Below are 57671 nucleotides of genomic sequence, written 5' to 3' on the forward strand. Positions count from 1 at the left end.
GGACCACCGGTTCTCAGCTCCACCAGCTCTCTTTAGATCCTTGTTTTCTAAGCTACTTTTCCTCTTCAGCGTTTTAGATTATAGTTTTTATGTTTTTATTAGCTTACACTCAGGCTTGAACTGCTTCCTTTTACTTTTACACCATCTGTGATTACTTTTTCTCTGAAACACTCGAGCAGACGATTCGTATGCTCTCCAGGCTGCCCATCACCAATTTCCCTGCCGTCTACCTTTACTACAGCAATGACTTCAGCGGCAGTTCCAGTCAGGAAAACTTCATCCGCTGTATAAACATCATGTCTTGTGAAAGGTTCTTCACGCACATCGTAGCCAAGTTCTTCAGCTATTTCGATGATGACATTTCGGGTGACTCCTTCGAGTGCTCCCAAGTAACCAGGCGGGGTAAGAAGTCTTTTGTTTTTATAGATAAAGACGTTATCAGCAGATCCCTCTGCGACGTAGCCTTGATCATTCAGCATCAGCGCTTCGCTTACATTTGCGAGATGTGCTTCAATTTTTACAAGCACGTTGTTAAGATAGTTCAATGATTTTACTTTAGGACTTAAGACGTCCGGTCTATTCCGCCTTGTAGGAACTGTCACAATATCAATTCCTGTTTCATACAGATGTTTAGGGAAGATTGACAGCGGTTCTACAATAATGACAACATTTGCTTGCTTGCATTTATATGGATCAAGCCCAAGATCACCGACTCCTCTTGAGACAACAAGTCTGATATAAGCGTCATCTAAACCGTTTTTCTCAACGGTCTTTACCGTTAAATCCGTCATTTCCTCTTGCGTATAAGGCATGTTGAGTAATATGGATCTCGCTGACTCATACAATCTCTTCATGTGCTCATTTAATCTGAAGATGTTGCCGCTGTATACTCTGATTCCTTCGAAAATACCATCTCCGTAAAGGAATCCGTGATCATACACCGAAATTTTCGCATCTTCTTTTTTTACAAATTCATTATTCAGAAAAATCCATTGGTCACCCATAAAGAGCACACCTTTCTTTTAAAGTCTAAACGCGTTAATCAGTTGAATTCTAGTGTGTAAAAAAAATCCGTATAACGATTGTTATGGACTCTTTTAAGAACCTCACATGTTCATGTAACTTATATTTGAGCCTATATTACGCCCATTAAATAGCGGTGTCAACAGTCTTTTTTCGAATTGTTAGATAATTTAGATTTGTTTGTGAATTTGTATACGCTTACATGCCTGTCATAAAAGGAAATTCAATTTTTTGAAGTTTTTTTAAAGTTTTTTTCTGTGAGATTGTCTTACAAGGTTTTGGCTGATTTTATAAGGGGTAAATAGGGGAGAAAAAAATTTTTTGAACTTATTTTTTATAGGATTTTTTATCATATCAGAATGAAATTTGTTAGAAAAAAAAGGATTTAAAAAGCGATTTTCAGCCTGCCAGAATATTACAAACTTTTTCCTGAGCGATTAGGTTTTTAAAATCAACAAAAAAACTTCTTTCGATAAACCCGAAAGAAGTTGTATGTATAAAGTATGGCGTCCCAGGAGAGATTCGAACTCCCGACCAACGGCTTAGAAGGCCGTTGCTCTATCCACTGAGCTACTGGGACATGTTTTTTGTTAACATCGTTGATTATGTATCAGCGACATTTTTTATTATATGATCCATTAGATAAAAAGTCAATAACTTTTTCTAAAATTTTATGAAAGAGGGAAAAATATCCCTCTTTCATGATAAAGCCAGCTCAAACCTTTGTGAGAGGCCGGGTACAGGAGATCCGTCCAACTCAAAAAAGGTAACTTGTGCAGAATGATTTTGTATTTCTAATATAACATATGTTTTTTCAGTTCGCATCCGCGGAAGTCTAATGCTGCCAGGGTTAATAAAGAGGATATCATCGACATATTCCGCTCCCGCCAAATGCGAGTGACCAAAGCAGACAATCTTCGCGCCATGCACAGCAGCACTGTACTTCAAATTCATAAGTGTCGACTTTACATTGTGCATATGACCATGAGCAACAAAAAATCGATATCCTTCCACATCTTCAATGACTTCATTTGCAAACCTTGCTTCTAAATCACAGTTTCCGCGTACAGAAGCATACCCCTGCATGGCAGGATGATCTGCCTCAAGTTCAGAATCCCCGCAATGAAACATCGCTTCTGTTTCCCCTTCATGGCGTTTTCTGATCTCCTGAAGCTCATCCGTTAAGCCATGGCTGTCACTGATTATTAAAACTTTCACGTTTAAAACTCCCCATCGTCAGGCATTAAGCAATTTTGCAAGCTTTTGCAGCGCAACTGCGCGATGGCTGATTTTATTTTTCTCTTCCTTTGTTAATTGCGCCATCGTTTTTGCTTTATCTTTCACTAAGAAAATGGGATCGTATCCGAATCCATTCCCGCCAACAGGCTCCTCTGTAATATAGCCCTCAACTGAACCTTCTACTGTGACGGTTTCACGGCCAGGTTCAGAGAGTGCCAGAGCGCACCGGAATCTTGCATTCCGTTCTTCCTTTGAAACACCCTTCAGCTTCAGCAGCACTTTTTCGATATTGGCTGCATCACTTTTCTCAGCTCCTGCATAGCGTGCTGAATAAACCCCAGGTTCACCGCCAAGATAATCTACTGATAGTCCGGAATCATCCGCAATGGCCATTTTTCCGTAAAGTTTTGAAATAGCCTCCGCTTTTAAAACGGCATTTTCTTCAAACGTTGAACCAGTTTCTTCAACTTCTGGCGAATCTTCAAGGTCCAGTAATGAAATGGCCTTTAGATCATACTGAGATAAGATTGATTGAAATTCAATTAATTTGCCTGCATTTTTCGTTGCAATAATAACTTCCTTCATAATGATTCATCCCTTTCCATCTTTTTGATCGATGATTTTTAGAGCTAAATCTCCAAGGGCCTCCATTTGAATAGAAATTAACGAGTTTATTCCTTTTTCAGCTAAATCAAGCAATTCATTCAGTTCTTCTCTTGAAAAAGTCGCTTCTTCTCCAGTTCCCTGAAGCTCAACGAATTTTCCTGAAGACGTCATGATGACATTCATATCCACTTCTGCTGATGAATCCTCAATATAGTTTAAATCTAAGATCTCTCCAAGCTTTGAATCCATTCCGACTGATGTCGCAGCCAGGAAATCCGTGATTGGCAGCGTGCTTAATTTCTTTTGGGACATCAGCTTTCCAAGTGCTAATGTCATAGCGACAAAAGCTCCGGTGATGGAAGCTGTTCGGGTCCCGCCATCTGCCTGGATCACATCACAATCAAGCCAGATTGTTCGTTCCCCTAACTTTTCAAGATCAACAACCGCACGCAGAGCTCGTCCGATCAAGCGCTGAATTTCCATTGTCCGGCCAGTAATTTTACCTTTGGACGATTCTCTGATCGTCCGCTGTTCGGTAGCACGCGGCAGCATTGAATATTCCGCTGTGATCCATCCTTTACCTTCTCCCCGCATAAATGGCGGCACGCGATCCTCAATGCTTGCATTGCAAATCACCTTTGTATCGCCAACACTGATTAACACTGAACCTTCAGGGTGCTTCACATAATCTGTCAGAATTTCAACTCGTCTTAATTCATCTTGTTTACGTCCATCATGTCTCATCATATTCCTCCGATCAATCCTATTGCTGACCTAAGCTTTTGTCTTATGTATAAACAATAAAGAAGAGGCAGCGCTTATGACCACCTCTTAGTTTCTCTATATAGTATATCAAAAATCAGCGATTAAAAACTACCTGTGTTCACATTGACTGGACGGGAGACAGGTTCTGTAATCTTTTTGCCTTCTTCATTAACAAGCTCTGCTTTCCCATCAACGGTCAAAACGACATTTTCAATTCCAGGCTGTTCTGTCAGTGATAAAACAAGAGAATTCAGAACATGTGTCGAAACCATTTTTTCGTCACCATCTGCACTTCCATAGATAGATTCGTTAAAATTAAGGGTTACAGTGCCATCTTCAAGCTTAGGCTCTTCAAGCAGCTTTACATCCTGCTCCAAATCGGTTAACAACGCACGTGAGATGGAAGGTTCCTCAGTTAATTTTTTCACCACTGCTGCAATTGGATCCTCTTCGTCATTGCTGACTCGGGTTGTAACAGGTACATAGTATGTCTGATCATTATGCTGAGCTGTATAGTAAACCGTAAGAGGTTTTGTATTCGTAATGTCCATTACGCCCGCTGTATCAAGATTAATGCCGTCAGCACGGCTCAGCTCGCTGCTGATCGGAGTGCCTCCGACAGGCATTTCATTTTGTTCATGACCGTTAATCATAATTTTGACTGTTTTCACAGAATCGAACTGAGTCAATGTCCATGTAATCGACTGAAGAATTTTCAATTCATCTTCAGCTTGATAGTTTTTAAACTCTTTAGAGAAATCTACGATGGCTGTACCATCTTTTACATTCACAGCAACTTGAGTATCCTGCGGGATAACGGCTCTGAAGCCATCAGGAAGGATATTGCTGACAGGCCCGCCCTCTACAAGGTATTCAAGCACTTGTTTGGCTACGCCTTCTTCCTTAGGCAAATCAAATGTCTGGGCAACAACAAGCCCGTTGCTGTCAATCAAATATAACTGCCTGGAATAGGTTTGAGCCGACTCTTCACCTTTTTCACCTTCTGCTGTTGTTTTTTCTTCTTTCAAAGTTTCTTCATTCCCTTTATCAGCATCTTCAACATATGAAACATCTTGCGGAGGATCAATTTCCTTTGCTTTTTCCCCGCCGAATAATCCGCATCCTGACAAGAGCAGCGTCGATGTTACAACAGTAGCAGCAATCTTCATGTTTCTATTTTGAGACATACAATTCCCTCCTAAGGCAGTTTGTACTACTATGTATACGAGCTGTTTATTGAATTAGACCGATTTTGAAAAGTATTTTTGTACAGGCAAAAATCATTTATCCAAGTAAAAGAGGGATTATACTCGATCACCAATTAGTGACAATCGTTTCGGAAAAGTTATTTGCAGTTATCCTATTTCTTATAGCCAATTTGAGGAATTTATTAACTATCCGCTTGACAGCCCTCTTTCTCGGCTGTCTTACATAAGAGAGGCACAGCTAATTGTGAGTTTTGCAGAAAAAGAGCAGCTGATTATCAGAGAGATGATGCTTCCGCGGCCAATTCACAATAGCCGGAATGAAAAAAAGAGGAACCGCAATCGGCTCCTCTTTTTTATAAGGTAATGGATTTAACATTTTCAACTGGCTGCTCAAACAATTGAGAAGCAATTCTCTGGAAAAGCTCCTGTGATCCAGTCGTTAAAAATAAATGATGATTTTCTTCCTGTGTCTCATTTAAGGCATCTTTATAAGACAGGATGGTACTGACTTCACGGGCTGTTTCATCACCCGAGCTGATAATCTTCACCTTGGGACCCATATAATCCTCAATTAACGTCTTTAAGACCGGATAATGTGTACATCCCAGGATCAGCGTATCAATTGGCTGATCTTTTAAAGGAAAAAGAGATTCCTGTACGATGGATACGGCATAATCATTTTCGTAATCTCCGCTTTCCACAAGCGGCACAAATGCCGGACATGCCAAGCTCTCAACTTCAACTGTCTTCTTAATCGTTTTAAGAGCCTTCTCATATGCACGGCTTGCAACTGTATTAACGGTTCCGATTACACCGATATGATTATTTCTGGTGACTTTAATCGCTGTTCTGGCCCCAGGGAAAACGACCCCTACTACGGGGATATCAAGTTCTTCCTGGATTTCCTGCAAAGCAATCGCTGTTGCCGTATTGCAGGCTATCACAAGCATTTTTATATGATGATTTGATAAGAGATAATTCGTCATTTGCCAAGTAAATGAACGCACCTCTTCCAGCGGTCTCGGTCCATATGGACATCTTGCCGTATCACCTAAGTAGATGATGTCTTCGTTTGGTAACTGCCTCATGATTTCGCGTGCAACGGTCAGTCCGCCGACACCGGAATCAATGACGCCAATTGCTCTGTTCAAAAAATCGCCTCATTCTTCTCTCATTTCTAGATGTAATTTCATTAATGAGCTTTCAAGCTGGATAATTTCCTGCATATCATAATTTTTGATTACATTCTTTAAGTATTGTTGACGCTTTTGTATAACTTCTTCAATGATGCGCTGCCCTTCTTCAAGAAGATGCACCCTCACAACTCTTCGGTCATTTGGGTCTTTAATCCTTACTACCAGTTTGTTTTTCTCCATTCGGTCAACAAGATCTGTTGTGGTGCTGCATGCAAGGTACATTTTATTAGATAATTCACCGACTGTCATGTCTCCATGTTCTGAAAGCCATTGCAGCGCTACGAATTGAGGCGGTGTAATCGGAAATTGATTAAGAATCTCCCTGCCCTTCTGTTTGACCATAACAGAAATATGCCTAAGGGATTTCTCCATATCAGCTACCATTTTATCACTTAATACATCATTATGAACTGTCATCAGCAACCCTCACTCATTCAATCTGACCGCACGGAATGAAACTTAACAGTAGGAATGTGCGTATCATATCCATTTTCTATGTTTTTATGAAAAATTGCAAGTTTCATATTTTAGCTGACCGATATGAAAAATAAGAAATAGCATAGTCAGATTAGCGCAGCCCCGCTTTTTTTGCACAGAAATAATAACCGGCTACCCTTAAAATCAAGGTCAGCCGGTACGTATTAGAGCTCAAGTTCACCCATACGAAGGAGCTCAACAACAGCTTGTGATCTCCCCTTAACACCAAGCTTTTGCATCGCATTGGAAATATGGTTCCGAACTGTCTTTTCACTAATAAAGAGCTCGCCCGCTATTTCTTTCGTTGTTTTGTCTTGAACTAATAATTCGAATACTTCTCTCTCTCTTTTCGTGAGTAATGGCTTTGATTGAAACTCTTTCTCTTTCAAGAATTGTAACCCTCCTTGCTAGGTGCGAGCCGATCTAACGAATGGGTATAAGATTAGTCAACATATAGTATGTGCACACTGTAATGGCGGTGACAGGAATCTCAGAAGAAAGCTGGAAATTCCGTGTCTATTTTTCAAGTGGCAAATATGGCAGACTGAGTAAGGATCTTTTTCTCCACTTCCAGAAACGGTACACTTTTTCCATTGTATTTAGATATTTGCACAACGGTGCCTCGTCCTGTAAAGCAAACTTCATTTTTTTCATTCACAGCACAATAATGCAGATCCATCGATGAATTTCCGATTGATGCCACTTTTACATAAAGGCGGATTTTCTCATCAAAAAAGACCTGTTTCACGTAATCACAATGAATATCTGCAACGACAGGAATCAGCTCCCCGTCTTTTTTCAGCCAGTTTTCCATAAGTCCTGAGTGCTTAAAGTAATCAATGCGGGCTTCTTCAAAATATGAAATTGGAGCCGTATTGTTCATATGTCCAAACATATCTGTTTCGGAAAAACGTACTTTTATCGGATAGTAAAAAGAAAAAGAATCTATCCATTCCTGGAAAGGCAGCTGTATGTAAGATATTTGTTTCATGACATGTTTCCTCATTTCTGCTTTAAGTAAAAAACACCTCTTCATCAAAAGGAAGAGGTGTTTTCTTAATAAATGATTTCAAATGTTTTCATGGATATCTGTGTATTAAACTTGATCGCTTCCGAAGAAATTACGGAATGCCTGGAACGTTGTATCTCTGTTAAGTGCAGCAATTGAAGTCGTTAAAGGAATGCCTTTAGGACATGACTGGACACAGTTCTGAGAGTTTCCGCAGTTGGCAAGACCTCCGTCTCCCATAATGGACTCCAGACGTTCTGCTTTATTTAATGCTCCGGTTGGATGAGCATTAAACAAGCGTACTTGTGAAAGCGGAGCAGGGCCGATGAAATCTGAATTGCTGTTTACATTCGGACAAGCCTCTAAGCAGACACCGCAAGTCATGCATTTTGATAATTCATATGCCCACTGACGTTTTTTCTCAGGCATACGCGGGCCAGGGCCTAAGTCATAGGTTCCATCAATTGGAATCCAGGCCTTTACTTTTTTCAGGGAATCAAACATTCTGCTGCGGTCAACCTGAAGGTCGCGGACAACAGGAAATGTTCTCATCGGCTGGAGGCGAATTGGCTGCTCGAGCTGATCAACAAGGGCTGTACAAGACTGCCGCGGCTTGCCGTTAATCACCATAGAACATGCTCCGCACACCTCTTCGAGACAGTTCATATCCCAAGTAATCGGAGTTGTTTCTTTTCCTTGTGAGTTAACTGGATTCCGTCTGATCTCCATTAAAGCAGAAATCACGTTCATATTTGGACGATAAGGAATCTCAAACGTTTCATCATAAGGGGCTGCTCCAGGCTGGTCTTGGCGAGTAATAATAAAACGAACTACTTTCTTTTCACTGTTCATTTTTTATTCCCCCTTTTTCTTCTTCGAATAGTCGCGTTTACGAGGTTCAATTAAGCTTACATCCACTTCTTCATAGTGGAACTTAGGAGCAGCTTTTTGACCGGCAAAAGTGGCCATTGTCGTTTTTAGGAATTCTTCGTCATTACGTTCAGGGAAGTCCGGTTTGTAATGAGCACCGCGGCTTTCATTGCGGTTATAGGCACCAAGTGTCACAACACGGGACATTTGAAGCATGTTTTGCAATTGACGCGTAAACGTCGCACCCTGATTGCTCCATTTAGCAGTATCATTGATGTTGATATTGTCATATCTTTCAAGAAGCTCTTGAATTTTTTCATCTGTTTTAAGAAGCTTATCGTTGTAACGGACAACTGTTACATTGTCAGTCATCCATTCGCCAAGCTCTTTATGAAGGACATATGCATTTTCAGTGCCATTTAAGTTCATGATATTTTGCCATTTTTCTTCTTCCTGCTTTACATGACCGTCAAATAATGAAGAAGAAAGATCTTCAGCAGATACATCAAGACCGCTCACATATTCAACTGCTTTTGGTCCGGCAACCATACCGCCGTAGATAGCAGACAATAATGAGTTGGCACCTAACCGGTTAGCTCCATGCATCGAGTAATCACACTCGCCTGCAGCAAATAAACCAGGGATATTCGTCATTTGATCATAATCAACCCATAGTCCGCCCATTGAATAATGAACAGCCGGGAAAATTTTCATTGGAAGCTTGCGGGGATCATCACCCATGAATTTCTCATAAATTTCAATGATTCCGCCAAGTTTGATATCAAGCTCTTTCGGATCTTTATGAGAAAGATCAAGGTAAACCATGTTCTCTCCATTGATTCCAAGCTTTTGTGAAACACACACATCAAAAATTTCGCGAGTTGCAATATCACGAGGAACCAGGTTTCCGTATGCAGGATATTTTTCCTCTAGGAAATACCAAGGCTTACCGTCTTTATACGTCCAGACACGTCCGCCTTCCCCGCGTGCTGACTCACTCATCAGGCGGAGCTTATCGTCTCCGGGAATAGCCGTTGGATGAATTTGAATAAATTCTCCATTTGCGTAATGAACACCCTGCTGATAGACGATTGAAGCAGCTGACCCCGTGTTGATGACAGAGTTCGTTGATTTTCCGAAAATGATTCCTGGTCCGCCTGTTGCCATAATAACTGCATCCGAGCGGAATGATTTCATTTCCATTGTTGTTAAGTCTTGTCCGGTAATTCCGCAGCAGACTCCATCATCATCGATGACAGCACCAAGGAATTCCCAGCCTTCATACTTCGTAACTAGTCCAGCAACCTCATAGCGGCGCACTTGCTCATCCAGAGCATATAAAAGCTGCTGTCCTGTCGTAGCACCTGCAAATGCTGTACGGTGATGTTGTGTTCCTCCGAAGCGGCGGAAGTCAAGAAGCCCTTCTGGAGTACGGTTGAACATCACTCCCATGCGGTCAAGCAAGTGGATAATGGAAGGTGCAGCTTCGCACATTGCTTTTACAGGAGGCTGATTCGCAAGGAAGTCCCCGCCGTATACAGTATCATCGAAATGCTCCCAAGGAGAATCGCCTTCCCCTTTCGTGTTAACTGCTCCGTTAATTCCGCCCTGAGCACAAACGGAATGAGAGCGCTTAACAGGAACTAAAGAAAATAAATCTACATGAACGCCAGTTTCTGCAGCTTTGATCGTAGCCATTAGGCCCGCTAAGCCACCACCGACGACTATTATTCTACCTTTACTCATCTGGCCCACTCCCTTTGATTCTAATACCTATCAAACAAATGCAAAAATAGTACTGACTCCAACGTAAGATAAAGCTAGGAAAAGTGCGATCGTCACATAAGTTGAGATCAGCTGAGATCTTGGAGTCACAGTAATTCCCCAGCTCACAGCAAATGACCACAGTCCGTTTGCAAAGTGGAAAATCGTTGAAACAACACCTACAACATAAAATACAATCATGAATGGATTACTGAAAATGGAGGCCATCATATCAAAATTCACTTCGGCGCCAAATGCGGCTGCAATTCTTGTTTCCCATACATGCCAGGATACAAAGATTAATGTAATCACGCCTGAAATCCTTTGAAGCATAAACATCCAGTTGCGGAAGTAGCCAAATTTGCTTACATTGTTTTTAGCTGTAAACGCAATGTAAATTCCATAGATCGCATGGTATAAAAGCGGCAGGAATATAATAAAAGTTTCCAGAACGACTCTAAATGGCAAGCTTTCCATAAAATGTGCAGCATTATTAAACGCTTCTTCTCCTCTTGTTGCAAAGTTATTTACAACAAGATGCTGAATTAAGAAGACGCCAACCGGGATAACTCCAAGCAAAGAATGAAGTCTGCGGTTTAAATATTCTCTGTTTCCAGCCATCTCACATTACCCCCTATTAATATTAAAATCTTTTTTTTAATGTTTCTCCTATTCCCGGCAACCTTTTAAAAAAATAAACATTGTATGATAAAATGTGACAAATTTATTGTACTCCCAACGAGTTACAGCGTCAAGAAAACGCGTTCATAAATTTTAATTTTGTGACAAGTCTTATTTTCCACCTATTTTTATTTTCCTGAAATACTTTCACAGCAGTTTTAGAGCTTGTAATTTACTTTTATTTCATGTTCTTACCCGCCCAACTTGATATATAATAAAGGCAGAAAGAGGGGAAGAATGTGAAAAAAACCAGCGAACAAATCGATATAACTCAGCTGAGGGATATGCAAGTGCCCGCATTCGCCTATGAGCTGTTAAGAGAGGTTCTTATTCCGGATATTCTCGGGAGAGAGTCCGCATCTATGCTTTACTGGGCTGGTAAAAGCCTTGCGCGCAAATATCCTGCAGAATCTATAGAGGAGCTTATTGCTTTCTTTTCATTAGCCGGCTTTGGAACTCTTTCATTGGTACATAAGAAAAAAGATGAAATGGAATTTCAGCTTGACGGCGAACTGATCAAAACAAGATTCAAAACAATGAAAGAACCTTCTTTTCAGCTTGAAGCGGGATTTCTGGCACAGCAGGTGCAGCGAATGAACAAGCAGATAACAGAAACCTATGAACAAGTAAAAAAACGTGCGGATAAAGTGCACTTTACAGTGAAATGGGATTACAAAGACATGGAATTTGACAACGATTAAAGGGATGGGTATTCATGATACCCACCCCTTTTTTATCTTATTTACAGCACTTTTGCAGGCTGCTGTGATAATTCAAAGGCATCATGCAGCACTTCTACCGCCTTCACCATATCATCATGGCTGATAACAGTTGACACTTTAATTTCAGACGTGCTGACCATTTTCACTTCAATACCTTCTTCGGCAAGAACATGGAACATTTCTGCCGCCACACCCGGATTTGAGACCATGCCAGAACCGACGATGGAAACTTTTGAAAGACCGCCTTCTGATTCTATTTTTTCAAAGCCAAGCTCGGATTGATAGGTTTCAAGTACATGAACGGTTTCTTCCACATCACCTGTTTTCACAGAAAAGGAGAGTGATGCCAAACTGCTGTCTGTTGAACTTTGAATAATAATATCCACATTAATTCCGTGGCTTGCAAGTGTCTTGAAAATAGTAGACAGGGTTTTGAGGCCGCTTGGCAATCCGCTGACCGTGATTCGTGATACTTGATCTTCAAACGCAATTCCTCTTACAACTAAATTCTGTTCCATCTTTGTTTCCTCCTCAATTAAAGTGCCTCTTTCTTTTTCTGAGCTTGATCTGACTTCCAAAGGAACTCCGTAATTTTTTGCAAATTCAACAGCACGGGGGTGAAGTACACCTGCGCCAAGATTGGCAAGCTCGAGCATTTCATCATATGAGATGCCGTCTAACTTTCTTGCACTTTTTACAAAACGCGGATCTGTCGTAAATACACCTGTTACATCTGTATAAATATCACATTTATCTGCTTTAAGAGAAGCTGCCAGTGCAACAGCTGTCGTATCTGAACCGCCGCGGCCGAGCGTCGTTATTTCCTGTCCGTCTGCAAGTCCCTGAAAGCCTGCAACGACAACAACTTTTCCTGCTTGGAGCTGCTCATTGATTTTATCTGAATCAATCCCTGAAATTCTCGCATTGCTGTGGACATTTTCAGTCTTTATGCCAGCTTGCCAGCCTGTATATGAAACAGCATCGTATCCTTGTGCCTGAAGAGCCATAGTCAAAAGAGAAATCGTTACTTGTTCACCAGTTGATAGCAGCATATCCATTTCGCGTTTGCTTGGTTTTTGAGTGATTTCCGCTGCCAGGGAAACTAAATGATCCGTTGTTTTCCCCATTGCTGAAACAACAACTACGACATCATTCCCACTATTTTTTTCCTCGATTGCTCTTCTTGCAGCATTCATAATTTTTTCTGGAGATCCAACAGATGTACCTCCAAATTTTTGTACAACTAAACCCATATCAGCCTCTCGCCTTTCCTATTATATTGATCGTCAGCAGGTAAAAGGGAGAATCTCAGAAAACGCAAAAAAGCAATGAGATTCTCTATCTCATTGCTTGCATAAACGAATAATGGAACTTCATTCATACAATGAGATAGCGCTCCAAGAAAAATACATCTTCTTGACAATTTTACGTCTATTAAACGCAAAACCAGCAAAAGAAAGAAATGGCTCTTTATTTGCTTCGGCGACTCTCCCCTTTCACCCATCTTCAAAGGAATCCATTTTCCTCAGAAGGGCTACTCTTGAAGTTCGCACCTCTACCATCATTTAACGAACTAAACGATCTGGTTATGAAATTAGTTAGAATTGTAGCAAAGAATTTGTCTTTGTGCAATCTATTCTTTCAATTTTTCTGCTATAAGCTGTGCCGTGTTTGCCGGAATCCCTGCGGCCATCAGCTCTTCCAGGGTGGCTTCTTTCATTTTTTTAACAGAACCGAAATGCTTGAGCAGAGTCTTGCGCCGTTTTTCCCCGACTCCAGGTATATCATCCAAGATCGATTGAAAGGCCGTTTTTCCTCTTGTCTGCCTGTGAAAAGTAATCGCAAAGCGATGCACTTCATCCTGGATTCGCTGCAGCAGATAAAACTCCTGGCTGTTGCGTTCAAGTTCAATAATAGTCGGAGGGCTGCCGATCATTAAATTAGAAGTCCGATGTTTCTCATCCTTTACTAGTCCTGCGACAGGGATGGATAAACCGAGTTCATTTTCCAGTACATCTTGAGCTGCAGCCAGATGCCCTTTGCCTCCGTCAATGATAATCAAATCAGGAAGCGGCAGCTCCTCTTTTAGCACGCGCGTGTATCTTCTGCGGACAACTTCACGCATGGACTCGTAATCATCTGGTCCCTGAACTGTTTTAATTTTGTACTTGCGGTACTCTTTTTTGGCAGGCTTACCATCTATGAATACAATCATCGCAGATACAGGGTCTGTCCCTTGTATGTTTGAATTATCAAATGCTTCAATTCTTGCCGGTGTATAGATGCCCATTTTTTCACCAAGCTGATCAATTGCTTTGATTGTTCTTTCTTCATCACGCTCAATGAGTGAGAATTTTTCTTTTAAAGCGATTTTGGCATTCTGATGTGCAAGCAATACCAGATCCTTTTTCTTTCCGCGTTTAGGATGAATTGCTGAAACGTGAAGGAGCTGTTCTGCCATTTCATTATCAACGCTTTCAGGCAGCAGAATTTCTTTAGGCAGAATATGATTGTTCTTGGAGTAAAATTGGCCAAGAAACGTTAAAAATTCTTCATCCGGCTCCTGGTACAGCGGGAACATGGCAATATCACGTTCTATCAATTTGCCCTGACGGATGAAGAAAACCTGTACGCACATCCATCCTTTATCATAGGAATAGCCAAACACATCCCGATCGACAAAATCGTTCATCGCCATTTTCTGTTTTTCCATGGTTGCATCAATATGGGCGATGGAATCACGATATTCCTTTGCCCGTTCAAAATCCAGATTCTCAGCAGCAGCCAGCATCTTCTTTGAAAGTTCTTCTTTAATCTGCTTGAAACCGCCTCTTAAAAAACGGGACATCTCATCGACCATTTGACGGTTTTGCTCTTGTGTTACCTTATAGACGCACGGTGCCAGACACTGACCCATATGATAATAAAGGCAAACACGGTCTGGAAGCGTTGAACATTTTCTAAGCGGATAAAGCCGGTCCAGCAGTTTTTTCGTCTCTCTTGCAGCCTGTACGTTAGGATATGGACCAAAGTATTTCCCATTATCTTTTTTGACATTCCTGGTGACAATAAGACGCGGATGCCGTTCAGCTGTAATTTTAATAAATGGATACGTTTTGTCATCCTTTAGCATGACGTTATATTTAGGATCATGCTTTTTAATTAAATTTAATTCTAAGATCAGCGCCTCGATGTTCGAAGACGTGACGATATATTCAAAATCCCTGATTTCATTTACAAGCCTTTGTGTCTTACCGTCATGTGAGCCGGTAAAGTAAGACCGCACCCTGTTTTTAAGCACTTTTGCTTTTCCCACATAGATAATAGTTCCGAATCGGTCTTTCATTAAATAACAGCCCGGCTGATCTGGCAGAAGTGCCAGCTTTTCTTTTATTAGTTGTTCCATAGCGGACACTCCGTTTCCCTGAAGTTTAGCGCAGAATAAATATATCAACGATAAGTTATTCCTTTTATTGTATCATTTTAGAGCGCTGGAGTCTTTTCATTACAACCTGGGTGCCTCACCTTACCTCCAAGGCGCCAAATCATTTCCTGAGCAATAATTGACAATTTTTTCGGAAGCTGTCTTAACCTCAAAGAGAAAAAAAAAGATCCGGAAACCGGATCTCATTTTTATTATGCGTGTTTATTTAATAGTTCTGCTAATGCTTCTTTAGGCTGGAAGCCGACTGTTTTGTCAACAACTTCTCCATTTTTGAAAACAAGCAATGTAGGAATACTCATTACACCGTATTTGCCTGCAGTTTCTTGGTTTTCATCAACATCAAGCTTCACGATTTTCACTTTATCGCCTAGTTCCTGATCAAGCTCTTCAAGAACCGGTGCAATCATTTTACAAGGTCCGCACCAAGGAGCCCAAAAGTCTGCCAGTACGACACCTTCACTAGTTTCAGTTGTAAAGGTTTGATCTGTTACATTAGTAATTGCCATTATATTTTCCTCCTAATTGTTCAAGTGATGCCTAAAGTATAGCATTAAAGAAAGTGACCTGCTAATTTTTTGCTCACTATTTCTTTTCCCTTACTTTGTGATGAAAAACATCTTTTCATTCAAATTAAAAACACGCCGCTAAGTGCGTGTTTTTATGAAAATGATATTATGAATGAACTTTTAATTTTTTAAACTCTTCTGTTAACATAGGCACAACTTCAAATAAATCTCCTACAATTCCATAATCGGCTACTTTGAAAATATTTGCTTCGGGATCTTTATTAATTGCAACAATAATCTTTGAGTTAGACATTCCGGCTAAATGCTGGATTGCTCCAGAAATACCGCATGCAATGTATAGATCAGGAGTTACCACTTTTCCGGTTTGGCCGATTTGCAGGGAGTAGTCGCAATAATCAGCATCGCAGGCACCGCGGGAAGCTCCAACTGCTCCGCCAAGAACATCTGATAGTTCCTTCAGCGGGTTAAAGCCTTCTGTGCTTTTTACTCCGCGTCCGCCGGCTACAATGACTTTAGCTTCAGAAAGATCCACGCCTTCTGTTGCTTTGCGCACCACTTCTTTTACGATTGTTCGAAGATCTTTGATCTCTGCAGAAACAGAAGAAACTTCACCCGTTCTTGTTTCATCCTTTTCAAGCGGAGCAATGTTATTTGGTCTGATTGTAGCAAAAATTGTTCCGTCTGTTACAATCTTTTTCTCGAAAGCTTTTCCTGAATAGATCGGACGGGTGAAAACGACATTTCCGCCTGCTGCTTCTAAATCTGTAGCATCTGAAATAAGACCGGATCCAATCTTAGCAGCGATTTTTGGCGATAAGTCTTTTCCAAGAGCTGTATGACCGAAAACAAGACCTTCCGGTTTTTCAGCTTCGATAACAGCAAGCAATGCCTGTGAATAGCCGTCAGGTGTATACGTTTTCAATTTCTCATCTTCAACTGTAATAACACGGTCTGCGCCATAATGAATCATTTCTTCAGCTAACGATGCTACGCTGTCTCCTACTAAAACAGCTGATACCTCGCCGCCTTCAGAAATCGTTTTACCTGCAGCAATCGCTTCAAAAGAAACATTGCGCAATGATTGATCGCGTACTTCTCCCAATACCAGTACTTTTCTTGCCATTATAAAGTCCCCCTGTTATACGTTTGATTGAAAAATTTGCTTTTAGGTAAATACTTAGATTACTTTTGCTTCGTTGCGAAGAAGTGATACTAATTCCTTCACTTGTGCATCCAGATCGCCCTGAAGTACTTTACCCGCTTCTTTTTTAGGCGGCATATAAATTTCGATTGTCTTTGTTTTTGGTTCAACGTCATCTTCTTCAAGATCGAGATCATCCAGTTCCAGTTCTTCTAAAGGCTTTTTCTTTGCTTTCATAATACCCGGCAAAGATGGATAGCGAGGCTCATTCAATCCCTGCTGTGCTGTTACAAGCAAGGGCAATGTTGTTTCAATTACTTCAGAATCACCTTCAACATCGCGGACGACTGTTGCTTTGTTTCCGTCAATCTCAAGCTTAGTAATCGTTGTTACATAAGGAATATTCAGAAGTTCAGCAAGACGGGGGCCAACTTGTCCGGATCCGCCATCAATCGCCACATTTCCTCCTAAGATAAGGTCTGCGTCTTTATCCTTGAAATATTCAGCAAGAATTTTGGATGTTGTAAATTGATCGCCATCTTCAAGATCATCTTCCGTATTAATTAACACAGCCTTGTCACACCCCATAGCAAGTGCTGTACGTAATTCTTTTTCAGATTCCTCGCCGCCGATTGTCACTATTGTCACTTCACCGCTGTTTGCATCGCGGATCTGAATCGCTTCTTCAATGGCATATTCATCATAAGGATTAATAATGAATTCTGCGCCATCTTCATTGATTTTGCCGTTTTGAAGCGTTATTTTTTCTTCCGTATCAAACGTTTTCTTCATGATTACATAAATATTCATGTCCATCCCCCTATTTACGTTAAGCATTCAATTTAGTTGTATAGAAAAAACGTCAGGAACGTTTTATCATTAATTTAATTGCCTTTAAACTGAGGCTGTCTTTTCTCAAGAAAAGCACTGATTCCTTCTTTTGCATCTGCGCTTTCAAATACAGTCCCGAAATAGCCCGCTTCTTTTTTCACCCGATCATGATAAGGAAGGGTTTTAGAAGCATTGATTAAATCGATGGCTGCACTGACGGAAATCGGACTTTTCGCAGCAAATTTCTTTGCAAGCTTCATCGTTTCATCTAATAAGGACTCTTCTGCAAAAGCATGGTTGGCAAGACCGTACTTGGCTGCCTCTGCTCCTGAAATCGGTTCACTTGTCAGCAGCATTTCAAGAGCTTTTGCTTCTCCAACATACTTGGGAAGACGCTGCGACCCTGCGAAGCCTGGAATAAGTCCAAGCTGAAGCTCAGGCAGCCCAAGCTTTGCATTCTCAGTGACAAGTCTGACATGACAGCTCATTGCAAGCTCAAGGCCCCCGCCTAGAGCAGCACCATGAATTGACGCGATGACAGGTTTTGAGAATGTTTCAATTCTCTCAAAAAGTTCCTGTCCGTTTGCAGCAAGCTTAGAGAACTCTTCACCATTCGGCACTGATACAAATTCCTTTATGTCAGCACCTGCAGAGAAGAATCGTCCCTCGCCATTAATGACAATGACCCTGACTTCTTTATTTGCTTCAAACTCATCCATAAGGGATGAAAGCTCTTTCAAAACATAAGATGAAAGGGCATTTGCGGGAGGTTGGTGAATGGTTACGACCGCAACATAATCTTCTACTTTAACATTAAAATAACTCACAGCTCAGGCCTCCTTAAGCATTTAAACTATTACGTCAGGAATGGTTTTCTTATACCCTTCCGCAGCCTTTGATCATGAGTTCATGAACGCTTCCTGCAAGTGCAGTCAAATCAAATTTCTGATCATTCATGACCCATGTTGTCACCGTTTCATCAATGGTTCCAAATATCATCTGCCTCGCTAAGCGTATATCCAGGGCTTCACTGAATTCGGATGTTTCTTTTCCTGTTTGAATAATCGAATCAAGAATATTTAAATATCCTTTCAGAACCTCGTTGATTCTCAGGCGCAAATCTTTATTTGACTGCCTTAGTTCAAGCTGGGTAACGATGGCAAGATGATGATCTTCGGCTAAAAGAGAAAAATGTTTTTCTATCAACATGTATAACTTCTCCGCCGCCGTGTCCTTTCCTGCTATTTCTTGTTGAATTTTTTCGATAAATACGCCCATTTTTTCCTGAAACAAGGAAATCAGGATGTCTTCTTTATTTTTAAAATAAAGATAAATGGTTCCGTCTGCGACTCCTGCCTGCTTCGCAATCTTTGAAACCTGTGCATGATGATAGCCGTTTTCAGCGATGACAATGACAGCTGCATCTATAATTTGGAGATATTTTGGTCTTTTCTGTTTCAATATCAAATCGTCCCTTCAAACTGAATGAATCATCATTCATAATCCAATCATAAAATTACATCATCCATCTGTCAAGAAGAAAGATGGTTTTATCTTCATCATAATAGATGAAAAGAACCTTCTCAGCAATAGGATGAGATGGTTCTTTTATATTTTCTATTCTTATTGCTCTTCATTTTATTCAATAAGACCATTTAAATAAACGGTTTTCTGATTAATTGACATTTTTCAGTTTTTCTTTTTCTTCTTCTACAAGTGAACGCCTCAAAATTTTTCCGACTGCTGTTTTTGGCAGCTCTTTGCGGAATTCATAGATTCTTGGAATCTTGTAAGCTGCCATATGCTTGCGGACAAATTCATCAAATTCCTGCTCAGTTGCCACAGCCCCTTCTTTCAAAACGATATATGCCTTCACCGTTTCTCCCCGGTAAGGATCCGGAATGCCGGCTACTACCACTTCCTGTACTTTTTCGTGCTCATATAAAACCTCTTCGATTTCACGCGGATAAATGTTGAATCCCCCAGCGATAATCATATCTTTTTTCCGGTCAACGATATAGAAATATCCTTCTTCGTCCATATAGCCAATGTCACCGGTTAAAAGCCAGCCCTCTCTTAATACGGCATCAGTTTCCTCTTGTTTTTTCCAATATCCTTTCATTACCTGCGGACCTCTCACAGCAATTTCTCCAAGCTCATTGTAAGCTGCCTGCTTGCCTGTTTCAAATGACAGAATAATAGAGTCTGTATTAGGCCATGGCACACCTATGCTTCCTTTTTTCCGGTGCGACCAGAGGAAGTTGGCGTGCGTAACAGGGGATGCTTCTGATAAGCCGTATCCCTCCACAAGCTTACCGCCAGTTTCGCGCTCGAATTTCTCCTGAACTTCTGCCGGAAGAGGAGCTGATCCGCTTATACACGATTCCACTGATGAAAGATCATAGTTTTTCAGATCCGGATGATTTAGTAATGCAATATAAATGGTAGGAGCACCAGGGAACAGTGTCGGTTTTAATTTATCAATCGCTTTAAGCGTATCTGTCGCATCGAATTTGGGAAGCAGAATCATTTTAAAGCCTTGCATAATTGATAGATTCATAACCGCTGTCATCCCGTAAACATGGAAAAACGGCAAAATGCCAAGCACGGATTCTTCTCCGCGTTTGCATTTATACATCCAGGATGAGCACATGGAAGTATTTGCAACCAGATTTTCATGTGTTAGCATGACTCCTTTTGGAAAACCGGTTGTTCCTCCTGTATACTGCAGCAAGGCAATATCCTCTTTAGGATTTGTTTCTATTTCCTCAATAGACGTGTGCTGCCGTTTCATGATTTCTTTGAATAAATGCGTGTGTCCGCTGTGCTCTATTTTTATCACGATTTGATTTTGCTTTTTCTGCACAAATGGGTACAGAAGATTTTTCGGGAAAGGGAGATAATCTTTAATGCTTGTCGCAATAATATGCTCAATGCTTGTCAGCGCTTTCATTTTAGAGACTCTTGGGTAAAGGAGATCAAGCGTAATGATGTATTTCGCATCAGAATCATTGAGTTGATACTCAAGCTCCCTTTCCATGTACAGAGGGTTTGTTTGGACGACAATACCTCCAGCAAATAAGATACCATAGTAAGCAATCACTGCCTGTGGACAATTCGGGAGCATAATGGATACTCTTTCGTCTTTCTTTAATCCAAGTTCCTGGAGGTAGGCTGCAAGTTTTAAAGATTGTTCATAAATCTCTGTAAAAGTCAGTTCCTTGCCTAAAAAGTGAATAGCTGTTTTTGTCGGAAATTCTTGTGCTGCTTGCGCGAGATAAGATTGAAGAGGCTTGTTGTCAATTTCAGCATAATGAGGTATTTCTTCAGGATATAGATGAAGCCAAGGTTTTTGAACTTCCATTTCAATTCCTCCCTTTGTTGCCAATATGACTTTAGGCTTATAAAGAAAGTATACCAAAGTTATATTCAGAATATAGATTGTTTTTGAATTATTTTAAATGTATGAAGAAAAGCGCAAGCGGCCGTTTAGTTCAGTCATGACATGTAAGATCCGACAGGAAAGTATGGGTTTAACTTTTCCTGCGTATTTATTCTGTCCGAGGAGCTGGGCGCATCCGAGTTGCCATCAATGCGCAGAACTTTATCCTTATCTTATTAAAAAATATCCGGATTCATGTCATGAATTCCGGATATTCTTCATAATATTAAATTTTTCAAGCGAAAAAAACCATAAAGATAATGCCTATTACAATAAACAAACCGCATACTCCAAGCAGTACTTTTGCTAATGTTTCCACTGTTTTCTCCCCTTAAATGCCTGCGCCGATAACGTAGGATAGACCAATTGAAATCACCATTGAAATAAAGCCTACCGCACGATTGTCATTTTGAATTTCATCATCTATTCTGAATTTAGGCGTTAGAAACTCATAGATAAAATAGCCTAAAAGCAATAATATGAAGCCAAACATTCCCCAGCCAACCATCTCAAGCAGCGTATCATGCTGCCCAATTGAAAAACGGAATACATTGGCAATTCCAAATATCTTTCCGCCCGTCGTCATTGCCACTGCAAGATTCCCTTTTTGAATTTCATCCCAGTTATTATATTTGGTCACCAGTTCAAAAATGGTCAAAAACACAACAATGCATAAGATGACTACGCTAAAATATGCTGCTGTCTGAACGAATTCATTCTCCCAAAATTGATTCATTTCTTATCTCCCATATTTCGATTATTTTAATTCAACAATCGTAACACCTGAACCGCCCTCGCCGGATTCCCCGTACCGCGTGCTTTTAACATTTCTATGCTTTTTCAAGTATTCCTGCACGCCTGTTCGAAGTGCTCCGGTCCCTTTGCCGTGAATAATAGAAATTCTAGGATAGCCTGCGAGCACAGCATCGTCCATATATTTTTCTACCCTGAGGAGAGCATTCTCATACCGTTCGCCCCTTAAATCAAGTTCGAGGGAGACGTGATAGTCCTTGCCTTTTACCATAGCAAGGGGCTTGGTTTCAACAGGCTTAGGTCTGCTGATGTACTGCAGATCATCTTCTTTTACCTTCATTTTCAGAATGCCGATCTGCACCTGCCATTCATGGTCGCCTACTTTTGACAGCAGATGCCCTTTTTGGTTGAAGCTGATGACTTTCACTTCATCGCCTTCTGCATACTGATGCTTCTGCGGCTTGCTTTTCAGCTGCTTACTGCTTTTTTCAAACTCAGGCACCGCTTCTTCAAGTCGTTTTTTGGCATCGATTAATTCATGTTCTTTAATACCAGTCCGGTGTTCTTTTTGCATCTTTCTTAATTCACGGATAATGGAGTCTGCTTCTGCTTTTGCAGCTTCCACTTTTTCTGCCGCTTTCTTCTCTGCCTGTTCGTAAAGCTTATCGCGCTCTTCGTTAAAAGAAAGAATTTGAATTTGCAGCTCTGAATGAAGCTTTTCTGCGTCTTTGCGCAGCTGTTCTGCTTCAGTAAGCTCTGTGTCAGAGCGTTTTTTGCTCTCTTCGAGCGAGGCAATCATTGAATCTACTTTATTGCTCTCAGCACTCATATGAGATTTTGCCCGGTCAATAACTGTTTGCATAAGACCCAGCCGCTTTGAAATTTCAAATGCGTTGCTTCGGCCGGGTACGCCGATTAAAAGCTTATAAGTCGGGCTTAATGTTTCAATATTGAATTCAACACTTGCATTTACTACACCTTCACGGTTATATCCATATGCTTTGAGTTCAGGATAATGTGTTGTGGCGATCACTCTTGCCCCGCGATGATGAACTTCATCTAAAATAGAGATGGCTAGTGCAGCGCCTTCCTGCGGATCTGTTCCTGCGCCCAGCTCATCGAATAGCACAAGGCTGTTATTGTCAACGCGTTTTAAAATATCAACAATGTTTACCATGTGAGAAGAAAACGTACTTAAGCTTTGTTCAATTGACTGTTCGTCTCCGATATCAGCATATACATTTTCAAATACTGCCATCTCAGAGCCGTCAAGAGATGGAATCTGCAGGCCGGATTGCGCCATCAATGTAAACAGACCGACCGTTTTAAGGGTGACTGTTTTTCCGCCTGTATTCGGACCTGTTATAACAATTGTCGTAAACTCACTGCCAAGTTCAATGTCATTTGCGACAACTTCTTCGGCATTCAAAAGCGGATGTCTTGCTTTGAACAGCTTAATTCTTCCGCTGTTATTCATTTCTGGCTTTGAAGCTTTTATTTTTTTCGCGTACGCTGCTTTCGTAAACATAAAATCCATTTCGCTCAGCGCTTCCACATTAATCAAAAGTGGATCAGCTTCTTCAGCCACTTTCGCAGTAATTTCTGTTAAAATGCGGTCAATTTCGATTTTCTCTTTCATGCGCGCCTGCTGAAGCGTGTTGTTTAAGTCAACCACTACCTGAGGCTCAATAAATAATGTCGCTCCTGATGAAGACTGATCATGGACAATACCGCCGTATGCAGAACGGTATTCCTGCTTAACAGGAATCACATACCTGTCATTTCGTATGGTTATAATTGCATCAGAAAGCATTTTTTGAGCAGATGAGGACCGGATCATCGACTCAAGCTTTTCTCTAACCCTGGATTCTGTTGTTCTTAATGATGTCCGGATTGAACGAAGAGCATCGCTTGCTCCATCGAGAACCTCTCCATTATCACCAATACAGTGAAGAATGTGCTGTTCTAACTCCTGCAGCGGCTGAATTTCAGCCGCGAATCCGCCCAAATGAAGGAGGTCAATTCCATTTTCCACCATGTCCTCAATAAACCGTTTCATGTGCTTGCCTGCATAAAGAGTTCCGGCAATCTCCATCAGTTCATGCGGATTCAGCATTCCGCCGATTTGAGACCGTTTAATGCTTTGGCGAATATCAACGAGACCGCCTAGGGGAGCATTTCCTTTCAGCCTGAGGACTTTTGCTGCCTCATCAGTCTGCTCCTGCCATTTTCTTACCTCATCATAATCAGTGGATGGAACAAGCCTCTCCACTTTTTCCTTTGCTAAAGAAGAAGATATATGCTTTAAAAGCTGTTCTTTAACTTTATTGAATTCCAATACTTTAAACACACGCTGCTGCACGGTATACAGCCTCCTTGCTGTCGTTTGGGCTACTTATTATGCCTGTTAAAAAAGGATTGCAGTTGATTCAGATCCCAAGTATTGATTACGTTTTCTGCTTTCACCCATCCTTTAATTGCTGTTGAAACTCCTGTATTCATATCTTCAAGCATGTCTATATTATGTGCATCTGTATTGATTGCAAGTTTTACACCTGATTCATGTGCTTTTTTAATGTGCTCAGCACTCAAATCAAGTCTGTTCGGATTTGCATTCAGCTCTAAAACAGTATTCGTTTCTTTTGCAAGCTGAATCAGCATCTCAACATCCGGCTCATATCCGTTTCTCTTGCCGATCAGCCTGCCTGTAGGGTGTGCGATCATATCCACATGATGGCTTTCAAGAGCCGTTTTCAGACGCTGCATAATGATATCCTGTGATTGAGAAAAGCTGGAATGAATGGATGCAATGACAAAGTCCATGCCTTCTAATACGTCATCATCATAATCAAGGGTGCCATCCGGCAGAATATCCATTTCTACTCCTGCAAAAATTTTAAAATCCTCATATTGTTCATTTAATTTGTCAATCTCATCCCGCTGAGCTTTCAATCGTTCAGGAGTCAGGCCATTTGCCACTTTAAGGTACTGGGAATGATCTGTAATAGCCATATACTCATACCCGCGCATTCTGCACGCTTCTGCCATTTCACTGATTGTAAAAGCTCCATCGCTCCAAGTTGAGTGCATATGAAGATCGCCTTTTATATCATCGGCAGATATCAGCTTAGTATCCTTCATGTATTTTTCTACTTCCGTCCCGTCTTCCCGGATTTCAGGAGGAAAGAAAGGAAGATCAAAGTGAGCGTAAAATTCTTCTTCTGTTGAAAAAGTGGTGATTTCACCTGTCTCACTATTTTCAACACCATATTCGCTTATTTTTTCGCCGCGTTCCTTTGCAAGCTGCCGCATTTTAACGTTGTGATCCTTTGAACCGGTAAAATGATGCAGTGTCGTAGCAAATTCATCAAGAGTAACTAAACGAAAATCTACACCAATTTCATATTCATATTGCAGCTGAACAGAGACCTTTGTGTCTCCGTTTGCAATGATTTCAGAGATATTAGGGATTTTTATGAGCTGATCTCTGACATACTGGGGATGCTCCGTTGCGATAATAAAATCCAAATCCTTGACAGTCTCTCTCATTCGTCTGAGACTGCCTGCCCTGCTGTACTTTTGAACCTCTTCACACGATTCCAAATACGTCTCAATTTCTTCAGCAATCGGCAGAGCAAATGATAACGGCAGCCTCTCTGGACGGGTTCCAATTTCATCAATCGCAGCAAGAATTTTTTCTTCTGTTTTTTTTCCGAATCCGGCAAGATTCTGAACCTTTTCTTCAAGACAGGCTTTTTTAAGAGATTCAACGTCCGTTACCCCAAGCTCTTTATAAAGCTTTGCAATTTTTTTGCCGCCTAGTCCTGGGAGTTTCAACAATGGAATCAGCCCTTGCGGTACTTCTGACTGAAGCTGCTCCAGGGTTTCAGATTTGCCTGCTTGAATAAACTCAGTGATAACCGCAGCTGTTCCTTTTCCGATTCCTGCGATTTTTGTAAAATCTTCAATTGAAGACAAGCTCCGCTCATCTGTTTCGAGTGCATTGGCAGCTTTGCGGAAAGCAGCTATCTTAAATGGATTTTCTCCTTTAAGTTCCATGTGTACTGCTATATATTCAAGTAATTTAATCACATCTTTTTTATGTACGCTCATTATTCCATCACCTCGGGTCAAGTCGTTTTTCCATCTATTGCGGTTCATTTAAAATGATACAAATTTTTTCTGCAAAAGTACAACAGAAGAGATAAAGGGCTTTTTACCAAAAAAACTTCTCCTAATTGGAGGAGAAGTTAATTCGGTGCATATTGCAGCCATAATTCCTGAACTTTATCAGAAAAATACGGCGTGTGATGAACGATTACTTTTGCAAGTCCAGAATCCCCCATTGCTGACTGGACTTCCGGAACCGGAAGCAGCCCGCCAATAAACAGCAAGATAAAAAGAATTAAATAGATTTCAAGAAATCCTAAAATGGCGCCAGCCCATTTATTCAGCTGTTTAAGGATTGGAAGGTATGTAACAAAATCAAGCATAGATCCTACTACTTGCAGCAAGATCTTTGTGCCGATAAATAAAATGACAAACGCTACAGCTCTATAGTATGCCTCTTCAAGATTTCCGCCTGTAAAAAAGGAAATAGCCGATCCGCTCTCGCCAAGCGTTGGGTATGGAACCCACAGTTCTAACTTTGGCGCCAAAACACCAAAGTATTTATATGCTACAATATAGGCGATGATAAACCCTGTAAGATGTATGAATTGAAGAATAAAGCCGCGTTTTAATCCGACTAATAGGCCCATTGCCAAGATGATAAAAAGTGCAATATCAAGCATTTACCGCGTCAATCCTTTTCTATGATTTGTTTCTCTAGTTTTTCAAATTCATCTCTTAATTTTAAATAGTCATGCACAACATTCACTGCAGTTAAGACTGCCAGCTTATTAATATCAAGATTAGGACTTTTGCTGCTGATTTCTCGCATTTTATCATCAACAATAGAAGCCACCAGGCGCACATGACTTGTGCTCTCCGTGCCTACTATTGAAAATTGCTGTCCATATATATCAACTGTCGTTTTCTTTTTTGAGTGGTTATCCAACGAAAAATCCTCCATTCTTGAGAATCCTAATCTTTATCATAACATGATATCTAGTATAATGGAAAGATAATGCCAATCAATATCTAGTATCAATCATTATTTTAAAAGAGGTGTCATCTCTTGTCCAATGCCGTTATTAAAATCGATCAGCCGACCATCCTGAAAATGAAATCCTATTACTCTTCGGATTTGGGCTCAAAGCTTCCGCCGGGTGCTGTATTTACTGCTAAATCAAATGGATGCACCATTACTGCCTATAAGTCTGGAAAAGTTCTGTTTCAGGGTAATCTGGCAGCGGAAGAAGCAGAAAAGTGGTCTAAGCCTGAGCAAAAGACTACTAAGAAACCTTCGAAGCCACTTACTGTTTTTAGTCCGCCGGCAAACATATCCACTCTCTCCATCATAGGATCGGATGAAGTCGGAACGGGTGACTTCTTCGGCCCGATCACTGTGGTTGCAGCCTATGTGAAAAAAGATCAGATTCCGCTGCTTCAGGAATTAGGTGTAAAAGATTCAAAGCATTTGAATGATAAACAAATTTCAGTCATTGCCAAAAATCTTCTATCTATAGTACCCTACAGTCTGCTGGTCCTGCATAATGAAAAATACAATCAGCTCCAGAGCACCGGAATGTCCCAGGGGAAAATGAAGGCCATCCTTCATAATCAGGCAATCAACAAACTTTACGACAAAATTGAGCCGGAAGTGCCGGAAGCTGTGCTGATCGATCAATTCGCAGAGCCTTCCATCTATTTCAAACATCTCAGCGGCATTTCCTACCGTAAAGAAAATACTTTTTTCAGCACAAAAGCAGAAGGAATACACCTTGCGGTTGCAGCAGCTTCTATTTTGGCAAGATACGCCTTTCTTAAGGAGATGGATCGTCTGTCTGAAAAAGCTGGCATGACACTTCCTAAAGGTGCTGGAGCGAAGGTTGACGAAGCTGCAGCAGCAATAATTGCGAAAAAAGGAGAAAGCACATTAAGAAGCTTAACAAAGTTTCATTTTGCCAATACAGACAAAGCAAAAAAATTGGCTGCAAGAAAAAAGGATAGATGAAACCTAATAAAAAAAGCGGCAAAATCTTAATGATTTTGCCGCTTTTTTTTCACGATTTGTTCCAGGGAAATAAGAGACTCTCTATTTAATAAACTTTCAAATTTTCCTTTTGAGTATGGAATTTTCCCAATCACAGGCACCCCGCTCAAAATTTCAATCATCCGCACATTGTCCTGTTCCATTAAAGACTCTTCCTCAGACACATTGTTGATGATAAATCCAAGAATGGCTATACCATTTTTTTTGGCATATTCTGCAGTCAGCAATGAATGATTTATCGTTCCAAGTGAGGGATGAGTGACAATCAGGACAGGAATGTCGAGCTCTTTAATAAGATCTTTCGTTAAATAGATTTCACCTTCATTTTCGGCAAGAGGAACTGCGAGACCGCCTGCACCTTCTACGATCACAAGATCATTTTCTTTTTGAAGCTTGATATATTGATTGACCAAACGATTCTTGTCGATTTTAACACCTGATATTTTTGCGGCTAAATGGGGTGAAACGGGGTCTTCCAGACAGTATGTACAAAGCTCATCTTGCTGGTACGGAAGATTTGCAGCCAGACGATATTCTTCAATATCTTCTGCGACAAGAATACCCTCCTCCAGCCTTCCGCCGCTTTGAACTGGTTTGTACGGTACGGCTTTTATCCCGGAACGCTGAAGAATTCCAAGTAAATACGCCGTTACAAACGTTTTGCCAATGCCTGTGTCTGTACCGGTAACAAATATTCCGCTCATCCCTTAGCTGCCCCTGAATAGGACACTCGACCTTTTTCTAAAGGCCTGCGCACGGATTTATACAATCTTAATGCTAATAGCGAAGCTCCAAAACAAAGAAGCAAGTCGCCGAATATACTCAGCAAAAAACCGCTGTAAAATGCTGCACCAAAAGAAATCCCTGTTCCAATCCATGTGTTTAACGAGAGATATAAATAGCCTACACCGAACAAATAAACAATGATAAGACCGGTAAAATGAGCGTACAGAAAATGCTTCAGCTTCGGCTGATTACACCTCTCAAGGATATAGCCAATGACAAAACTGGCGGCAGCAAATCCCACTAAATAACCGAATGTCGGCTGGAAAATATAAGAAAGACCGCCACCGCTTGAAAATACCGGCAGTCCCGAAAGTCCGATTGCAATATAAAGACATTGACTCATTGCTCCAAGCTTGCTGCCCAGTAAAGCACCTGCAAGGTAGACAAATAGAATCTGCAATGTAAATGGAATAACCGGCATCGGTATTTTTATAAATGCTCCTGCTGCTGTTAAAGCTGCAAACATTGATACAACTGAAATGGAATAAACCGACAGCGAACGCTTCATTCTTTTTCTTCCTTTCCTTTTATTTGTCTTCATTTTATCTACAGCAAAATATATATGTCAACTAAATTAATTTTTGGTTGACATATATTGTTTGCTGTCTATACGATAGAGTTATAACAATATTTTTAAAGGGGGCAAACCATGTATAAAAGTCCGGCACTCGCTGAAATTACCTACGAAGAACTCGCAGCAAAGAACAAGCAATATATTTGGCATCCTTTTACCCAAATGAAAGATTACATAGAGGATCAGCCTGTTATTATCGCTGAAGGAAAAGGCCTTAAACTAATTGATGTAAACGGCAAAGAATATTGGGATGGCGTCTCTTCCATCTGGTTAAATGTGCACGGCCACAATATAAGAGAATTAAATGAAGCCATCAAACAGCAGCTGGATAAAGTAGCACACTCTACCCTGCTTGGAATGGCCAATGTTCCTGCTATTCTTTTGGCAGAAAAAGTCATTAAACTTATGCCTGAAGGTCTCAGCAAAGTGTTTTATTCAGACTCAGGTGCAACTTCTGTAGAGATTGCCGTTAAAATGGCCTTTCAATACTGGCAGCATAAAGGAAAAGAAACTAAGAGACAATTTATCACTATGAAGGATGCTTATCATGGAGATACGATTGGCGCGGTTTCAGTAGGAGCCATCGACCTCTTTCATAAAGCCTATTCATCCCTGCTTTTTGACTGCATTAAAATTCCTTACCCTTCAGTATACCGCTCACCATACGGAAATTCTGAAACTGTCATCGTTCATGAATCGTTAAAAGAGTTAGAGACTCTATTGGCACAGCGTTCTGATGAAATTGCTGCGCTGATTATTGAACCGATTGTACAAGGTGCAAGCGGAATTATTGTGATGCCTGAAGGTTACTTGAGAGGCGTGAGAGAGCTTTGTACAAAATATGAGGTTCTGATGATAGCGGATGAAGTCGCTACAGGGTTTGGCAGAACAGGGAAAATGTTTGCATGTGAGCACGAGCATGTCACTCCTGATCTTTTAACAGCTGGAAAAGGATTGACAGGCGGATATCTTCCTGTCGCAATTACAGTTGCTTCTGAAGAGATTTACAAAGCATTTTTAGGAGACTATGAGGAGCAAAAAACGTTTTTCCATGGCCACAGTTACACCGGAAACCCTTTAGGGTGTGCTGTTGCCATTGCAAATCTTGAATTAATAGAGAAGCGGAATTTAATACAGGAAGTGGAGATCATGTCAGAATATCTGGCAAGTCAATTAACAGCTTTTTCGCAATTAGCCCACGTAGGAGATATTCGGCAAAAAGGATTTATGATCGGGATTGAATTAGTGAGGGATAAGGAAACAGCCGAGCCGTTTGATTGGAAGGACAGGGTGGGAGTTAAAGTCTGCAGACGTGCAAGGGAGCTCGGCATGCTCCTCAGACCTCTGGGAAATGTCATTGTATTTATGCCGCCGCTTGCAGCAGCAAAAGAGGAATTGGAAGAGATGACTGCCATACTTTATCAGTCGATCAGAGACGTTACAGAGAAGAACTGAATGCAAAAAAGCAGTGAAATCTCATTAGATTTCACTGCTTTTCATGTGATTCATTAACCTCTCAGCACAGCTGCGTATTTCTCTTCAACTGCACGAAGCACTTTTTCATGAGCTTTCGTTACTTCTTCATCAGTTAATGTGCGCTCCGGGTCGAAATAGCGCAGAGAGAAGGCGAGCGACTTTTTATTTTCTTCCAGTTTATCCCCTTCATATAGATCGAATACAGACACTTCTTTTAGAAGCTTTCCGCCTGCTTCAGAAATTGTTTCTTTAAGATCTCCTGCGACAATTTCTCTGTCAACAACAAGGGCAATATCCCTTGTCATTGAAGGGAAACGAGGAATCACGGAAAACTTTAATTCTTCCAGATTCGTCTCCAGCAGCTGCTGTAAAGCAAGTTCAAATACATATGTTTCAGTTAGATCCATTTGTTTTTGAAGCTTTGGATGAACTTGGCCGATGAATCCTGCAGTGATCCCATTTAGCAAGATTTCTGCGGTACGTCCCGGATGCAGCCCATCGCGCTTAGCTTGTTTGTATGTGATTTGCTCTTTCAGCCCAAGGACATCAAACAATCCATCAAGAATTCCTTTTACTACATAGAAATCAACAGGCTTCTTTTCGCCCTGCCATTGATTTAAATGCCACAAACCAGTAACAGCACCGCTTAGTCGCTCTTTTTCAACAGGCTGTTCTCCTGCTCCATTTGAAATGAAAACCGAACTCATTTCATAAAGCGCTACTTGGTCATTTTGACGAGCAAGATTGTATTTCAGTGTTTCCAGCAAATGCGGAACCAAGCTTAAGCGGAGTACGCTGCGCTCTTCGCTCATCGGCATAGCAAGACGAGTATAATCTGATGCTTCAAGAGCAAATTGAGATGCTTTTTCTTCACTTGTTAAAGAATACGTAATCGCTTGGTACAAGCCTGCTCCTTCCAGATAACGGCGAGCTTTGCGGCGGTTATACTGATATTCAGTCAGTCTGCCTGGTGAAGATGCGCTGACCGGGAATGTTGATGGAATATTATCATAGCCATACAGTCTTGCTACCTCTTCAATTAAATCTTCTTCAATCGTAATGTCTCCGCGTCTTGTCGGAACAGTAACTGTAAACGTTCCGTTATCTTCCTTTATTTCAAAGCCAAGACGAGTGAAGATCGACTGAATTTCATTTACTGATATGTTCATTCCGAGCACTTTGTTGATTTTATCCACATGAATGCTGACAACAGCAGGCTCTGCTTCTAAACAGTTCACTTCTGCAGATCCATTTAATACTTCTCCGCCTGCAAGCTCCATCATTAATTGGGCTGCACGTTCTGCTGCAGCGCGGACACGGTTTGGATCAACGCCCTTTTCAAAACGCGCACTTGCTTCACTGCGAAGCCCATGATCCTTGGAAGCTTTGCGGACGGTTTGACCGTTGAAGTACGCAGACTCAAGCAGGATCGTTGTTGTATCTGAATGAACTTCAGAATTTTCTCCGCCCATCACGCCTGCTAGAGCAACAGGCTCTTTGCCATTTGTGATAACAAGATGTTCAGGAGTAAGGACACGTTTCTGTCCATCTAGTGTGATGATTTCTTCCCCTGCTTCAGCAAGACGAACAAGAATTTCTTTTGAACCTAAGCGGTCATAGTCAAATGCATGCAAAGGCTGACCGTATTCGATTAATACATAGTTGGTAATATCCACAACATTATTGTGCGGACGAATTCCTGCAGCCATTAACCTTGTTTGAAGCCAAAGAGGTGATGGAGCAATTCGTACATTGCGGATCACTTTAGCTACATATAAAGGATTCTCTTCTTTAGCCTCTACAGCTACAGTAATAAAATCAGATGCCTTTTCAGAAGCTTCCTCATGTGTAAGATCAGGATATGTGACACTTCTTCCTAAAATCGCCGCTACCTCGTGTGCGACACCAAGCATGCTTAAGCAATCTGAACGGTTCGGAGTTAACCCCAGTTCAAGAATCTGATCATCTCGGCTCAGTTCAGCTAGAGCATCTGCACCTGGCTGAACGTCATTCGGGAATACAAAAATCCCTTCAGAAAATTCTTTTGCCACAAGCTTTGACTCAATTCCGAGCTCCTGAAGAGAACAGATCATTCCGTTTGATTCTTCACCGCGCAGCTTAGCTTTTTTAATCTTAAAGTTTCCAGGAAGAACTGCACCCACAGTTGCAACTGCTACTTTTTGGCCTTTATCGACATTTGCAGCACCGCAAATGATTTGTACAGGCAGTTCTCCCCCGACATCGACTAAACATTTGTTCAGTTTATCTGCATTAGGGTGTTGTTCTTTTTCAAGCACATGACCGATGACAACACCGCTCATACCCTCGTTCAGCGCTTCAACACCTTCTACTTCAATCCCGCTTCTAGTAATCTTTTCTGCCAGTTCTTCTGCTGATATTCCGCTGAGATCAACGTAATTCTGCAGCCATTTATATGAAACAAACATCGGTAAACCTCCTTTTATGCTCTTTTAAATTGTTTTAAGAAACGTACATCATTGGTGTAATAGTGGCGAATATCATCAATACCGTATTTCAGCATGGCAATGCGCTCAGGTCCCATTCCAAATGCAAATCCACTGTACTTTTTCGAGTCAAATCCAGCCATTTCAAGCACGTTCGGATGAACCATTCCTGCACCTAAAATTTCAATCCAGCCAGTTCCCTTACATACATTGCATCCATGTCCTCCGCATGCAAAGCATGAAACATCAATCTCGACTGAAGGCTCCGTAAATGGGAAGAAACTTGGGCGCAAACGAATTTCTCTGTCCTCTCCAAACATCTTTTTAGCAAAGGCTTCCAGTGTTCCTTTTAAATCGCTCATGCTGATGTTTTCATCGATCACTAACCCTTCAATTTGAGTGAATTGATGAGAATGTGTCGCATCGTCGTTGTCGCGGCGGTACACTTTACCCGGACAGATAATTTTAACAGGACCTTGCCCTTTATACTTTTGCATCGTTCTAGCCTGAACCGGGGATGTGTGTGTACGAAGCAGCGTTTCATCAGTAATGTAGAATGAATCCTGCATATCCCTTGCAGGATGTCCTTTAGGAAGGTTCAATGCTTCAAAGTTATAATAATCCGTTTCAACTTCAGGGCCTTCTTCAACTGAATAACCCATTCCGAGGAAAAGATCTTCAATTTCCTCAATAACTGCTGTAATAGGATGATGGTTTCCTGATCGGACCGGGCGCCCAGGAAGTGTTACATCGATTGTTTCTGCTGCCAATTTTTCCTCAACCGCAGCTTCCTCCAGTCCCTCCTGTTTTGCTGCAATGCTTGTTGCAATGCTTTCGCGGACCTCATTTGCAAGGGCACCCATTAACGGACGCTCTTCTGCAGATAGTTTTCCCATACCGCGAAGCGCTTCTGTAATCGGTCCTTTTTTGCCTAAGTATGAGACACGGATGTCATTCAGGCTTTTTAAATCATTAGCTGTTTGTATTTTTTCAAGTGCTTCTAACTGAAGCTGTTTCAGTTGCTCCTGCATGCTGTTTCCTCCTTTATTTCAAATGATTGCTCATTTTTTTCCAAAATAAAAAACCCGCCCAAAAAAGGGACGAGTTGAATATCGCGGTACCACCCTTGTTAACAGCCCAAAAAGAAACAGCTGTTCACTTCGTTCTAAGATAACGGAATTGATCCGGAACATCTTTACATTCAAAAACCGAATGGTCCTGATGCCAGCTAAAGAGGTGAATTCATTTACTGCTGTCAAAAAAATGCTCTCAGTCACCGGCATTTTCTCCCTGATTGACGCTCCCGTAAACTACTCTTCTCTATCATCACTGTTAGAGTATGTAACTGTATCTTATTATAATGAAAAGAATATGTTCATGCAAGACTAGAAAAGCGGAATCGCCCGTTTAGCTCAGGCATGACAGATAAGGATCCGACAGAAAAGGCGCTTTTTGCCTTTACTGGCGGATCCGTTCTGGCCGAGGAGCTGGGCGATGGAGCTGGACAACACCGAAAAGCGGAACCGCTTGGTTAGCTCAGGCATGACAGATAAAAAACCCCCGGAAAAGTCCGGGTTTGACTTTATCGGGGATTGCGTTCCTGACCGAGGGGCTAGGAGGCAAAGCGAATGCGGCATGACTTCTAAAATCTCTAATAAAACTGCTAACCAAGCTCAGATTGGCAGAACATTTAGCCAAATATGAAATTTTATTAGCCAAAACTTCATATTTACTGGCGGAACATCCGTTTTATTTAGCGGATTCTGGAATTAATTTAGCCGTTTATTTTTGTTTTAGCCGTTTTCTTTTCTATTTTGTAAAAACTCCAAATTTATTAGCTCCGTAAATTTGAAGTTGAGAAAATTTCACTATTTTTATTGATTCCCAATACAATGATACATTAGAATGCCCGCTGCAATTCCTGCATTTAAGGATTCTGCTTTTCCTAGAATCGGAATGTAAAGATTTTGATCAGTTTGCTGAAGATATTCTTTATTTACTCCGCTTCCCTCATTGCCAATAAGCAGACCAAATGAAGGTGCTGCTTCGGTTTTACGATAATCAACGCCATTTTGAAGCGAGGTTCCATATATAGAGACATTTTGCTGTTTAAGCTCTGGGATTGCCTGATTCAATTTTCTTTTTACGATTGGAATATGAAAGATTGATCCCTGACTGGAACGGACAACCTTTGAATTGTATGCATCCACGGTTCCGTCTCCAAGTATGACCCCATCCATCCCTGCTGCATCTGCAGTCCTGATGATTGTTCCCAGATTGCCCGGGTCCTGAATGGCATCTATCAGCACGACCTTTTTCCAGGCACTTATTTCGTGCTTTTCTGATTGAACACAGACTGCAGCTGCACCCTGCGGGGATTCTGTTTCAGAGATTGCTTTCATGATTTCTTTCGTGACATATATAATCGGCAGATCATCCGCATTCCAATGTGATGGAATGGATGCTTCTTCTGAAATGATCAATTCTTTAATCACTGATTTATCTTTTAAGGCTTCTTCTACTAAATGCAAGCCTTCAATTAAAAATGTATTCGTTGTGTCACGTTCTTTTTTGGTATGTAATTTACGCCATTGCTTTACCTTTTGATTTTGTACAGATTCAATTCGTTTCACGATTACTGCTCCTTTATAGCCGCTTTTCTTCTATATAATTAATGGACCTTTTAATATTCTGCTTTTAACTATTGTCTGCTGGCCGCCCTGCTTCTTGTCCAGAACGGCTTCGCCATAAATGTCAAAACCGGGCTTTTATGGCGGAGCCTTTCCGGTCTGTCGGAGCTAAACGGGCATTTTCACTTTTCTATATTATATCTTATAAAACATACATAAAAAACACAAAATAACGCAGGATATAGATAGGTAAATATTATAAGAGGTGGAGTGATTATCATGGATTTAAATTTAAGAAATGCCATTATCTCAAATGTATCAGGCAATGATCAAGGTCAGCTTGAGGATACGATTGTAGATGCGATTCAAAACGGCGAAGAAAAAATGCTTCCTGGCTTAGGCGTTCTGTTCGAAGTAATCTGGCAGAATTCCAGCGAGGATGAGAAAAATGAAATGCTGACGATTCTTGAAGAGGGTTTAAAGAAGAAATAAATGCTGGGCAGACTGCCCAGCATTTTTATGTTATTTAATCAAAGGTAATCGTTTTAACGGTTTCTTCGTCTAGACGTTTAATAACCTCAGTAATTAATTTCACTGCATTTTCATAATCATCCCGATGCAGCATGGCAGCATGAGAATGGATATATCTAGTAGCAATTGTAATGGAAAGAGCAGGAACGCCATTCGCTGTCATATGGATTGCACCTGAGTCTGTTCCTCCGCCTGCAATCGCGTCAAATTGATATGGGATGCTGAGTTCATCGGCAACACCGACTACAAAATCACGCAATCCTTTATGAGACACCATTGATGCGTCATAAAGAATAATTTGCGGGCCTTCACCCATTTTACTTGATGCTTCCTTCTCTGAAATTCCTGGTGTATCACCTGCGATTCCAACATCAACGCCAAATCCAATATCAGGCTGAATAGCATGTGCAGACGTACGTGCTCCGCGAAGCCCTACTTCCTCTTGAATCGTACCCACACCATATACAACGTTTGGATGTTCAGCATCTTTCAGCCCTTTTAAGACATCAATTGCAATTGCACAGCCGATGCGGTTATCCCACGCTTTCGCAAGCAGCATCTTTTCATTGTTCATAACCGTAAATTCAAAATACGGGACGATTTGATCTCCAGGCAATACACCGAACTCCATTGCTTCTTCACGGCTTGATGCCCCGATATCAATAAACATATCTTTAATGTCGACCGGTTTTTTTCTCATTTCAGGAGGAAGGATATGCGGCGGTTTAGAACCGATAACACCTGTAACATCTCCTTTTTTTGTAGTGATTGTCACACGCTGTGCAAGCATAACCTGTGACCACCATCCGCCTACCGTCTGAAAACGAAGAAATCCTTTATCATCAATTTGAGTGACCATAAAGCCAACCTCATCTAAGTGGCCGGCAACCATAATTTTCGGGCCGCCTTCTTTGCCTGTTTTTTTGGCGATTAAGCTCCCAAGACCGTCTGTTGTTACTTCATCGGCATATGCCGTTATGTATTTCCTCATGACTTCTCTCGGCTCTCTTTCATTGCCGGGAATGCCTTTTGCATCTGTTAAATCTTTCAGCATCTGCAGTGTTTCATCTAATTTCGCCATTCATTTACCCCCCTCTTTTACTATTTCCTATTATACTAAACACTGGAAAGTAATTCAAAATCTTAATAGCCCTGTTTTTGACGATCATGGTTTACTTCATTCTTTTTTACATAAGCAGCCTCAATTTCTTCAGCTGAAAATCCAAGAACTTTTCCAAGCAAAAGATACTGCTGAAACAGTTCTAGATAGTGTTCTTCAGAATGGCTTTTTTCAAACTGCGCAATCTTTTCATATACATGAACAAAATGTGCTGTTAAAGAAACACCTTCATCGAACAGTTCAAATTCATTACTCTCTGTCATGCCAATCTCAATTCCAAGCGATAAAATGAAATGTATGCCATCCACATACTCCTCAAGAATGACACTAGTTTCAGCTGGAGGTTTTAAACTCCAAAATTTAAAGCACCTTGTTTCATTGGCAAGTTCGCCAACTTCAACAAGCAAAGCTAAAATTTTCTTTTCTAGCAGCGATTCCTCTTCCAGGCCGTGCTGTTTTTCAATTTTCGAATCAAGATCCTTCTGCATCTCAAATAATTTCAATAAATTCATTGTTTATCACTCCTATACTCCGCCAAGTTTACCACTTACACTTGTTTACTTCAAAAAAATTTAATCATACATAAAAAAACTGAAACCTTATGAATGCTTCATTCGTATTGTAACAAAATACGTTTGGGAGGCACTGCCATGATAGTAATCCTGTTACGATTACTTTTGCTTGTTCTTATTGTCTTTGTCCTTTATTCCCTAGCAAAATATGTGCTGAATCCCAAGCGGAAGCTTGAGCTTGCACAGGAAAAAAAGCAGTTTTTTCTGCTTGATGAGCGTGACAACGTGCGCAAAAACTTCTTGTTGACTTACAAGGGTGTTTTGTTCGAAGGCGAGAAATACCTTGGAACAACGGATCAGGCGTTTGAGGTTGTATCCATCTTTATTTGGACCGGCAGCCTAAGTAAACTTCAAGGGCTCTCCCTCTCTGATTTTGAATTTGTAGAAGAAAAAGTGAGGGAACGATATCCTCATGCTGCTCTTGATTGGAAAAGTCCCGTGAAAGAATTCTTGTTAAAAACCCAAAAGCCGTGACATAGGTCACGGCTTTTGCATGGTTTTTGCAAAAAAATCATGCCATTTTATAATAACTCTTTTTTCTCTCAGCAAATAGACAAATAAAATCAGCGTACCAATTAATACGATTGTTGTAACAAGTGAGAATTTCCCAAAGTATGCCCCAAAAGATGTAAAACAAAAAGCTGCAGGTATATGAGTCCAAAATGAAAGCTTTGCGTAGTCTTTAAATGAAGTCGACCGATCAAGGATACATAACGATAAAATGGAAAAGTTAACGAACGGGATCATTCTGAGTACAATAATTTGCCCTACAGAAAGTCTTGTATATCTTCCAAGCCATTTTTTCTTTAAACCTGAAAAGCGTTCCAAAAAAGAAGGAAATTGTTTAGATAGGGTATAAAAACTTATGCTGGCGACAGTCAGGCCAATAATGGAATAAAAGGTACCAAATTGAGTGCCAAATAAAATTCCGCCAATGATGCAGATGACAACTACAGGAATGAACAAAAACTGTCTTAAAATGTGCATAAAGATAAAAAAAAGCGGGGCTAGAAAGCCTGTTGACTGAACCGTTGAAACGACTGCAGAAGTTGCAAGATCGATTGTCCTCACCTCTTTCATGCAGTTCATAAGATGACTTTTTGTGAGAATCGTGTGTACTAAATTGTATCTAATTCAAAGCAGTATTATGACATCTTATATAAAAAATAGCCGAACAGGAAGAAATGAATAATCATTAAAGCAGGCAGACCGACAACAAAAGATTGATGCTTCGTTTTGTGCCTGAAAGCGTTCATTCCAATTGTCAGCCCGATCGCTCCCCCAATGAAGCCAATAAGCCAAAGATTGCTTTCTTTAATTCTCCATTGTCCCTTTTTAGCTTTATTTTTATCTGCTCCCATTAAATAGAAGCCGTAAATATTCAGCAATATGTAATAACTGATCAAAAGCGCCATCATCTTCATCCTTTCTATAAGAAAAGCGCAAGTGCCCGTTTAACTCTGGCATGACAGATAAGAATCCGGCAGAAAAATCCGGGTTTGACTATATTGACGGAATTGTTCTGACCGAGGTGTCAGGCGCTTCCGTTTGCCATCCAAGCGCAAAATTCTATCTTCCTTATCCACTTTAAAATAATGAGAAAAAAGGCCATTCTCAAACGGTGAGAATGACCTTTCTGCAGCGATTAGCTGTTTAATTTTGCTTTAGCAGCGTCTGCTAATTGAGCAAATGCTTGAGCATCAGTTACAGCAAGCTCAGCAAGCATTTTGCGGTTTACTTCGATGCCAGCAAGCTTTAAGCCATGCATTAAACGGCTGTAAGAAAGACCATTCAAGCGAGCAGCTGCGTTGATACGAGTAATCCAAAGCTGACGGAAATCGCGTTTTTTCTGACGGCGATCGCGGTAAGCATACATTAATGATTTCATTACTTGCTGGTTAGCAACTTTATATAATGTATGTTTTGAACCGTAATAACCTTTAGCTAATTTAAGAACTTTTTTACGTCTTTGACGTGAGACAGTACCGCCTTTTACTCTTGGCATGTCAATTCCCTCCTATGTGAAAACGAATTATTTAATATTATCTAATAAATGACGGATGCGTTTGAAGTCGCCTTTGCTTACTAAAGTGCCTTTGCGAAGTTTGCGTTTTGCTTTTGTAGATTTGTTAGCAAATAAATGGCTAGTATAAGCGTGTGAACGTTTTAATTTACCTGATCCAGTCTTTTTGAAACGCTTTGCAGCGCCGCGATGAGTTTTCATTTTTGGCATAAGGTATTCCTCCTCGTATCTTTACTTTTCTACTTTAGGTGCTAGAACCAAGAACATGCTGCGTCCATCCATTTTCGGATGTGACTCAATTGTACTTAAATCTTCACAAGCTTTAGAAAAACGGTCTAAAACACGTTGACCAATTTCTTTATGAGTGATTGCACGGCCTTTAAAACGGATAGAAGCTTTCACTTTGTCTCCTTTTTCAAGGAACTTGCGTGCATTCTTAAGTTTTGTGTTAAAATCATGCTCATCAATTGTCGGGCTGAAGCGAACCTCTTTAATACTGATGATCTTTTGATTTTTACGTGCTTCTTTATCTTTCTTTTGCTGCTCAAAACGGAATTTGCCGTAGTCCATAATACGACATACAGGTGGTTTCGCGTTTGCAGCAACTAAAACTAAATCAAGATTCGATCTGGCAGCAATCTCAAGCGCCTCTTGGCGAGATTTAATTCCAAGCTGGTCGCCATTTGCACCAATCAGACGAACCTCACGAGCGCGAATTCCATCGTTTACCATCATGTCTTTGCTAATAATTAGCCACCTCCAAGGATTTTTAACTGAACAGATGAATTGTTTGTGCTACACTTTCTTGAAAAACAAAAAAGTGTGGGCGCACAAAACACCCACACTACGATTTAGTATACTAAGTATATATAGTCGTAAACCTGCAGACTGCAATAATGCGTCGATCAGGTGAGAAGCGGGTGCTTCTGCTTGCAAGACAAACTTCTATTCAATTACCCTGCAAATTATATCACGAAAAAATTTCCGCTGTCAAGTCATGCTGGTTTATTGCAACAAAATGAATTGTATCAAACATTTACTGGATGTGCAATACTTTTTTTTGAGAAGATTTTATCTCTTCACTTCTTTTACGATACCTTCGATAAACTCTTTTAGAGCAATTGTCTCTGATTTTTGTTCCCCGTATTTGCGGACATTAACGGCAGATTCAGCCGCTTCATTATCACCGACAACAAGCATATAAGGTGTTTTCTGAATTTGCGCCTCACGGATTTTATAGCCGATCTTTTCATCGCGTGCGTCAAGCTCTACGCGGATTCCTTCAGCCTGCAGCAGTTCTTGAACTTTTTTTGCATAATCAAGGTGCACAGAAGGTGAAACCGGAATTACCTGCACTTGTGTCGGAGCGAGCCAAGTCGGGAAAGCCCCTTTGTATTCTTCAATCAAGAATGCAACAAAGCGTTCCATTGTTGATACTACCCCGCGGTGAATAACAACTGGGCGGTGCTGTTTGCCGTCCTCGCCGACATAATTCAAATCAAAACGCTCAGGCAATAAGAAGTCAAGCTGAACGGTAGAAAGCGTTTCATCTTTTCCAAGCGCTGTGCGGACTTGCACATCAAGCTTTGGACCATAAAAAGCTGCTTCGCCGTCTGCTTCAAAATAATCAAGCTGAAGCTCATCCATTGCTGACTTCAGCATGCTTTGAGCTTTTTCCCACATCGCATCATCATCAAAATATTTCTCCTTATCCTCTGGATCGCGGTAAGAAAGACGGAATGAATAATTGTTGATTCCAAAATCTTTATATACTTCTTCAATCAATCTCACAACTCGGATAAACTCGTCTTTAATTTGATCCGGACGGACAAAGATATGTGCATCATTAAGTGTCATCGCACGCACGCGCTGAAGCCCGCTGAGTGCACCTGACATTTCATAGCGGTGCATTGTGCCCAGCTCAGCTACACGGATCGGAAGCTCGCGGTAACTGTGAATATCATGCTTGTAAACCATCATGTGGTGCGGACAGTTCATTGGACGAAGAACTAAATCCTCATTATCCATAGACATTGCAGGGAACATGTCGTCCTGGTAATGATCCCAGTGACCTGATGTTTTGTACAGCTCCACACTTCCCAAAACAGGAGTGTAAACGTGCTGATAGCCCAAGCGCTCTTCTTTATCCACAATGTAGCGCTCGACGATGCGCCGGATTGTCGCACCTTTTGGAAGCCAGATTGGCAGACCCTGACCTACTTTTTGAGATGTAGTGAATAAGCTCAGTTCTTTTCCCAGCTTGCGGTGATCGCGCTCTTTCGCTTCTTCCAATAAACGAAGATGCTCATCTAAGTCGGCTTTTTTAATAAAAGCTGTGCCATAAATGCGCTGCAGCATTTTATTGTTGCTGTCTCCGCGCCAGTACGCACCAGCAACACTTAAAAGTTTAAACTCTTTTAATTTTCCAGTTGAAGGAACATGAATTCCGCGGCAAAGATCGAAAAATTCGCCCTGTTCATAGATTGTCACCTTTTCGCCTTCAGGGATAGCATCAAGCAGTTCTAGTTTTAGGTTATCGCCAATCTCTTCATAGATGGCTTTTGCTTCTTCCCGCGTTACTTCCTTGCGGACAACCTCAATGTTTTCATTGATGATTTTTTTCATTTCTTTTTCTATTGCCGGAAGATCTTCAACAGAAATCGATTGGTCCATATCAATGTCATAATAGAATCCATTCTCGATAACCGGGCCAATTCCAAGCTTCACATCTTTGTAGATCCTTTTTATAGCCTGCGCGAGTACGTGTGCAGAACTGTGACGGATAATCTCTAATGCATCAGAACTGTCCAATGTGACTATTTCAATGCTGCCATCTTGATTGATTGGTGTTTTCAAGTCAATTAATTCACCATTGAATTTACCTGCCAATGATTTTTTTCTAAGCCCCGGGCTGATGGATGCCGCAATATCTTCAGTTGTTGTGCCTGCCTGATATTCCTTTACAGCTCCGTCCGGAAATGAAATTTTTACAGTGTCTGACATCCTTGTCACTCCTTAAATATAATTTTTTAAAAAATAAAAAACTCGTCCCTATAGTAAGGGACGAGTGATTATTCGCCGTGGTTCCACCCTTGTTTCCATCCGCAAAATACAGTGAATGGCTCAAAAAAATCTGTAACGGGAATACCCGTCAGCAATTACTGGGCAGCATGCCTTTCATAGCTGAAGTTTAGAGGTGGTAAGCGAGTTATTCATGCCAGGAAGCTCTCAGCCGTGACTTCCCTCTCTTTGCGCCGTGATAACACCCTCATGTCCTCATCATAACTTATCATGTATTTACTACGTATTATAGAATCATTTCCAGGGGAAATCAAGATTATTCAGCTTTTTTTATAAGATAAGGTAGTATCAGCATTGGTGACTGGCTTCATCTCCCAGCTCCCTTGCCAGAACAAATCCCGCCCAAAAAGTCAAACCCGAACTTTTCTGCCTGATTCTTATCTGTCATGCCTGGGCTAAATGGCCGTTTCCGCTTTTCTTAAATACCGGACATTTTTCTGGGATAAATGTTTACCCGCTCCAAAAAGATATTCTGTATCGTCCGTATCATGCCAAAGTCAGGTGAATCGGTATATAAATGAATTTTGTTTGGAGCAATTGACACCAGCGGCGCCAAAAGCGAGGCATCAATGTACATAGGATGCTGATGAATAAAAGACCGGTCAATATACTTCATCAGCTCATCCTGGCTCAGTTCAGCAAAATGTTCATTGTAAACTGTCAGCTCTTTTTCATGCACGATGTGAAGCACGTTCACTTTCGTTTCTCTGTTCATGGCATAATCTCTTAAACTTTGAATAAAAGTCTGATATTCCTGCTCGAGCTTGTACTCTTCGATCGCAACCTCAATATATTTATATAAACGCTCCACATACTGGTGAAGACGGAACTTTATAAAGGATGGAAGAGCAAAAGACAGATTTGGCCTGATAAAATCGGCCAGAGCTTCATAGATGGGAGTTTCCCTTTGCGGAAGCTGATCAACGTTTGGAATCTCGCTGCGTTCGCCTTCAATAATCGCCTCGGCAATATGTATAATTTGCTGTTGTTCCTCTGGCTCTTGGAAAAAGAATTTGTCTTTGAGGATGGACAGCATCATGTGAGATTCTTTGTACTTCAGGATGTAGCGGACGATCACCGGAATCAGAAGGACGTTAATCATCTCACCTGGATCATTGCTTTCAATCTGGATTCCATGTTCCTTTATTCTAACAATCTCAGCTTTCCATTTATCACGCTCATGATCAATCATATTGTGGACTGTTTCTGCTTCATGCGGAGAATTGAAAAATATTTCGATCATGGTTGTCCCCCCTTTTTAGCCAATACCTGATTTCATGTATATGGCGGAGAACCGTTAAATAGAATTCTTTTTTATAGGGAATTAGAAACGCGCAAGCTCCTTTCCGTTCTGACCCGAGGTTCTGGGCGTCCGATTGCCATCAAATCGCAGCATTTTTATACTTACTTAAAAATAAATAAAAAACACAGTCCCTGTAGAACTGTGTCTGGCACTGCATATTTATCTCTCCCGCCAATTTCGTCCTTTTAACTCATAAGGATCGGCAAGATATTTAATTCTCTCCATGATCCGCGCTGATTTGACAGGTTCTTCTTCCCCGCGCTGCGTAACACTTAAGTGACTCTGCAGATCTTTCATGCTGAAGTTTGATGTGAAAAATGTCGGAAGATTTTCAAGCATGCGATATTGAAGAATAGAGCCTAATATATCATCCCGAATCCAGCTGGACATCGCTTCTGCGCCAATGTCATCGAGCATAAGCACTTTCACTTTTTTAACGGCATCAATCTTGTCTTCAAGTGAATTGTCATGGAGCGAGCTCTTCAGCTCTCTCATAAATTCGGGAACATAGACGAGCATGGAAGGGATTTTTTTCTTGGCGATCTCGTTCGCAATGGCTCCAAGTATATAGGTTTTGCCGACTCCAAACGAACCGTATAGATACATTCCCTTTACCTGTTTTCCTGCCTCATATTCTTCGCTGAAGCTAAGCACCATATTGACAACTCTTATTCTGCTGTCTTCTTTAAGGTCAATATCTTCAAGTTTCGCATTAAGAATATCACGGGGAATAAACATGGATTTAATTAAAGCCTGATGTTTTTTCCGTTCATCCTCCGCTTCCTTCATTGGACAAACCTCATATTTTAAATCAATCGTTTTCCCCTGAAGAATGAGCTTGGGATGATATCCCTCAACTAAATTCTTGCACTCTGACAGACTTGGGCAATCTGCACACCGCTTGCTTTGGCCGATATATTCATACAGCTTGATTAGACTTCTGTTAATCATCGCATCATTAATTTCTGTACGATGTTCACTCAGAAATTGTTGAATATCGGGATTCTTCATAATTTGTGCTTTCATCGCACTCATCCGTTTTTGAAAATCCTCACGGCCCGCAAGTCCGCTTAATGTTTTATTAATCGATTCCACTTGGATTCACCTCCAATTGTTAATCTGACTGCTGCTGTCTGTATTGTTTTATTTTTTCTTCAAGCCTTTTCCGCTCAAGATCCACTTCTGTTTGGCTGACTTCTTCTTTGGTATCAGGTTTTTCCAGGTCTTCTTTAAGCCACTGAGGAAGCTTCTCTTTCCGTATCAGCTTTCTGCCTGTTTTAGAAACGGTTTTCTTTTCGGCCCACTCCTGATATTGTCGATGCTCCTGCTTTGCAAGCTCCATAGCCGATTTCACAGTGGATACTTGTTTTCTTGCCCAGTGACTTGCAATTTTTTGCACATATGTTTTCGATAGCTTCATATCTGTTTTTAACATTACATAGTAAATTAAAACATTAACGACGCCAGGATGAAGCTTTTGCTTAAACATTACTTCTTCAACGATCTGCAGATCTGCAGCTGATGGCTCAATACCGTCTGCAAGATCCATTAAAAACTGCTTTGGCGATATTGAATCCAGCTGTCTGATCAGCATTTCCTCCTGAGACAGTTCTTTTTTTGAGGAAGTCTCAGATCTTAGTAAAACCGGCTGGATTTTATCGGCAAGTGCAGGCAATTTTTCGCCGTGTTCAAACTGATACCAGTCTCTTGCAGCTTTTCTCAAACTGTCGATCCGGATTGTTTCATTTGCGTCAATTGCATTCATCACGACATTCTTCATTTCCATTGCACCAATGCCATACAAGTATGAAAGCTTTTTAATGGTTTCTTTCACTTTCTTTGTTATGGATTTTCTGGGAATGACAGCTTCTGACAGCCCTGCAAAAAATAAATCAAAATCAAACACTTCATCTGTCATCTGAGGCGATGCGGCTTCTCCTGAATGATAAAATTCTGATCCTTTTTCAAGTTCAAGGTCTTCCTGCACCTCATCTGTGAGTCTGGAAATCATTTCACTCGGCTGAAGAGATTTAAATACCTCATTAAACGGTCTGGTAATCTGAACAAGATCAGGAGACAGACTGCTGTCTGCAAAAAACTTTTTCAGCTGATTGTATTTGTTTTTCCCAACGCGATTATATAAATAAATGTTTAATACCCCATCCTGAAAAAAATCAGCAGGCTTCAGGGGAGGCATTAATTCGTAGATGTACAGCTTAGTGTCACTTTGTTCCTTTTGATACGTTTTTAATAATCCGATGCCTTCAAGTTTAATCCGCTCTTCATAGATTTCTCTCAGGTTGCTTTGCATGAGGGACATCAGCCCATGATGTGTCGTTTCTTCGCTCCACATCCGGTCCTGTTCAAGCTCCGCCCAAAGCGTCATATAAAGACCATAGCATTTTGCACCTAATAGCGGCTGATAAAGCAGCGTCAAAACTTTCCTGTCAAAATCCTGCAGGACACCATTCATTTTGACCAAATACCGATCAACAGGCAATAACTGATTCCAATGCTTGTCCATTACTTTCCCTCTATTTCATAAGTTGAAAAAAGAGCCTGAAGCGATTCCTTCACGAGCTCTTTATTTCACCTTTTTAATCAGTTCTGATAACTCTTGAATGAAAACATTGATATCTTTAAATTGACGGTAAACTGAAGCAAACCGGACGTATGCAACTTCATCAACGTGTGCAAGTCTGTCCATTACCATCTCGCCGATATCTTCACTGTTTACTTCTGAGATTCCTTGATTTCTTAATTCCTTTTCAATATCCTGTACGATTTCCTCTAATTTCGTAAGAGGCACAGGGCGTTTTTCGCAAGCCTTAATCAAGCCCCGCAGGATTTTGTCCTTGCTGAACTCTTCTCTAACGCCTTCTTTTTTTACAACAATCAGTGGAATTTCTTCCACTTTTTCAAAGGTTGTGAACCGATATTGGCATTCCTCGCATTCACGTCGTCTTCGAATCGATTTCCCTTCATCCACAGGCCGAGAGTCAAGCACTCTTGTTCCATTATGCTGACATGTTGGACATTTCATACTACCAGCTCCAATCCAAAAGCATCAGGGTTGTTTCTTTATTTTTCATGAAAATAAATGACATGCTGCAAGAATCACTTTGGATACAGTCCGGTTCCAATAAACGGCAGTGCCTTGTTCAGCTTTTCATAGGCATCAATAATCAGCTTCCGGCTGAATCCGAAATCGCTTGCCAATTTAGTGTCTGCTGATACATTAAAATCAATGGCTGTTTCATATGGTCTCACCGAAACGATGGTGATAATCATCAGCGCTTTTTTCGGCTTGTCAATCACAATGCTGATTTCGCCTCGGTCTTCTGAAACAGATGTTACCGTCGCACCGGGCTGTTTGCTGAATGTATTTTCAACAGCTTCAATTGCCTTTTTTGCAGTTGTTTTATAATAATGGCTTTTTAAATCGTCGTCATAGTGATTTTCGGACGTTTCTTGACCTGTAGAAAGAAAAACCTTCATTTTTCGCAGTATGCTCATAGTCGGATAAAGCTCCTTTTATTGTTTTCTATATGTAAACTTGTAATTCTTAGACAAAAGTGCAGGTTTTTATTATAAAAGAACATTTCAGAAACATAAGAAAAAAGAGGTGCTGCTGCACCTCTTTTATTTTACATTAAAATGATTCATCATTAAAGAGCTTTTACTTGAGCTTGTTTAACTTGTACAGGACCCATGCCGCGCGGAATTTCAATATTCTCGCGAGTTTGTGCTCCAAGAGCTTCTGCAATGTAGTCAGCAGCAATATTTGGATTTAAGTCACCGCATGTGTATACATCGATGCTTGCATATCCGTGCTCAGGGAAGCTGTGGATCGTTAAATGTGATTCAGAGATGATAACAACTCCGCTTACACCTTGTGGAGCAAATTTATGAAAGGCAACCTCTCGTACTTCGGCACCTGATTTTAATGCAGCATTTACAAACGTTTTTTCAATGTATTCCATGTCGTTTAGCTTATCAAAGTCGCATCCCCATAATTCTGAGATAACGTGTCGTCCCATTGTTTCCATTTTTAATGGATCCCCCTTTAGCAAAATTAGTTTACATGAATTCTTCGCAAATGGTTTGTTCAACTACCACGGGGGAAAGTTAGTCCAAAGAGGTCCTAACCCTTTAAGTAGCCACAAGGCCGTGCTTAGTAAGAAGTTCACGAAAAATAGTATACTTCCTTTAGTTTGTTTTTGCAACAAACTTTTTTTGAAAAAATACAGCACAGTTTCTCACATGAACCGCAGAGCCCGCCAAAACTGATTTTAGAGAAGCCCATTTTTTCTTACTATCCTCTTTTTTGTGGTGATGGTTAAATTTATGAAACTGAGAACGTTTGTTTCAACCGCTTAAGACGGTTTTATAACATTATCTAAACGCATAGATGCTGTACATCCGTTAATCTATCTATTTACATTCTCCAGCTCAGATTCCTTAGACATAAAAAAACAGGCTGCCAGCGCAGCCTGTTTTCATCTTATCATCCTATTAAACTGCAGACAGCCGCTTCATTTTTGAAGCAACAAATTGAACAAGGTCAACGACTCTGCATGAATATCCCCATTCATTGTCATACCAGGCCAGTACTTTTATTTTACGGCCCGCCATCACAATTGTTGATAAACCATCAATGATAGCAGAGTGGGGGTTTGTATTGAAATCTATAGAAACAAGCGGTTCTGTCGTGAAGTCCAGCACTCCTTGTAAAGGTCCGCTTGCTGCAGTCATAAATGCAGAACTTACTTCTTCAACCGTTACATCCCTCTTCACATCCACCACAAGATCTACCAGTGAAACATTTGGTGTCGGCACTCTGAGCGCCATCCCATGCAGTTTTCCCTTAAGATGCGGCAATACGAGTGACAGTGCCTTTGCTGCTCCTGTAGTTGTTGGAATAATGGACTGGCCGCAGGCTCTTGCTCTGCGAAGGTCTTTATGAGGGTTATCTATGTTTTTTTGATCATTTGTGTACGCATGTACTGTCGTCATTAATCCGTTTTCAATTCCGAATTGCTCGTCAAGTACTTTTACAACTGGCGCGAGACAGTTTGTTGTGCAGGAAGCATTTGAAATAATGACATGCTGTTCATTATTGTAAGCCTCTTCATTTACTCCCATCACAATTGTTACATCTTCGTTTTTGCCAGGTGCCGTCAGGACTACTTTTTTAGCCCCTGCCTGTACATGGTACATAGCTTTTTCGCCGTCATTGAACTTACCCGTTGCTTCAATGACGATATCAATATCCATCAATCCCCATGGCAAATCCCTGGGATCTCTGAAATTCAACAGTTGGATTTTTTGTCCATTTACAAGTAAATAATCATCGAATGGAATAACTTCTCCCTCGAATTTCCCATGATTTGTATCATATTTTATCATGTGCGCCAACGTCTCAGCCGGATAGCTGGCGTTAATCGCTACAATCGATAAACCCTCTTCAAAGATTGCTTTTCTAAATACCATTCTCCCAATGCGACCAAAACCGTTAATGGCAATCTTCGCTTTCATACCATTACCCCTTCCGGATTATGTGATATACTAATATATGCTTAATTTCATAAATAGTATATCACATTTGACCACTAATAGGATGATTAATTTCGTTTTTTTTCAAAAAAAAAAGAATCAAGCTTCATTTAGAAGCAAGATTCCATTTTTTCATTAAGTCTTCAAATTGTCTTTTCGTAGACTGAAGCGAGCCATTGTTATCGATCACTTCATCAGCTTTGTCCTTCTTATCCTTCAGAGGCAGCTGTGACTGTATCCGCCACTCGGCTTCCTGTTTTGTCAATTGATTCCGGTTCATCAGACGCTCAAGCTGCACCTGGGAATCTACATATACAACAACTGTTACGTCTGCCATATGTGCTAAATTGCTTTCAAATAAGAGAGGAATATCCAGCACAACCGCAGGCTCATTTCTTCTTTCGGCATCCTCTTTTTGTTTCAGCATTTCCTTGCGGACAGCAGGATGAACGATGCCGTTTAATTTTTTTCGCTCTGTTTCATTTTGAAAGACGATGCTGCCTAACTTTTCACGGTCAATTGCACCATCATCTTTTAAGATGCTGCGCCCAAATGTTTCTACCACTAAATGGTAAGCTGGTTCTCCTGCTTCCACTACTTGTTTGGCGATTACATCTGCATCTATTACCGGGATATTTGCATCCTTAAACATGTTTGAGACTGTGCTCTTTCCGCTGGCTATGCCTCCTGTTAATCCAATCGCCAATGTCAATTTGAACCCTCCTTCCCCTACAGCTTCCAGACGCCTAAAATAATCAGCAGGACACCTGGTAAAAAAGTGAGTCTATCCATCCAGGCAAACCGTGAAAAGAGATGGCCTGATTTTATCCCAAACGCTACAAACAATGAGCTCATAACAGCTACCAGCAAGCTTGTTAATATAGGCGAATACCCTAAAAGAGCAGCTCCAATTCCGGCTCCAAATGCATCAAGTGATAACGCAAAACCCAGCAGCAGCGCCTCTACTCCTGTAATGGTTCCTGATTTATCAATATCCGCCGCAGTAGGCCTGCTTAATATATTTATCACAATTCCGAAAGATTTAATCTCTAAGTTGAGCAGTGTTTTCTCCGATTCTTCCTGCGTCATTTCTTTTACAGGCCGAAAAAACTGATAAAGAACCCACGCTCCAATGGCAATTAAGATCATGCCTCCAAGTTTTCCAGTCAGACTATGGGGGAGAAATGACGTAAGCAGATGACCTGCTCCCATAGCAAAAAGCAAAGTCACTGCCGAACAGCAGGCAATAATAACGATTGATTTAAATGGCATGCTCATTTTTCTTAATCCATAAGTAAACCCGACTGAAAAACTATCCAAACTTACTGCAAATGCTAATAAAAAGAGTGATGCAGCTGCAACCATAAACCATGCCCCTTCCGCAAAAAAGCTACGGTAGTATATGACAATGGCCTATGAGTTGTTAAAGTCTCATCGCTGGCAATTTTCGCAGTAGTGTGTTCCTCTGCCCCCTACAGCTGTTTTTATCAGCGTTTTTCCGCAAACTTTACACGGCTCATTCGTTCTTCCGTAAACAAACAGTTCAAGCTGGAACATACCAATCTGCCCTTGTGTGTTGACATAGGATCTTATGGTGCTGCCGCCTTTTTCAACCGCCTCACTTAAAGTAAGAATAATCTCATTGTGAAGCTTTACGATTTCCTCATCTGATAACTCGTTTGAAGGGCGTTCAGGGTGAATGCCCGCCCGGAATAAAGCCTCATCAACATATATATTCCCTAGTCCGACCATCACTTTTTGATCAAGCAGGACAACTTTTACTTTCCGATTTGTTTTTTGGAGCTTTTCGCTTAGATAACTCACTGTAAAATTCTCAGAAAAAGGTTCAGGTCCTAAATGAGATAAGGGAAGATCGAGTTCCTCCTCTCCCTTTTTGAAAAGATGCATTGTTCCGAACTTGCGTACATCTTTATATCTCAGTTCTGTACCGTCTGTCATCGCAAAAACAACATGGGTATGTTTATCAATGGGGTCAGAGTCCTTATATAAGCCGTATCTTCCTTCCATTCTCAGATGTGAAACGAGCACATAGTCATCAAGGAAAAATTTCAGGAACTTTCCCCTTCTCCCTACATCATGGATTGTCTGACCAGCGACAGCATCCTGAAATTGCTCAGTCACTTCCGGTCTTTTAATGATTTTAGGCCAATGAATATAAACGGCTGCGATTGTTTTTCCTTTTACAAGTTCAATAAGTGTCTGTCTTACGGTTTCTACCTCTGGCAGTTCAGGCATCGTATCACTTCCTTATTTTGCGTCATACCATGATGATCCGAATGAATAATCAACTTTAAGCGGCACCTTTAGTTCAACGGCATGCTCCATCACTTGCGGAACCAATTTTTCCAGAATTTCGATTTCACTTTTAGGCGCTTCAAAGATCAGTTCATCATGCACCTGCAGCAATAATCGTGTTTTCAGGTTCTTTTCTTTCAGCTGTGCAGCCATATCTATCATCGCTTTTTTAATGATATCAGCTGCACTTCCCTGTATCGGTGTATTCATAGCCGTTCTTTCGGCAAAACTGCGCACATTGAAATTTCTGCTTGTAATCTCAGGAATGTATCTGCGGCGCTGCAGCAGTGTTTTTACATAGCCATTTTGCTTTGCTTCCTGAACGATTTCTTCCATATACTCTTTGACACCATCGAAGCTTTCCAGGTAACGTTTAATAAATTCACCCGCTTCTTTACGGGTGATATTTAAGCTTTGAGATAAACCATAATCACTTATGCCGTAAACAATACCAAAGTTTACGGCTTTTGCCTGTCTTCTCATATTGGATGTCACGGCTTCCGCTTCAACATGAAACACATCCATTGCCGTTTTCGTATGAATGTCCAGATCATTTTGGAAGGCTTCAATTAAATTGATGTCTCCTGCTATATGGGCAAGAACTCTCAGCTCAATTTGAGAATAGTCTGCAGCAAACATTACCCAGTCTGGTTCAGAGGGGACAAAGGCCTGGCGGATTTTACGCCCTTCTTCTAACCTGATTGGTATGTTCTGCAGATTTGGATCTGTCGAGCTTAAACGCCCTGTCTGCGTTAATGTCTGAACATATCTTGTATGGACTTTATTTGTGTCGCGGTGAACAACTTTCAGCAGCCCTTCAATATAAGTTGACTGCAGCTTCCCAAGCTGACGGTAATGGAGGATTTCCTGAACGATCTCATGCCTGTCTGCAAGTTTTTCAAGAACATCTGCAGATGTAGAATATCCTGTTTTTGTCTTCTTTACAGCTGGAAGCTGAAGCTTATCAAATAAAATCACGCCGAGCTGCTTCGGAGAATTAATGTTGAATGCTTCCCCTGCTAAACGATGGATATTTTCTTCAAGAGTTTTTAACCGTTCAGTCAGCTGCTGGCCCATATCATTTAAACGGTCCACATCCACCGTTACACCAGTTGCTTCCATATCAGCTAAAATGATCGAAAGCGGCATTTCAAGTTCCTGATAAAGCGCAAGCTGTTCATTCTCCTCCAGTTCAAGCTGAAGTTTTTCCCTGACTGTTTGAAGAGCTTTTCCTTTCCGGACCAGATGCTCTGCAAGCCTTTCTGTATCCGGAATCCTCCGCTTGGCCCCTTTTCCATATACAGTATCATTAGACTGAACGATATGTATTCCTTTATGACGGGCAACACTTGCAGCATCATCAAACGTTTGTGAAGGATCGAGGATGTATGCCGCAAGCAAAACATCAAATTCAACTGCATTCAGATCAATTCCCTGCCAATGAAGAGCCACAATTGATTGTTTAGCATCGTAAACGGTTTTCCGCTTCGTATCATCTGATGCCCATTTTGAAAACTTTTCAGATTTCAAAGCAAGATCGGTCGGAACATAAAAGTTTCCGTTCTCATTTATAATGGCAAGGCCGATAATGTCGCTGTTATGATAATTCTCTTCCAATACTTCCACGATTAGAACAGCTTCATCTGTAAGGAGGTCATCTGTTATATCTTCTGCAATTTCAAATTGGACATCCTCAATTGGCTGTTCCTCAATGTCTGCTTCCGCTCCAAGCTTATCGAGAAGCGAATTGAATCCAAGCTCTTTGTAAATCCCTATTACACTCTTTACATCGTAGCCCCCGTACTGCACATCATCCAATGTGATTTCTACCGGTGCATCACAGTTGATTGTTGCAAGCTCCTTGCTCATAATGGCCTGGTCCTTATTTTCCTCGAGCTTCTCTTTTAACTTTTTCCCGGTCACCTGATCAAGTGACTCAAGGAGCCGCTCAAGCGTTTCGTACTCCTTAAGAAGCTTAATTGCTGTCTTCTCTCCTACTCCTGGTACTCCGGGGATATTATCCGAGCTATCACCCATTAACCCTTTCATATCCACAATCTGAGCCGGAACAAGTCCATATTTCTCCTGAACAAACTCCGGTGTATATGAATCAACGTCAGTAATTCCTTTTCTAGTAATATCAACAGTGATATGCTCTGAAACAAGCTGAGTTAAATCTTTATCGCCGGAGATGACTTTCACTTCAAATCCATCCTTCTCGGCCTGTCTTGATAGAGTTCCTATTATGTCGTCCGCTTCAAAATTTGGAAGTTCATATCTTGATATGCTGTAGGCATCCAGCATCTCGCGGATAAACGGAAACTGCTCCGACAGCTCTGGCGGTGTCTTTTGTCTTCCGCCCTTATATTCTTTATACGTTTCATGTCTGAAGGTAGTTTTCCCTGCATCAAATGCAACTAGAAGATGGGAAGGTTTTTCATCCTCAAGAATTTTCATAAGTATCATAGTAAATCCATATATAGCATTGGTATGTACACCTTTATCATTATTCAGCAGCGGCAATGCAAAAAAAGCGCGATAGGCAATGCTGTTCCCGTCAATGAGAACAAGTTTTTTTGTCATCCAAATGAACCTCCTGTAGTAAAAATTGCACCTGAAAATATGTTTTTTTATAAAAAAAACCCATGATTATCTTTCTCTATTCTACCATGACAGGCAGATAGAAAGAAAATCAAGGGCTTATTATTTCTTTAAAGGTGTTAAAGATTATTCCGTCTCACCCATCAATGTTTTTGCATACTCAGAGTCAAACGGCATAATGATGACTGTTTCCTTGCCGATTGTTTTCTTGTATGATTCCAGAGTGCGATACAGTTCATAGAATTCAGGATCTTTTGAATAGGAACTGTTGTATACCTTACCTGCTTCCTTTTCACCTTGACTTCGAATGACGTCTGCGTCTGCAGCCGCTTTAGCAAGCATTTCTTTTACAGTCCGGTCTGTCTCTGCAATGATCGTATTTTTCCGGGCATCTCCCATAGATAAATACTCCTGGGCTGTAGACTGACGTTCTGAGATCATCCTGGTGTAAACCGATTCCTCATTATCTTCAGGAAGATCTGTTCGTTTAATCCGGACGTCCGTTACACTGATGCCGTATTCATCTTTTTCAAGAAGTGAATTCACAATATCTGTTACTTTATCGTTAATGCTTCCCCGTGAAGATTTTTCATCGTTGATGATCTCATCATAGTTCAATTTCCCAAGTTCAGAACGAACAGTAGAGAACGTGAATTCAGCCATCTTTGTTTCAGCATTGACAAGTGTTCTTGCATTGGCAATCAATTTTTTGGGGTCATCTACTTTCCACACAGCATAGTTATCTATCAAGATGCGCTTTTTATCTTTTGTATTAATTTCCGCCTCTTCTACATCAAAAGTCATTTGGTATTTTGGAATGGAAGATACCGTTTGTACAAATGGTATTTTTATGTGCAAACCTGGTTTTTCAATAATTTTAACAACTTCCCCAAACTGGCGGATTACTTTGTACTCATTTTCTTTAACAACGAAAAGATTTGTCAGCAGCATAACAGCAAGGATCAGCGTTAAAATGAACCAGATCGCCGTGCGGATATACTTCCGGTATCCGCTGAAATCTCTGCGCTCATTTTTCATTTTGACTAGATTATCACTGGCCATTTTTATCACTTCCTTTTTCATCTGCTGCTTTAGGCATAGCCTCTGTTTGTTTTTGCATTTCTCCAATCGGGAAATACTTCATTGTGTTTCCGTCATCTTTCATGAAATAAATGCTTGCTCCCGGCAGTACTTGATCAATCGTCTCAAGGATTAAGCGTTTTTCAGTGATTCCCTTTGCATTCTGATATTCACTCAAAACGGCATTGAAAGTAGCCACCTCACCGCGTGCTTTCTCAATTCTTGCGGTTTTATCACCTTCTGCTTTTGAGATTAATGCATTTTTTTCCCCTTCTGCCTCTTGAGTACGCTGATTTGAATATTTCTTTGCTTCATTTATTTTTGTATTCATCGTTTCACGGGCACTTGTTACATCTGTAAAGGCTTTGCGAACCTCATCATTCGGCAGATCAACATCCTGCAGCTTCACAGCAAGGACCGAAATACCGATATCATATTTTTCAACGAGGGAAATTAAAAGCTCCTGTACATCTTCCTCGATTTCAACTTTTCCGGATGTCAGTGCATCGTCAATAATTGAACTTCCGATAATACTTCTTAATGAGGCAGATGTAGCATCATATAAAATTTCCTGAGGATCCTCAGAGTTAAATAAATATTTTTCAGGATTGGTGATTTTCCATTGCACAACCATATCAGCCAAAACAATATTTTCATCACCCGTGATCATTTTTGTGTCTTTTGGAAATGACTTCACATCTCCATCCTTTTCTGTGTACCCAAACTGAAGACTGAATGTTTCTTTTGACAGTTTTTCTACTTTTTGAATTGGCCACGGCATTTTAAAGTGAAGTCCAGGTTCACTTATGCCTTCTTCCACTTCACCAAATGTAATAATAACAGCCTGATCCGATTCATCGACCGTATACCAGGTTGTAAAAGCGATAATAGCTAAAACAATAACTAATAAGACAGCTCCGATTATTGTATAAATGCGCTTGATGCTGATCATTTCTACGCCCCCTTTTTCCCTTCATAAATATTTACGCAATTCCCAAGAAAAGGTTTCATTTATTTGTAAGCATTTTTATCTATACGAACAAAAAAAGGGACGAGAACAGGGAATGTTCTCGTCCAAAAGATTGGCTCCTTGGATGAAGGGGTTTTCACTTATTATATTAACAGCACTTTATTAAGTAAAATTAAATGTGATGTAAATATAATGTAAAACTAATCTAAATGATGATTTTTATTTAGTTTTACTGTGAACGTCGTTCCTTCGCCTACCGTGCTGTTTACAAAAATCTGGCCCTTATGCGCTTCAACTAAATGTTTCACAATAGCAAGCCCAAGGCCCGTTCCTCCTGAGTTCCGGCTTCTCGCTTTATCTACTCTGTAAAAACGTTCAAAAATCCTCGGAATCTCTTCTTTTTCAATACCAATGCCTGTATCGCTGACAATAAAAGTTGCGTAACTTTCACCGTCTTTTAAAAACACCTGAACTCTGCCGCCTTTAGGGGTATAGTTCAAAGCATTGCTTATGAGATTAATAAAGATTTGCTTCAGACGATACACATCCCCATACACATAGAGTTCGCCTGAATTTACATGCAGTGATAACTCAATTTCTTTCTCATCTGCTTTGCTTTTAAGAATGATAATGACCTCTTCAAGGATTTCCTTTGCATTGCAGTTTTGAAGATTGAGCTTGAAGCCCTGCTGTTCAATTTTCGATAAATCCAGCAAATCCTGAATCAGCGT

General features: G+C 40.8%; 57 protein-coding genes, 1 tRNA gene, 1 riboswitch and 3 other annotated features (2 of these 62 only partly in view). Of the genes, 5 read left to right on the top strand and 53 right to left on the bottom strand.

From position 1 onward, the window contains the following. Window positions 1–78, bottom strand: a binding site (T-box leader); it reaches 177 nt to the left of the window's first position. A 20-nt stretch (window positions 79–98) separates the two neighbouring features. The 13 genes from ilvE to QLQ22_RS18890 all read right to left on the bottom strand — a co-directional run bounded on the left by ilvE (window position 99) and on the right by QLQ22_RS18890 (window position 10778). Beyond that, window positions 99–1004 carry a branched-chain-amino-acid transaminase gene (gene ilvE / locus QLQ22_RS18830; protein ID WP_223437056.1) on the bottom strand — a complete coding sequence of 302 codons (906 nt, stop codon included), beginning with the start codon at window positions 1002–1004 and terminating at the stop codon, window positions 99–101. Window positions 1005–1527: 523 nt separating this feature from the next. Next, a tRNA-Arg gene (locus tag QLQ22_RS18835) sits at window positions 1528–1603 on the bottom strand. Between the two features lie 119 nt (window positions 1604–1722). After that, entirely contained in the window at window positions 1723–2241 is a 519-nt protein-coding gene (locus QLQ22_RS18840; protein ID WP_284015331.1) for a metallophosphoesterase family protein, read from the bottom strand. Window positions 2242–2259: 18 nt separating this feature from the next. Then, window positions 2260–2847 carry an XTP/dITP diphosphatase gene (locus QLQ22_RS18845; protein ID WP_223437060.1) on the bottom strand — a complete coding sequence of 196 codons (588 nt, stop codon included), beginning with the start codon at window positions 2845–2847 and terminating at the stop codon, window positions 2260–2262. Window positions 2848–2853: 6 nt separating this feature from the next. Next, on the bottom strand, window positions 2854–3612 hold the full coding sequence (gene rph, locus QLQ22_RS18850) for a ribonuclease PH (protein ID WP_284015332.1): 759 nt from the start codon (window positions 3610–3612) through the stop codon (window positions 2854–2856). A gap of 122 nt (window positions 3613–3734) precedes the next feature. Further along, window positions 3735–4820 carry a GerMN domain-containing protein gene (locus QLQ22_RS18855; RefSeq protein ID WP_423246211.1) on the bottom strand — a complete coding sequence of 362 codons (1086 nt, stop codon included), beginning with the start codon at window positions 4818–4820 and terminating at the stop codon, window positions 3735–3737. A 374-nt stretch (window positions 4821–5194) separates the two neighbouring features. Continuing rightward, a complete protein-coding gene (racE, locus tag QLQ22_RS18860) occupies window positions 5195–5992 on the bottom strand; it encodes a glutamate racemase (protein WP_223437062.1) in 798 nt (265 codons plus the stop codon). A 9-nt stretch (window positions 5993–6001) separates the two neighbouring features. Continuing rightward, a complete protein-coding gene (locus QLQ22_RS18865; RefSeq protein ID WP_223437064.1) occupies window positions 6002–6454 on the bottom strand; it encodes a MarR family winged helix-turn-helix transcriptional regulator in 453 nt (150 codons plus the stop codon). 224 nt (window positions 6455–6678) lie between these two features. Next, complete coding sequence (gene gerE / locus QLQ22_RS18870) at window positions 6679–6903, bottom strand: spore germination transcription factor GerE (protein WP_029279253.1); 225 nt, start codon at window positions 6901–6903, stop codon at window positions 6679–6681. Window positions 6904–7037: 134 nt separating this feature from the next. After that, window positions 7038–7505 (bottom strand): acyl-CoA thioesterase, encoded by a 468-nt coding sequence (locus QLQ22_RS18875; RefSeq protein ID WP_223437066.1) that lies wholly within the window; start codon window positions 7503–7505, stop codon window positions 7038–7040. A gap of 105 nt (window positions 7506–7610) precedes the next feature. Next, window positions 7611–8375 carry a succinate dehydrogenase iron-sulfur subunit gene (gene sdhB, locus QLQ22_RS18880; RefSeq protein ID WP_070876370.1) on the bottom strand — a complete coding sequence of 255 codons (765 nt, stop codon included), beginning with the start codon at window positions 8373–8375 and terminating at the stop codon, window positions 7611–7613. Window positions 8376–8378: 3 nt separating this feature from the next. Next, window positions 8379–10139 carry a succinate dehydrogenase flavoprotein subunit gene (sdhA, locus tag QLQ22_RS18885; protein ID WP_284015333.1) on the bottom strand — a complete coding sequence of 587 codons (1761 nt, stop codon included), beginning with the start codon at window positions 10137–10139 and terminating at the stop codon, window positions 8379–8381. 30 nt (window positions 10140–10169) lie between these two features. Further along, entirely contained in the window at window positions 10170–10778 is a 609-nt protein-coding gene (locus tag QLQ22_RS18890; protein ID WP_070876365.1) for a succinate dehydrogenase cytochrome b558 subunit, read from the bottom strand. 344 nt (window positions 10779–11122) lie between these two features. On the opposite strand from QLQ22_RS18890, the gene QLQ22_RS18895 reads away from it, so the two are divergent. Then, a complete protein-coding gene (locus QLQ22_RS18895) occupies window positions 11123–11539 on the top strand; it encodes a YslB family protein (protein ID WP_223443587.1) in 417 nt (138 codons plus the stop codon). A gap of 41 nt (window positions 11540–11580) precedes the next feature. Here QLQ22_RS18895 and QLQ22_RS18900 read toward each other — a convergent pair whose 3' ends face one another. From QLQ22_RS18900 to zapA, 13 genes are all read right to left on the bottom strand, one after another. Further along, complete coding sequence (locus QLQ22_RS18900; protein ID WP_252207239.1) at window positions 11581–12813, bottom strand: aspartate kinase; 1233 nt, start codon at window positions 12811–12813, stop codon at window positions 11581–11583. 129 nt (window positions 12814–12942) lie between these two features. Continuing rightward, window positions 12943–13126, bottom strand: a riboswitch (Lysine riboswitch). A 67-nt stretch (window positions 13127–13193) separates the two neighbouring features. Then, window positions 13194–14966, bottom strand: coding sequence for an excinuclease ABC subunit UvrC (gene uvrC / locus QLQ22_RS18905; RefSeq protein ID WP_284015334.1), 1773 nt, complete (start codon window positions 14964–14966; stop codon window positions 13194–13196). A 230-nt stretch (window positions 14967–15196) separates the two neighbouring features. Then, entirely contained in the window at window positions 15197–15511 is a 315-nt protein-coding gene (gene trxA / locus QLQ22_RS18910; RefSeq protein ID WP_223437075.1) for a thioredoxin, read from the bottom strand. A 166-nt stretch (window positions 15512–15677) separates the two neighbouring features. After that, entirely contained in the window at window positions 15678–16655 is a 978-nt protein-coding gene (locus QLQ22_RS18915) for an electron transfer flavoprotein subunit alpha/FixB family protein (RefSeq protein WP_223437078.1), read from the bottom strand. A 54-nt stretch (window positions 16656–16709) separates the two neighbouring features. Further along, window positions 16710–17483 (bottom strand): electron transfer flavoprotein subunit beta/FixA family protein, encoded by a 774-nt coding sequence (locus QLQ22_RS18920; protein WP_223437080.1) that lies wholly within the window; start codon window positions 17481–17483, stop codon window positions 16710–16712. A 74-nt stretch (window positions 17484–17557) separates the two neighbouring features. Next, on the bottom strand, window positions 17558–18331 hold the full coding sequence (locus tag QLQ22_RS18925) for an enoyl-CoA hydratase (RefSeq protein WP_223437082.1): 774 nt from the start codon (window positions 18329–18331) through the stop codon (window positions 17558–17560). A 49-nt stretch (window positions 18332–18380) separates the two neighbouring features. Next, the gene (locus QLQ22_RS18930; RefSeq protein ID WP_223437085.1) at window positions 18381–18965 is read right to left on the bottom strand and encodes a fatty acid metabolism transcriptional regulator FadR; all 585 of its coding nucleotides are present in this window, start codon (window positions 18963–18965) and stop codon (window positions 18381–18383) included. Window positions 18966–19179: 214 nt separating this feature from the next. Further along, window positions 19180–20868, bottom strand: coding sequence for an AMP-binding protein (locus QLQ22_RS18935; protein WP_284015335.1), 1689 nt, complete (start codon window positions 20866–20868; stop codon window positions 19180–19182). Window positions 20869–21277: 409 nt separating this feature from the next. Then, window positions 21278–21682, bottom strand: coding sequence for a DUF350 domain-containing protein (locus tag QLQ22_RS18940; protein WP_223437088.1), 405 nt, complete (start codon window positions 21680–21682; stop codon window positions 21278–21280). Between the two features lie 21 nt (window positions 21683–21703). Continuing rightward, window positions 21704–24061 (bottom strand): endonuclease MutS2, encoded by a 2358-nt coding sequence (locus QLQ22_RS18945; protein ID WP_284015336.1) that lies wholly within the window; start codon window positions 24059–24061, stop codon window positions 21704–21706. Between the two features lie 29 nt (window positions 24062–24090). After that, window positions 24091–25815 (bottom strand): DNA polymerase/3'-5' exonuclease PolX, encoded by a 1725-nt coding sequence (polX, locus tag QLQ22_RS18950; protein ID WP_252208804.1) that lies wholly within the window; start codon window positions 25813–25815, stop codon window positions 24091–24093. 134 nt (window positions 25816–25949) lie between these two features. Beyond that, window positions 25950–26492: a CvpA family protein gene (locus tag QLQ22_RS18955; protein ID WP_284015337.1), complete on the bottom strand. Its 543-nt coding sequence runs from the start codon at window positions 26490–26492 to the stop codon at window positions 25950–25952. 8 nt (window positions 26493–26500) lie between these two features. Beyond that, complete coding sequence (zapA, locus tag QLQ22_RS18960; RefSeq protein WP_070876341.1) at window positions 26501–26773, bottom strand: cell division protein ZapA; 273 nt, start codon at window positions 26771–26773, stop codon at window positions 26501–26503. A 105-nt stretch (window positions 26774–26878) separates the two neighbouring features. Here zapA and rnhC point away from each other — a divergent pair, with 105 nt between their 5' ends. Continuing rightward, window positions 26879–27817, top strand: coding sequence for a ribonuclease HIII (gene rnhC / locus QLQ22_RS18965; RefSeq protein WP_284015338.1), 939 nt, complete (start codon window positions 26879–26881; stop codon window positions 27815–27817). Between the two features lie 26 nt (window positions 27818–27843). On the opposite strand, the gene bioD is transcribed toward rnhC, so the two are convergent. Continuing rightward, window positions 27844–28560 (bottom strand): dethiobiotin synthase, encoded by a 717-nt coding sequence (bioD, locus tag QLQ22_RS18970; RefSeq protein WP_284015339.1) that lies wholly within the window; start codon window positions 28558–28560, stop codon window positions 27844–27846. Beyond that, complete coding sequence (locus QLQ22_RS18975) at window positions 28557–29150, bottom strand: biotin transporter BioY (protein ID WP_284015340.1); 594 nt, start codon at window positions 29148–29150, stop codon at window positions 28557–28559. Before QLQ22_RS18975 ends, bioD begins: the two co-directional genes overlap by 4 nt. A 141-nt stretch (window positions 29151–29291) precedes the next feature. On the opposite strand from QLQ22_RS18975, the gene bioA reads away from it, so the two are divergent. Beyond that, window positions 29292–30671, top strand: a complete 1380-nt coding sequence (gene bioA / locus QLQ22_RS18980) for an adenosylmethionine--8-amino-7-oxononanoate transaminase (RefSeq protein ID WP_284015341.1) — start codon at window positions 29292–29294, stop codon at window positions 30669–30671. Window positions 30672–30724: 53 nt separating this feature from the next. On the opposite strand, the gene pheT is transcribed toward bioA, so the two are convergent. From pheT to QLQ22_RS18995, 3 genes are all read right to left on the bottom strand, one after another. After that, window positions 30725–33139, bottom strand: a complete 2415-nt coding sequence (gene pheT / locus QLQ22_RS18985) for a phenylalanine--tRNA ligase subunit beta (RefSeq protein ID WP_284015342.1) — start codon at window positions 33137–33139, stop codon at window positions 30725–30727. Window positions 33140–33153: 14 nt separating this feature from the next. Continuing rightward, window positions 33154–34188, bottom strand: coding sequence for a phenylalanine--tRNA ligase subunit alpha (gene pheS / locus QLQ22_RS18990; protein WP_223437104.1), 1035 nt, complete (start codon window positions 34186–34188; stop codon window positions 33154–33156). Window positions 34189–34250: 62 nt separating this feature from the next. Beyond that, window positions 34251–34493, bottom strand: a binding site (T-box leader). A 538-nt stretch (window positions 34494–35031) separates the two neighbouring features. Further along, the gene (locus tag QLQ22_RS18995) at window positions 35032–35790 is read right to left on the bottom strand and encodes a TrmH family RNA methyltransferase (protein ID WP_223437106.1); all 759 of its coding nucleotides are present in this window, start codon (window positions 35788–35790) and stop codon (window positions 35032–35034) included. Window positions 35791–36066: 276 nt separating this feature from the next. Between QLQ22_RS18995 and sspI the strand changes: the two genes are divergently transcribed. Next, complete coding sequence (gene sspI / locus QLQ22_RS19000; protein WP_029279208.1) at window positions 36067–36279, top strand: small acid-soluble spore protein SspI; 213 nt, start codon at window positions 36067–36069, stop codon at window positions 36277–36279. Between the two features lie 34 nt (window positions 36280–36313). Here the strand turns inward: sspI and QLQ22_RS19005 are convergent, their stop codons facing one another. Further along, on the bottom strand, window positions 36314–37399 hold the full coding sequence (locus QLQ22_RS19005; RefSeq protein ID WP_284015343.1) for a M42 family metallopeptidase: 1086 nt from the start codon (window positions 37397–37399) through the stop codon (window positions 36314–36316). Between the two features lie 62 nt (window positions 37400–37461). After that, the gene (locus QLQ22_RS19010; protein WP_284015344.1) at window positions 37462–37950 is read right to left on the bottom strand and encodes a dUTP diphosphatase; all 489 of its coding nucleotides are present in this window, start codon (window positions 37948–37950) and stop codon (window positions 37462–37464) included. Between the two features lie 138 nt (window positions 37951–38088). Here QLQ22_RS19010 and QLQ22_RS19015 point away from each other — a divergent pair, with 138 nt between their 5' ends. Continuing rightward, window positions 38089–38484, top strand: a complete 396-nt coding sequence (locus QLQ22_RS19015; protein WP_223437112.1) for a sigma-w pathway protein ysdB — start codon at window positions 38089–38091, stop codon at window positions 38482–38484. 6 nt (window positions 38485–38490) lie between these two features. Here the strand turns inward: QLQ22_RS19015 and QLQ22_RS19020 are convergent, their stop codons facing one another. The 20 genes from QLQ22_RS19020 to pnpS form a co-directional block, all read right to left on the bottom strand. Then, the gene (locus QLQ22_RS19020) at window positions 38491–39099 is read right to left on the bottom strand and encodes a TVP38/TMEM64 family protein (protein ID WP_284015345.1); all 609 of its coding nucleotides are present in this window, start codon (window positions 39097–39099) and stop codon (window positions 38491–38493) included. Window positions 39100–39155: 56 nt separating this feature from the next. Next, the gene (locus tag QLQ22_RS19025; protein ID WP_284015346.1) at window positions 39156–39425 is read right to left on the bottom strand and encodes a DUF1294 domain-containing protein; all 270 of its coding nucleotides are present in this window, start codon (window positions 39423–39425) and stop codon (window positions 39156–39158) included. A 230-nt stretch (window positions 39426–39655) separates the two neighbouring features. Next, on the bottom strand, window positions 39656–40015 hold the full coding sequence (gene rplT / locus QLQ22_RS19030; RefSeq protein WP_223437118.1) for a 50S ribosomal protein L20: 360 nt from the start codon (window positions 40013–40015) through the stop codon (window positions 39656–39658). A 27-nt stretch (window positions 40016–40042) separates the two neighbouring features. Continuing rightward, window positions 40043–40243, bottom strand: a complete 201-nt coding sequence (gene rpmI / locus QLQ22_RS19035) for a 50S ribosomal protein L35 (protein WP_029279195.1) — start codon at window positions 40241–40243, stop codon at window positions 40043–40045. A gap of 21 nt (window positions 40244–40264) precedes the next feature. Continuing rightward, window positions 40265–40783: a translation initiation factor IF-3 gene (infC, locus tag QLQ22_RS19040; RefSeq protein WP_180850219.1), complete on the bottom strand. Its 519-nt coding sequence runs from the start codon at window positions 40781–40783 to the stop codon at window positions 40265–40267. Window positions 40784–40841: 58 nt separating this feature from the next. Then, window positions 40842–40971, bottom strand: a sequence feature (ribosomal protein L20 leader region). A gap of 133 nt (window positions 40972–41104) precedes the next feature. Further along, the gene (gene thrS / locus QLQ22_RS19045; RefSeq protein WP_284015347.1) at window positions 41105–43036 is read right to left on the bottom strand and encodes a threonine--tRNA ligase; all 1932 of its coding nucleotides are present in this window, start codon (window positions 43034–43036) and stop codon (window positions 41105–41107) included. A 496-nt stretch (window positions 43037–43532) separates the two neighbouring features. After that, window positions 43533–44357 (bottom strand): putative sporulation protein YtxC, encoded by an 825-nt coding sequence (ytxC, locus tag QLQ22_RS19050; protein WP_284015348.1) that lies wholly within the window; start codon window positions 44355–44357, stop codon window positions 43533–43535. A gap of 219 nt (window positions 44358–44576) precedes the next feature. After that, window positions 44577–45512: a primosomal protein DnaI gene (gene dnaI / locus QLQ22_RS19055; RefSeq protein WP_223437124.1), complete on the bottom strand. Its 936-nt coding sequence runs from the start codon at window positions 45510–45512 to the stop codon at window positions 44577–44579. A gap of 19 nt (window positions 45513–45531) precedes the next feature. Then, complete coding sequence (locus QLQ22_RS19060; protein WP_223437126.1) at window positions 45532–46941, bottom strand: replication initiation and membrane attachment family protein; 1410 nt, start codon at window positions 46939–46941, stop codon at window positions 45532–45534. A gap of 60 nt (window positions 46942–47001) precedes the next feature. Further along, entirely contained in the window at window positions 47002–47460 is a 459-nt protein-coding gene (gene nrdR, locus QLQ22_RS19065; protein WP_223437127.1) for a transcriptional regulator NrdR, read from the bottom strand. A gap of 74 nt (window positions 47461–47534) precedes the next feature. Beyond that, entirely contained in the window at window positions 47535–47933 is a 399-nt protein-coding gene (locus tag QLQ22_RS19070) for a cytosolic protein (RefSeq protein ID WP_223437129.1), read from the bottom strand. Window positions 47934–48085: 152 nt separating this feature from the next. Beyond that, window positions 48086–48466, bottom strand: a complete 381-nt coding sequence (gene speD / locus QLQ22_RS19075) for an adenosylmethionine decarboxylase (RefSeq protein ID WP_070877709.1) — start codon at window positions 48464–48466, stop codon at window positions 48086–48088. Between the two features lie 466 nt (window positions 48467–48932). Further along, window positions 48933–49955 carry a glyceraldehyde-3-phosphate dehydrogenase gene (locus QLQ22_RS19080; protein ID WP_252207247.1) on the bottom strand — a complete coding sequence of 341 codons (1023 nt, stop codon included), beginning with the start codon at window positions 49953–49955 and terminating at the stop codon, window positions 48933–48935. A gap of 124 nt (window positions 49956–50079) precedes the next feature. Then, window positions 50080–50685, bottom strand: a complete 606-nt coding sequence (gene coaE, locus QLQ22_RS19085; RefSeq protein ID WP_223437133.1) for a dephospho-CoA kinase — start codon at window positions 50683–50685, stop codon at window positions 50080–50082. A gap of 17 nt (window positions 50686–50702) precedes the next feature. Beyond that, a complete protein-coding gene (ytaF, locus tag QLQ22_RS19090) occupies window positions 50703–51338 on the bottom strand; it encodes a sporulation membrane protein YtaF (RefSeq protein WP_223437135.1) in 636 nt (211 codons plus the stop codon). A gap of 66 nt (window positions 51339–51404) precedes the next feature. After that, complete coding sequence (gene mutM, locus QLQ22_RS19095) at window positions 51405–52229, bottom strand: DNA-formamidopyrimidine glycosylase (protein ID WP_284015349.1); 825 nt, start codon at window positions 52227–52229, stop codon at window positions 51405–51407. A gap of 12 nt (window positions 52230–52241) precedes the next feature. Further along, a complete protein-coding gene (gene polA, locus QLQ22_RS19100) occupies window positions 52242–54872 on the bottom strand; it encodes a DNA polymerase I (RefSeq protein ID WP_284015350.1) in 2631 nt (876 codons plus the stop codon). Between the two features lie 144 nt (window positions 54873–55016). Continuing rightward, entirely contained in the window at window positions 55017–55952 is a 936-nt protein-coding gene (gene hflC, locus QLQ22_RS19105) for a protease modulator HflC (protein ID WP_284015351.1), read from the bottom strand. Next, window positions 55942–56922, bottom strand: a complete 981-nt coding sequence (hflK, locus tag QLQ22_RS19110) for an FtsH protease activity modulator HflK (RefSeq protein WP_223437143.1) — start codon at window positions 56920–56922, stop codon at window positions 55942–55944. Before hflK ends, hflC begins: the two co-directional genes overlap by 11 nt. Window positions 56923–57140: 218 nt before the next feature. Beyond that, window positions 57141–57671: the final stretch of a two-component system histidine kinase PnpS gene (gene pnpS, locus QLQ22_RS19115; protein WP_223437145.1), read on the bottom strand. Its footprint extends 1230 nt past the window's final position; the window shows 531 of its 1761 coding nt (coding positions 1231–1761); its start codon lies off the right edge, out of view; its stop codon occupies window positions 57141–57143.

It is taken from the genome of Metabacillus hrfriensis (assembly GCF_030127205.1).
GTDB lineage: Bacteria > Bacillota > Bacilli > Bacillales > Bacillaceae > Bacillus_P > Bacillus_P dongyingensis.

What these genes read in the sequence shown, in the direction of transcription:
- ilvE (WP_223437056.1), bottom strand. Translation starts at nt 1,004, where the DNA reads ATGGGTGACCAATGGATTTTTCTGAATAATGAATTTGTAAAAAAAGAA.
- QLQ22_RS18845 (WP_223437060.1), bottom strand. Translation starts at nt 2,847, where the DNA reads ATGAAGGAAGTTATTATTGCAACGAAAAATGCAGGCAAATTAATTGAA.
- rph (WP_284015332.1), bottom strand. Translation starts at nt 3,612, where the DNA reads ATGAGACATGATGGACGTAAACAAGATGAATTAAGACGAGTTGAAATT.
- QLQ22_RS18855 (WP_423246211.1), bottom strand. Translation starts at nt 4,820, where the DNA reads ATGTCTCAAAATAGAAACATGAAGATTGCTGCTACTGTTGTAACATCG.
- QLQ22_RS18865 (WP_223437064.1), bottom strand. Translation starts at nt 6,454, where the DNA reads ATGACAGTTCATAATGATGTATTAAGTGATAAAATGGTAGCTGATATG.
- QLQ22_RS18875 (WP_223437066.1), bottom strand. Translation starts at nt 7,505, where the DNA reads ATGAAACAAATATCTTACATACAGCTGCCTTTCCAGGAATGGATAGAT.
- sdhB (WP_070876370.1), bottom strand. Translation starts at nt 8,375, where the DNA reads ATGAACAGTGAAAAGAAAGTAGTTCGTTTTATTATTACTCGCCAAGAC.
- sdhA (WP_284015333.1), bottom strand. Translation starts at nt 10,139, where the DNA reads ATGAGTAAAGGTAGAATAATAGTCGTCGGTGGTGGCTTAGCGGGCCTA.
- QLQ22_RS18890 (WP_070876365.1), bottom strand. Translation starts at nt 10,778, where the DNA reads ATGGCTGGAAACAGAGAATATTTAAACCGCAGACTTCATTCTTTGCTT.
- QLQ22_RS18895 (WP_223443587.1), top strand. Translation starts at nt 11,123, where the DNA reads ATGCAAGTGCCCGCATTCGCCTATGAGCTGTTAAGAGAGGTTCTTATT.
- QLQ22_RS18900 (WP_252207239.1), bottom strand. Translation starts at nt 12,813, where the DNA reads ATGGGTTTAGTTGTACAAAAATTTGGAGGTACATCTGTTGGATCTCCA.
- uvrC (WP_284015334.1), bottom strand. Translation starts at nt 14,966, where the DNA reads ATGGAACAACTAATAAAAGAAAAGCTGGCACTTCTGCCAGATCAGCCG.
- trxA (WP_223437075.1), bottom strand. Translation starts at nt 15,511, where the DNA reads ATGGCAATTACTAATGTAACAGATCAAACCTTTACAACTGAAACTAGT.
- QLQ22_RS18915 (WP_223437078.1), bottom strand. Translation starts at nt 16,655, where the DNA reads ATGGCAAGAAAAGTACTGGTATTGGGAGAAGTACGCGATCAATCATTG.
- QLQ22_RS18920 (WP_223437080.1), bottom strand. Translation starts at nt 17,483, where the DNA reads ATGAATATTTATGTAATCATGAAGAAAACGTTTGATACGGAAGAAAAA.
- QLQ22_RS18935 (WP_284015335.1), bottom strand. Translation starts at nt 20,868, where the DNA reads ATGGAAGTTCAAAAACCTTGGCTTCATCTATATCCTGAAGAAATACCT.
- QLQ22_RS18940 (WP_223437088.1), bottom strand. Translation starts at nt 21,682, where the DNA reads ATGAATCAATTTTGGGAGAATGAATTCGTTCAGACAGCAGCATATTTT.
- QLQ22_RS18955 (WP_284015337.1), bottom strand. Translation starts at nt 26,492, where the DNA reads ATGCTTGATATTGCACTTTTTATCATCTTGGCAATGGGCCTATTAGTC.
- zapA (WP_070876341.1), bottom strand. Translation starts at nt 26,773, where the DNA reads ATGGAGGATTTTTCGTTGGATAACCACTCAAAAAAGAAAACGACAGTT.
- bioD (WP_284015339.1), bottom strand. Translation starts at nt 28,560, where the DNA reads ATGAGCGGAATATTTGTTACCGGTACAGACACAGGCATTGGCAAAACG.
- QLQ22_RS18975 (WP_284015340.1), bottom strand. Translation starts at nt 29,150, where the DNA reads ATGAAGCGTTCGCTGTCGGTTTATTCCATTTCAGTTGTATCAATGTTT.
- bioA (WP_284015341.1), top strand. Translation starts at nt 29,292, where the DNA reads ATGTATAAAAGTCCGGCACTCGCTGAAATTACCTACGAAGAACTCGCA.
- pheT (WP_284015342.1), bottom strand. Translation starts at nt 33,139, where the DNA reads ATGTTTGTTTCATATAAATGGCTGCAGAATTACGTTGATCTCAGCGGA.
- pheS (WP_223437104.1), bottom strand. Translation starts at nt 34,188, where the DNA reads ATGCAGGAGCAACTGAAACAGCTTCAGTTAGAAGCACTTGAAAAAATA.
- sspI (WP_029279208.1), top strand. Translation starts at nt 36,067, where the DNA reads ATGGATTTAAATTTAAGAAATGCCATTATCTCAAATGTATCAGGCAAT.
- QLQ22_RS19005 (WP_284015343.1), bottom strand. Translation starts at nt 37,399, where the DNA reads ATGGCGAAATTAGATGAAACACTGCAGATGCTGAAAGATTTAACAGAT.
- QLQ22_RS19010 (WP_284015344.1), bottom strand. Translation starts at nt 37,950, where the DNA reads ATGAATTTATTGAAATTATTTGAGATGCAGAAGGATCTTGATTCGAAA.
- QLQ22_RS19015 (WP_223437112.1), top strand. Translation starts at nt 38,089, where the DNA reads ATGATAGTAATCCTGTTACGATTACTTTTGCTTGTTCTTATTGTCTTT.
- QLQ22_RS19020 (WP_284015345.1), bottom strand. Translation starts at nt 39,099, where the DNA reads ATGAACTGCATGAAAGAGGTGAGGACAATCGATCTTGCAACTTCTGCA.
- QLQ22_RS19025 (WP_284015346.1), bottom strand. Translation starts at nt 39,425, where the DNA reads ATGGCGCTTTTGATCAGTTATTACATATTGCTGAATATTTACGGCTTC.
- rplT (WP_223437118.1), bottom strand. Translation starts at nt 40,015, where the DNA reads ATGCCAAGAGTAAAAGGCGGTACTGTCTCACGTCAAAGACGTAAAAAA.
- rpmI (WP_029279195.1), bottom strand. Translation starts at nt 40,243, where the DNA reads ATGCCAAAAATGAAAACTCATCGCGGCGCTGCAAAGCGTTTCAAAAAG.
- thrS (WP_284015347.1), bottom strand. Translation starts at nt 43,036, where the DNA reads ATGTCAGACACTGTAAAAATTTCATTTCCGGACGGAGCTGTAAAGGAA.
- ytxC (WP_284015348.1), bottom strand. Translation starts at nt 44,357, where the DNA reads ATGATCGAAATATTTTTCAATTCTCCGCATGAAGCAGAAACAGTCCAC.
- QLQ22_RS19060 (WP_223437126.1), bottom strand. Translation starts at nt 46,941, where the DNA reads ATGGACAAGCATTGGAATCAGTTATTGCCTGTTGATCGGTATTTGGTC.
- nrdR (WP_223437127.1), bottom strand. Translation starts at nt 47,460, where the DNA reads ATGAAATGTCCAACATGTCAGCATAATGGAACAAGAGTGCTTGACTCT.
- QLQ22_RS19070 (WP_223437129.1), bottom strand. Translation starts at nt 47,933, where the DNA reads ATGAGCATACTGCGAAAAATGAAGGTTTTTCTTTCTACAGGTCAAGAA.
- speD (WP_070877709.1), bottom strand. Translation starts at nt 48,466, where the DNA reads ATGGAAACAATGGGACGACACGTTATCTCAGAATTATGGGGATGCGAC.
- QLQ22_RS19080 (WP_252207247.1), bottom strand. Translation starts at nt 49,955, where the DNA reads ATGAAAGCGAAGATTGCCATTAACGGTTTTGGTCGCATTGGGAGAATG.
- ytaF (WP_223437135.1), bottom strand. Translation starts at nt 51,338, where the DNA reads ATGGTTGCAGCTGCATCACTCTTTTTATTAGCATTTGCAGTAAGTTTG.
- mutM (WP_284015349.1), bottom strand. Translation starts at nt 52,229, where the DNA reads ATGCCTGAACTGCCAGAGGTAGAAACCGTAAGACAGACACTTATTGAA.
- polA (WP_284015350.1), bottom strand. Translation starts at nt 54,872, where the DNA reads ATGACAAAAAAACTTGTTCTCATTGACGGGAACAGCATTGCCTATCGC.
- hflC (WP_284015351.1), bottom strand. Translation starts at nt 55,952, where the DNA reads ATGGCCAGTGATAATCTAGTCAAAATGAAAAATGAGCGCAGAGATTTC.
- hflK (WP_223437143.1), bottom strand. Translation starts at nt 56,922, where the DNA reads ATGATCAGCATCAAGCGCATTTATACAATAATCGGAGCTGTCTTATTA.